The sequence below is a fragment of the Falsiroseomonas algicola genome (assembly GCF_011040385.1).
In the GTDB taxonomy this organism is placed as follows: Bacteria; Pseudomonadota; Alphaproteobacteria; order Acetobacterales; family Acetobacteraceae; genus Falsiroseomonas; species Falsiroseomonas algicola.
On the sequence record NZ_JAAIKB010000014.1, the window covers coordinates 1 to 56,115 of the forward strand.

The 56,115-nt window shown below is 72.0% G+C and carries 50 protein-coding genes (1 of these 50 only partly in view); 21 read left to right on the forward strand and 29 right to left on the reverse strand.

Annotated elements, in window-relative coordinates; translation table 11 throughout:
• Positions 1-182: 182 nt before the first annotated feature.
• The 3 genes from G3576_RS24825 to G3576_RS24835 all read right to left on the reverse strand — a co-directional run bounded on the left by G3576_RS24825 (position 183) and on the right by G3576_RS24835 (position 3,698).
• Positions 183-728, reverse strand: coding sequence for a cytochrome P460 family protein (locus G3576_RS24825; RefSeq protein ID WP_164697181.1), 546 nt, complete (start codon positions 726-728; stop codon positions 183-185).
• Positions 729-810: 82 nt separating this feature from the next.
• Positions 811-1,503 (reverse strand): glutathione S-transferase family protein, encoded by a 693-nt coding sequence (locus tag G3576_RS24830; RefSeq protein WP_164697182.1) that lies wholly within the window; start codon positions 1,501-1,503, stop codon positions 811-813.
• A 2-nt stretch (positions 1,504-1,505) separates the two neighbouring features.
• Positions 1,506-3,698, reverse strand: coding sequence for a hypothetical protein (locus G3576_RS24835; RefSeq protein ID WP_164697183.1), 2,193 nt, complete (start codon positions 3,696-3,698; stop codon positions 1,506-1,508).
• Positions 3,699-3,902: 204 nt separating this feature from the next.
• Between G3576_RS24835 and G3576_RS24840 the strand changes: the two genes are divergently transcribed.
• The 5 genes from G3576_RS24840 to G3576_RS24860 are packed head-to-tail and all read left to right on the forward strand — an operon-like array spanning position 3,903 to position 10,628.
• The gene (locus G3576_RS24840; protein WP_164697184.1) at positions 3,903-5,768 is read left to right on the forward strand and encodes a hypothetical protein; all 1,866 of its coding nucleotides are present in this window, start codon (positions 3,903-3,905) and stop codon (positions 5,766-5,768) included.
• A complete protein-coding gene (locus G3576_RS24845; protein ID WP_164697185.1) occupies positions 5,761-6,903 on the forward strand; it encodes a hypothetical protein in 1,143 nt (380 codons plus the stop codon). Before G3576_RS24840 ends, G3576_RS24845 begins: the two co-directional genes overlap by 8 nt.
• Positions 6,900-7,946: a hypothetical protein gene (locus G3576_RS24850; protein WP_164697186.1), complete on the forward strand. Its 1,047-nt coding sequence runs from the start codon at positions 6,900-6,902 to the stop codon at positions 7,944-7,946. The genes G3576_RS24845 and G3576_RS24850 overlap by 4 nt, the downstream gene beginning before the upstream one ends.
• A complete protein-coding gene (gene glpK / locus G3576_RS24855) occupies positions 7,943-9,433 on the forward strand; it encodes a glycerol kinase GlpK (RefSeq protein WP_164697187.1) in 1,491 nt (496 codons plus the stop codon). The genes G3576_RS24850 and glpK overlap by 4 nt, the downstream gene beginning before the upstream one ends.
• 19 nt (positions 9,434-9,452) lie before the next feature.
• Entirely contained in the window at positions 9,453-10,628 is a 1,176-nt protein-coding gene (locus G3576_RS24860) for a selenocysteine synthase (protein ID WP_164697188.1), read from the forward strand.
• Between the two features lie 133 nt (positions 10,629-10,761).
• Here the strand turns inward: G3576_RS24860 and G3576_RS24865 are convergent, their stop codons facing one another.
• Together G3576_RS24865 and G3576_RS24870 are read right to left on the reverse strand one after the other, a co-directional pair.
• The gene (locus G3576_RS24865; RefSeq protein ID WP_164697189.1) at positions 10,762-11,718 is read right to left on the reverse strand and encodes a Bug family tripartite tricarboxylate transporter substrate binding protein; all 957 of its coding nucleotides are present in this window, start codon (positions 11,716-11,718) and stop codon (positions 10,762-10,764) included.
• Positions 11,719-11,722: 4 nt separating this feature from the next.
• A complete protein-coding gene (locus G3576_RS24870; RefSeq protein WP_164697190.1) occupies positions 11,723-12,664 on the reverse strand; it encodes an SMP-30/gluconolactonase/LRE family protein in 942 nt (313 codons plus the stop codon).
• 78 nt (positions 12,665-12,742) lie between these two features.
• Between G3576_RS24870 and G3576_RS24875 the strand changes: the two genes are divergently transcribed.
• From G3576_RS24875 to G3576_RS24910, 8 genes are read left to right on the forward strand one after another with little or no spacing between them, the layout of a single operon-like run.
• Positions 12,743-13,768 (forward strand): NAD-dependent epimerase/dehydratase family protein, encoded by a 1,026-nt coding sequence (locus G3576_RS24875; RefSeq protein WP_164697191.1) that lies wholly within the window; start codon positions 12,743-12,745, stop codon positions 13,766-13,768.
• A complete protein-coding gene (locus G3576_RS24880) occupies positions 13,755-14,390 on the forward strand; it encodes a TetR/AcrR family transcriptional regulator (RefSeq protein ID WP_164697192.1) in 636 nt (211 codons plus the stop codon). Before G3576_RS24875 ends, G3576_RS24880 begins: the two co-directional genes overlap by 14 nt.
• Before the next feature lie 55 nt (positions 14,391-14,445).
• A complete protein-coding gene (locus tag G3576_RS24885; protein WP_328729768.1) occupies positions 14,446-15,501 on the forward strand; it encodes a dihydrodipicolinate synthase family protein in 1,056 nt (351 codons plus the stop codon).
• Between the two features lie 14 nt (positions 15,502-15,515).
• Positions 15,516-16,670, forward strand: coding sequence for a Gfo/Idh/MocA family protein (locus G3576_RS24890; RefSeq protein ID WP_164697193.1), 1,155 nt, complete (start codon positions 15,516-15,518; stop codon positions 16,668-16,670).
• Positions 16,671-16,673: 3 nt separating this feature from the next.
• Entirely contained in the window at positions 16,674-17,834 is a 1,161-nt protein-coding gene (locus G3576_RS24895) for a dihydrodipicolinate synthase family protein (protein ID WP_164697194.1), read from the forward strand.
• Entirely contained in the window at positions 17,834-18,643 is an 810-nt protein-coding gene (locus G3576_RS24900) for a sugar phosphate isomerase/epimerase family protein (protein WP_164697195.1), read from the forward strand. The genes G3576_RS24895 and G3576_RS24900 overlap by 1 nt, the downstream gene beginning before the upstream one ends.
• A 31-nt stretch (positions 18,644-18,674) precedes the next feature.
• The gene (locus G3576_RS24905; RefSeq protein WP_207623032.1) at positions 18,675-19,655 is read left to right on the forward strand and encodes a Bug family tripartite tricarboxylate transporter substrate binding protein; all 981 of its coding nucleotides are present in this window, start codon (positions 18,675-18,677) and stop codon (positions 19,653-19,655) included.
• A gap of 8 nt (positions 19,656-19,663) precedes the next feature.
• Positions 19,664-20,227 carry a DUF2585 domain-containing protein gene (locus G3576_RS24910; RefSeq protein WP_164697196.1) on the forward strand — a complete coding sequence of 188 codons (564 nt, stop codon included), beginning with the start codon at positions 19,664-19,666 and terminating at the stop codon, positions 20,225-20,227.
• Position 20,228: 1 nt separating this feature from the next.
• Here the strand turns inward: G3576_RS24910 and G3576_RS24915 are convergent, their stop codons facing one another.
• Genes G3576_RS24915 through G3576_RS24930 form a run of 4 tightly spaced genes read right to left on the reverse strand, consistent with a single transcriptional unit; the run spans position 20,229 to position 24,054 of the window.
• Positions 20,229-20,807: a hypothetical protein gene (locus G3576_RS24915; protein WP_164697197.1), complete on the reverse strand. Its 579-nt coding sequence runs from the start codon at positions 20,805-20,807 to the stop codon at positions 20,229-20,231.
• A complete protein-coding gene (locus G3576_RS24920; protein ID WP_164697198.1) occupies positions 20,804-22,231 on the reverse strand; it encodes an enolase-like domain-containing protein in 1,428 nt (475 codons plus the stop codon). Before G3576_RS24920 ends, G3576_RS24915 begins: the two co-directional genes overlap by 4 nt.
• Positions 22,228-23,049: a sugar phosphate isomerase/epimerase family protein gene (locus G3576_RS24925; RefSeq protein WP_164697199.1), complete on the reverse strand. Its 822-nt coding sequence runs from the start codon at positions 23,047-23,049 to the stop codon at positions 22,228-22,230. Before G3576_RS24925 ends, G3576_RS24920 begins: the two co-directional genes overlap by 4 nt.
• Positions 23,050-23,052: 3 nt before the next feature.
• Entirely contained in the window at positions 23,053-24,054 is a 1,002-nt protein-coding gene (locus G3576_RS24930) for a Gfo/Idh/MocA family protein (RefSeq protein ID WP_164697200.1), read from the reverse strand.
• Positions 24,055-24,128: 74 nt separating this feature from the next.
• On the opposite strand from G3576_RS24930, the gene G3576_RS24935 reads away from it, so the two are divergent.
• From G3576_RS24935 to G3576_RS24950, 4 genes are all read left to right on the forward strand, one after another.
• Positions 24,129-24,947 carry a GNAT family N-acetyltransferase gene (locus tag G3576_RS24935; protein WP_164697201.1) on the forward strand — a complete coding sequence of 273 codons (819 nt, stop codon included), beginning with the start codon at positions 24,129-24,131 and terminating at the stop codon, positions 24,945-24,947.
• A 75-nt stretch (positions 24,948-25,022) separates the two neighbouring features.
• A complete protein-coding gene (locus tag G3576_RS24940) occupies positions 25,023-26,036 on the forward strand; it encodes a Bug family tripartite tricarboxylate transporter substrate binding protein (protein ID WP_164697202.1) in 1,014 nt (337 codons plus the stop codon).
• The gene (locus G3576_RS24945) at positions 26,033-26,575 is read left to right on the forward strand and encodes a tripartite tricarboxylate transporter TctB family protein (RefSeq protein ID WP_164697203.1); all 543 of its coding nucleotides are present in this window, start codon (positions 26,033-26,035) and stop codon (positions 26,573-26,575) included. The genes G3576_RS24940 and G3576_RS24945 overlap by 4 nt, the downstream gene beginning before the upstream one ends.
• Before the next feature lie 10 nt (positions 26,576-26,585).
• Positions 26,586-28,094 (forward strand): tripartite tricarboxylate transporter permease, encoded by a 1,509-nt coding sequence (locus tag G3576_RS24950; protein WP_328729771.1) that lies wholly within the window; start codon positions 26,586-26,588, stop codon positions 28,092-28,094.
• Between the two features lie 69 nt (positions 28,095-28,163).
• Here the strand turns inward: G3576_RS24950 and G3576_RS24955 are convergent, their stop codons facing one another.
• From G3576_RS24955 to G3576_RS24970, 4 genes are all read right to left on the reverse strand, one after another.
• Positions 28,164-29,144 (reverse strand): Bug family tripartite tricarboxylate transporter substrate binding protein, encoded by a 981-nt coding sequence (locus G3576_RS24955; RefSeq protein ID WP_164697204.1) that lies wholly within the window; start codon positions 29,142-29,144, stop codon positions 28,164-28,166.
• 64 nt (positions 29,145-29,208) lie between these two features.
• On the reverse strand, positions 29,209-30,240 hold the full coding sequence (locus G3576_RS24960) for an alpha/beta fold hydrolase (protein WP_164697205.1): 1,032 nt from the start codon (positions 30,238-30,240) through the stop codon (positions 29,209-29,211).
• Positions 30,241-30,302: 62 nt separating this feature from the next.
• Positions 30,303-31,322: an alpha/beta fold hydrolase gene (locus tag G3576_RS24965; RefSeq protein ID WP_164697206.1), complete on the reverse strand. Its 1,020-nt coding sequence runs from the start codon at positions 31,320-31,322 to the stop codon at positions 30,303-30,305.
• Positions 31,323-31,618: 296 nt separating this feature from the next.
• On the reverse strand, positions 31,619-32,659 hold the full coding sequence (locus tag G3576_RS24970) for an alpha/beta fold hydrolase (protein ID WP_164697207.1): 1,041 nt from the start codon (positions 32,657-32,659) through the stop codon (positions 31,619-31,621).
• 192 nt (positions 32,660-32,851) lie between these two features.
• Between G3576_RS24970 and G3576_RS24975 the strand changes: the two genes are divergently transcribed.
• Positions 32,852-34,087 carry an argininosuccinate synthase gene (locus G3576_RS24975; protein WP_164697208.1) on the forward strand — a complete coding sequence of 412 codons (1,236 nt, stop codon included), beginning with the start codon at positions 32,852-32,854 and terminating at the stop codon, positions 34,085-34,087.
• A gap of 281 nt (positions 34,088-34,368) precedes the next feature.
• On the opposite strand, the gene G3576_RS24980 is transcribed toward G3576_RS24975, so the two are convergent.
• From G3576_RS24980 to G3576_RS25045, 14 genes are all read right to left on the reverse strand, one after another.
• Complete coding sequence (locus G3576_RS24980; protein ID WP_328729773.1) at positions 34,369-35,271, reverse strand: lipid A biosynthesis lauroyl acyltransferase; 903 nt, start codon at positions 35,269-35,271, stop codon at positions 34,369-34,371.
• Entirely contained in the window at positions 35,268-36,290 is a 1,023-nt protein-coding gene (locus G3576_RS24985; protein WP_164697209.1) for a zinc-binding dehydrogenase, read from the reverse strand. Before G3576_RS24985 ends, G3576_RS24980 begins: the two co-directional genes overlap by 4 nt.
• Entirely contained in the window at positions 36,290-37,555 is a 1,266-nt protein-coding gene (locus G3576_RS24990; protein WP_164697210.1) for a beta-ketoacyl synthase N-terminal-like domain-containing protein, read from the reverse strand. The genes G3576_RS24985 and G3576_RS24990 overlap by 1 nt, the downstream gene beginning before the upstream one ends.
• A complete protein-coding gene (locus tag G3576_RS24995) occupies positions 37,552-38,754 on the reverse strand; it encodes a beta-ketoacyl-ACP synthase (protein WP_164697211.1) in 1,203 nt (400 codons plus the stop codon). Before G3576_RS24995 ends, G3576_RS24990 begins: the two co-directional genes overlap by 4 nt.
• A 1-nt stretch (position 38,755) precedes the next feature.
• On the reverse strand, positions 38,756-39,211 hold the full coding sequence (locus G3576_RS25000; protein WP_164697212.1) for a 3-hydroxyacyl-ACP dehydratase FabZ family protein: 456 nt from the start codon (positions 39,209-39,211) through the stop codon (positions 38,756-38,758).
• A gap of 30 nt (positions 39,212-39,241) precedes the next feature.
• Positions 39,242-39,532 (reverse strand): acyl carrier protein, encoded by a 291-nt coding sequence (locus G3576_RS25005; RefSeq protein ID WP_164697213.1) that lies wholly within the window; start codon positions 39,530-39,532, stop codon positions 39,242-39,244.
• A 181-nt stretch (positions 39,533-39,713) separates the two neighbouring features.
• Positions 39,714-41,045, reverse strand: a complete 1,332-nt coding sequence (locus G3576_RS25010) for an LLM class flavin-dependent oxidoreductase (RefSeq protein ID WP_164697214.1) — start codon at positions 41,043-41,045, stop codon at positions 39,714-39,716.
• 5 nt (positions 41,046-41,050) lie between these two features.
• Positions 41,051-43,078, reverse strand: a complete 2,028-nt coding sequence (locus tag G3576_RS25015) for a hydantoinase/oxoprolinase family protein (RefSeq protein WP_164697215.1) — start codon at positions 43,076-43,078, stop codon at positions 41,051-41,053.
• On the reverse strand, positions 43,065-44,831 hold the full coding sequence (locus G3576_RS25020) for a hydantoinase B/oxoprolinase family protein (RefSeq protein WP_164697216.1): 1,767 nt from the start codon (positions 44,829-44,831) through the stop codon (positions 43,065-43,067). The genes G3576_RS25015 and G3576_RS25020 overlap by 14 nt, the downstream gene beginning before the upstream one ends.
• A gap of 5 nt (positions 44,832-44,836) precedes the next feature.
• Positions 44,837-45,811 carry an ABC transporter ATP-binding protein gene (locus G3576_RS25025; protein WP_164697217.1) on the reverse strand — a complete coding sequence of 325 codons (975 nt, stop codon included), beginning with the start codon at positions 45,809-45,811 and terminating at the stop codon, positions 44,837-44,839.
• Positions 45,808-46,821 carry an ABC transporter ATP-binding protein gene (locus G3576_RS25030; protein ID WP_164697218.1) on the reverse strand — a complete coding sequence of 338 codons (1,014 nt, stop codon included), beginning with the start codon at positions 46,819-46,821 and terminating at the stop codon, positions 45,808-45,810. Before G3576_RS25030 ends, G3576_RS25025 begins: the two co-directional genes overlap by 4 nt.
• The gene (locus G3576_RS32655; protein ID WP_207623033.1) at positions 46,821-47,681 is read right to left on the reverse strand and encodes an ABC transporter permease; all 861 of its coding nucleotides are present in this window, start codon (positions 47,679-47,681) and stop codon (positions 46,821-46,823) included. Before G3576_RS32655 ends, G3576_RS25030 begins: the two co-directional genes overlap by 1 nt.
• Entirely contained in the window at positions 47,668-48,645 is a 978-nt protein-coding gene (locus G3576_RS25040) for an ABC transporter permease (RefSeq protein ID WP_164697220.1), read from the reverse strand. Before G3576_RS25040 ends, G3576_RS32655 begins: the two co-directional genes overlap by 14 nt.
• Positions 48,642-50,321 carry an ABC transporter substrate-binding protein gene (locus G3576_RS25045; protein ID WP_164697221.1) on the reverse strand — a complete coding sequence of 560 codons (1,680 nt, stop codon included), beginning with the start codon at positions 50,319-50,321 and terminating at the stop codon, positions 48,642-48,644. Before G3576_RS25045 ends, G3576_RS25040 begins: the two co-directional genes overlap by 4 nt.
• A 184-nt stretch (positions 50,322-50,505) precedes the next feature.
• On the opposite strand from G3576_RS25045, the gene G3576_RS25050 reads away from it, so the two are divergent.
• Both G3576_RS25050 and G3576_RS25055 read left to right on the forward strand, forming a co-directional pair.
• A complete protein-coding gene (locus G3576_RS25050; RefSeq protein ID WP_164697222.1) occupies positions 50,506-52,245 on the forward strand; it encodes a M28 family metallopeptidase in 1,740 nt (579 codons plus the stop codon).
• On the forward strand, positions 52,242-53,633 hold the full coding sequence (locus G3576_RS25055) for a M20 family metallopeptidase (protein ID WP_164697223.1): 1,392 nt from the start codon (positions 52,242-52,244) through the stop codon (positions 53,631-53,633). The genes G3576_RS25050 and G3576_RS25055 overlap by 4 nt, the downstream gene beginning before the upstream one ends.
• A 3-nt stretch (positions 53,634-53,636) precedes the next feature.
• On the opposite strand, the gene G3576_RS25060 is transcribed toward G3576_RS25055, so the two are convergent.
• Positions 53,637-54,224, reverse strand: coding sequence for a carboxymuconolactone decarboxylase family protein (locus G3576_RS25060; protein WP_164697224.1), 588 nt, complete (start codon positions 54,222-54,224; stop codon positions 53,637-53,639).
• A gap of 118 nt (positions 54,225-54,342) precedes the next feature.
• Here G3576_RS25060 and G3576_RS25065 point away from each other — a divergent pair, with 118 nt between their 5' ends.
• Positions 54,343-55,245 carry a dienelactone hydrolase family protein gene (locus G3576_RS25065; protein WP_164697225.1) on the forward strand — a complete coding sequence of 301 codons (903 nt, stop codon included), beginning with the start codon at positions 54,343-54,345 and terminating at the stop codon, positions 55,243-55,245.
• A 9-nt stretch (positions 55,246-55,254) separates the two neighbouring features.
• Here G3576_RS25065 and G3576_RS25070 read toward each other — a convergent pair whose 3' ends face one another.
• On the reverse strand, positions 55,255-56,115 hold the 3' end of the coding sequence (locus tag G3576_RS25070; RefSeq protein WP_164697226.1) for a cache domain-containing protein. The gene runs 1,170 nt beyond the window's last position; only the last 861 of its 2,031 coding nucleotides appear in the window; its start codon lies beyond the right edge, outside the window — the gene reads right to left on this strand; it ends in the stop codon at positions 55,255-55,257.

The following is a 56,115-nucleotide window of genomic DNA, read 5'->3' on the forward strand; positions in this document are numbered from 1 at the left end:
ATCCTCAACGCCATCATCCGAACCGGAAAGCCATGGGACGCAAAACCCGCTTGACGACCAACACAGTCGCTCAGACGGCGGGCGCCGGCTCCGCCGGCTTGCCTGACGCGCCTACGCGCTGGGGCGCCTGGCCGCAAGGTCGCGCTGCGCGCGGGGGCCGCCGTGCGGCCCCAAAAAGAACTTCAGCGCCGCGCCGCCGCATGGTCCCAGTAGGTAAAGGTGAAATCCTGCTGCGCCCGCGCGCCCAGGTGGCAGCCGAAGCAGGAATTGAGCGGGATGTTCCGCCGCTGCCCCGCCCCGTCGAAGGCCGCGTATTCCCAATTGCCGTTGCGCTGGTCAGGCCCGTAGCCCTCGCCCCAGCCCGCCTCCTTCTGCTGCACGCCGATCGCGATCCAGCCGGGCTCCGGGATGAAGCGGCCCGAGGTATCCAGCAGCGGCCTGCCCTGCGCATCCAGCCGCGCGCGGGTATCCGCCATGATGATCAGCGTCCCCTCCGGCGCCGGCTGCCCGGCCCGCGTCGCCGCATAGGCTTCCGGGTTCACATACATGTGCCGGATGATCCTGCGGTCTTCCTTGTCCACCGTGGCGTAGCGGATGAAGCGGCCCTGCCAGTCCGCCGGCAACTCGATGTTGTGCGGCCCTGGCGTATAGGGCGCGCGCGGCTGCGCGCCCGCCCCCAACGCCACCAGCCCAAGCGCGACCGCACCGGCCAGCATCGAAACCCGCATGGAACGCTCCCCCTGACATTCTGTCAGGCCGCATCAGGCCATGCCGGGGGGCGCGCGGCCAACTATCCTTTCGGTCACCCCGTCAGTCGAAGGCCGGCACCTGGCGAGCCATGCCGCCATGCAGGTCCAGCATCCGCTGCCGCCAGGCCTCCACCGGGTCATCGGAGGCCAGCAGCCGGAAGGGGCTGACGCAGCGCGCCCATTGGAAGCAGCCCATCACGATGGAATCCGCATGCATCGCCGTGGCGCCGGACAGGAAGGGCTGCGCCCGCAGCACCATCCGCAAGGGGTGCAGCGCCTGGCGGAACGCCTCCACCCGCACCTCCCGGTCCGCCTGCGCCGCTTCCAGCGTCATGCCGAAGCGCTTCTCCCGGCTCGCGCGGAAATAGGCGCGGTCCTTCTCGTCGATCACCGCGTCGATGTCCGCCACCACCAGCCGCGCGATGCCCGGGATGACGACGGCGTCGGCGAAGGCATTGACGAAGCGCGCCAACGCGCGCCCGGGATCCGGGCCGAACAGGCTCGGCCGGTCGGGAAAGGCATCCTCCAGGTATTCCGCGATGGCCCAGCTGTCGGCCACCACGCGGTCGCCATCGATCAGCACCGGCACCTTGTCGCTGCCATGGCCGGCGATGACGTCCTTTTCCGTGAATCGCCAAGGCACGCCCTCGAAGTCCAGCCCCTTGGCGGCCAGCGCGTAGCGGATGCGCCAGCAATAGGGGCTGAAGCGCCGCGCCGGATCGGCGCCCGCCAATTCGTAGAGTCGCATGGCCATGGTCAGTTTCCCCCCTCCGTCTCGCCCAGCTCCGCAAGGCGGCGGGCGATCTCCCGCCGATCCTCGCCGGGCAGGGTGGCGCGCGCCCGCAGCGCCGCCACCAGCTCCGCCCGCCGTCCCTGCCGCGCCAGCATCGCCTCGAAGCGCGGCCGCCAGCCCGCGCCCAGCGCCTCATCCGTCAGGCGGACCAGTAGCGGCCGCGTCTCGGGCGGCGCCGCCCCCAGCAGCAGGAACAGCGTCCCCTCCTGCTGCGCCCTGCTGAGGCGCGGCAGCAGCGCCCGCAGGCCCGCCTCCCCCGCGGCTGTCCCTTCGGCCCGGAAAACGGCCAGCACCAGGGCAGGCCCGAAGCGGCCCGGTTCCGTCTCCGCCCGCCGTGTGAGCAGCGGCACCGCGTCGCGCGGCGACAGCACCGCCAGCAGCGCCAGCCGCGCCGTCAGCGCCTCGGTTACCGCCGGGCCGGCCGCCTCGGCCTCCCGCCGCAGCCGTCGCAGCGCCGTGTGCTGCGCCACCTGCGGCATCTGCGCGGCGACGGCGCCGATCTCCGGCACCCCGGCCAGCAGCAGCACGATGCGGTTCCGCGCCTCCTGCTCCGACGCCCAGTCCAGCAGGTCCAGCGCCGTGCCCAGGCTGCCGGCGCCGAGCGGCCGGGCCAGCGCGGCCGCCACGCGCGCCTCCTCCGGCGTCCAGCCCTCCGTCAGGTCACGCCGCCCGCGCATCGCGGCGGCGATCACTTCCGCCAGGGCGGGCTCCCGCCGCCGCGCCGCCCAGCCCAGCGCCTCCGCCAGCGCCGCCGGGCCGACCTGGCCGCCATCGGTCAGGAACCGCGCCGCCTCCTCCGCCCGATCCTCCGCCAGCGCCAGGCGCAGCCAGGCCTCGCCCGCCGCCGCGCCGTCGCCGCGATGGCGTTCCAGCAGCGCCATCCCGGGGCCGCCCCGCCCGCCGGCCATCGACAATTCGGCAAACAGGCGCAGCGCCCCCGGATCGGGCCGCGGGCCCTGCAACTCCCGCCGCAGCCGGTCCCAGGCCGGCTGGTCCTGCCCCACCTCCCGCAGCGCCACGGCCAATCCCCGCGCGCCTTCCGCGCTGTTCGGCGGACGGCCGAGCGCCAGCTCCGCCCATCGCCGCGCCGCCACGCGGTCACCGCGCGCCAGGGCGATCGCGGCCGCGATCTCCGGCCGCGCGGCCAGGCGCTGCGGGTCGATCCGGCGCAGCAGCTCCGGCCGCGGCGGCGCGCGCACCGCCTCCGCCAGCCTGGCGGGCAGGGAAGGGGGCCAGGCCTCCGCCGGCAGCAGCGCCGCCACCTCGAAGGCCTCCTCCAGCCGTCCTTCCCGCAGCGCCAGCTCCACCAGCAGCGCGCCGGCGCCGGAGGGCAGGCCATCGGTGGCGCGCAGCGCCAGCAGCCGCGCCAGCGCGGCACCGCCCCAGCCGGCCCGGGCCTCCGCCTGCGCCAGGGCGAAGGCGGTGGCGGGCTCCGCCTGGCGCGCGGGGGGCAGCCCCTCCAGCAGCATCAGCGCCAAATCGGGCCGGGCATCGCCCATCAGCACGCGGCGCAGCGCCTCCAGCAGGTCCGGCGCCTGCTGTCCGAGAGCCCCGCCCAGCGCCCGCAGGGCGAGGCCCGGATCGGGCAGCCGCATCGCCGCCTGCACCGTCCGCAGCGCCAGTTCCGGCGTCGGCTCCCGCACCAGCGCCTGCATCAGGCCGGAGACCGCGCCCGCGGCATCCCCGCCATCGATCCGCAGCGCCGCCAGCCGCAGCGCTTCCGCCTCCGTCGTCGCGCCGATGGCGGAAAGCCGTTCCAGCGCCGCCCGCGCCGCGGCCTGGTCGCCGAGGTCCGTGCGCAGCTCCATCGCCTCCCGCAGCGGCGCGGGCTCCCCGGTCAGCCCATGCAGCCGTTCCAGCGCGATGGCGAGCTGGAGGGGGCGGTGGGTGGTGCGCAGCTGCTCGGCCAGGCGGCGCAGCGCCTCCGCATCCATCGGCCGGGCGGCGGAGGCCCGTTCCAGGGAGGCCGCGGCCCGATCGGCCGGCGAGGGCGCGGCTTCCACGAAGCGGGCCGGGCGCGGCGGGCTGGGGGAGGGCAGCAGCGCCATGGCGCCGATCGCCGCCGCCGCGGCCACGGCGAAGGAAGCCGCGAAGCGCCGCCCGTCGCGGGGCGGCAGGCCCGTGGCATCGGCAGGGGGGGCGGCGCTGGCGGACATCGGTCCCGGATCGGTGGCAGGCCCGCAACACGTAACCGGGCGCCGGGCCGGCCGCCAGGGTGATCCGGGCCGCGCCGCGCCCTGGCGCGCCCGCCGCCTTCCCGATAAGCACTTGTTCATGCGACGATCACCGCCGGTCCGTGACGGACGGCGATCGGGGCAGGCGGTCGGGGCTCACATGAAGGCGACATCGGGGATGCTGGCGTGAAGATGCCGACCGCGTCGGCGGGCCGTCGCCGCGACCGGTTGCCGCCGGAGCCGCCCGCCGAGGAAGCGGCGCCGCGCCCGCGCCCCGTGCCCGCGCCGGAACCGCGCCCCGCGGAGCCGGTGATGGCGCCGCGCGGCATGCTCTCCGGCGCCGATCCCTGGGCCGCCCATGCCGCGATGGCGGGGCTGGAGGGGTCCGGCTCCCCCGTGGCCGCCCGCAACGCCGCCACCACCCCGCCGCCGCGCGCGACGCCGCTGATCCGTCCCGACCCCTCGCCCCGCCAGGCGCCGGCACCGCCCCCGGCGCCGCCACCTTCGCCCACGCCCCCGCGGCAGGCGCCCCCCCCAGCGGCGGCGCCCGCGCCGGAGCCGGAGGAAGGCCCCGCCCCGCGCCGGCGCCGCCTGCCCTGGTCCCGCGCGCCGAAGCCGGCGGAGGCGGCGGCCGACCGGTTGCGCGCGCTCACCGGCACGGCCCCGCGCCCGGCGCCCCCGCCCGCCGAACCGCGGCCTGCCACGCCGCCCGAACGGCCAGCCGACGCCGTCGAGGCGCCGTCCCGCGCGGCGGGTCCGGAACTGCCGCTCCGCCCCCTGCTCGAAGGCTTCGGCGCGCTGGCGGCGCTGCTGCTGCTCGACCTCGTGCTGCGGGGCAACGGCTTCGGCGGCTGGCCGGTCTCCCCCTTCGCGCTGCCCGTCCTCTATGTCGCGGCGCGTCACGGGCTGGTGCCGGGCCTCGCCGTGGCGTTGGCCGCCGGGTTGCTCCGCATCGGTATCGCGCTCTCCACCGAATCCTGGACCGCCAATGCCTGGGTGGAGCCCCTGGCCTGGCCCTGCGCCGCGCTGCTGGTCGGCTTCTTCACCGACCGCGCCCGCGCCCGGGCGGACGCCGCCGAGAAGGCGGCCGCCGGCGCGCTGGTGGACCGCGCCGCCATTGCCGAATCGAATGACCGCCTGGCCGCCCGCGCCCTCGAGCTCGATGCCCGCCTCGGCGCCCGGCTGCAGGCCGCGACGGCGGTGTTCGAGGCCTCCCGCGCCCTCGGCCATGGGACGGAGGGGGTGATCCGCGGCGCCACCGGCCTGCTGCGCGCCGCCACGGGATGCGCCGCCTGTTCCTTCTGGCTGGCGGAGGACCGCACCCTGCACCTCGTGGCGTCGGAGGGCTGGCCCGCGGATGCCACGCTCTCCCACCACTTCCTGCGCGGCCCGCTGCTCGATGCCATGGAACAGCGCCGCGGCGCCCTCCTCGTCACCCGCCCCTCGGACCGCCTGGCCCTGGGCGGGGAGGGGATCCTCGCTGCCCCGGTGCTCTCCCCCTGGGATGGCCTCGTGCTCGGCATGGTGAAGGTGGAGGATATCGGCTTCGCGGACCTCGCCCTGGATACGGTGGCGGCGCTGGAATCCGCCGCCGCCTGGCTCGGCGCGGCGCTCGCCGATGCCCGGGCGCGGGAGGCGGCGGATGCCGCCACCGCAGCCTCCGGCGGCGCCCTGCCCGGTGGCGGCATGATGGTGGCCGGGGAGGATGCTTCCCGCGCCATCGCCGCCATGACGGCGCTGGCGCGGCGCGTCGGCTTCGACCTGGCGCTGCTCTCGGCCGAGATCCCCGCCGGCCCCCGCGCCGCCTCGGCGCTGGAGGCGACGCGCGCGGCGATGGCGGAGGTCTTCCGCGGCTCCGACCTGCTGCTGGAGGCGCGGCTCGATGAGCGCCGCCTGTCCATCCTGCTGCCCGCCGCCGGGCTGGGTGGCGCGGAGGCCGCGGCGGCGCGGCTGCGCGCCCTGCTGGCGGAACGCGCGCCGGCCGCGACGCAGCAGGTCATCGTCGGCGTCGCGCAGCTGCATCACATGGGCCATGCCCAACCCCATGGCTGACCGGGCGGCTGACCGGCGCGTCCTGCCGCGCCCGGGGCTCGGGGAGGCGCGCGTCACGGAACGCCGCCAGGGCGAACGCCGCGCCTGGCCGCGCATTGCCGCACGCCCGGCCGCCCTGAAGGGTGCGGAGACCGCCTTCCTCCTCCTGCTCGGCATCGCGCTGGCGGAATCCCTGGTCGCGGCCGCGCTGCTGCTGGGCTGGCTCCATGGCGCGCTGCTGCTGCACATCCCGATCTGCCTCGCGCTGCTGCTGGCCCGGCGGATGGACCCGCCCCCCGCCGGCTGGCCCGGCGCCGTGCTGCGCATGACGATGGCGCTGCTGCCCGCGCTCGGCCCGCTGGCGGCGCTGGGGGGCGTGGTGGCCATGGTGATGGGCGCCCCGCGCGGCCTGCGCCTGCCCGAAGGCCCGGCGCCGGAAGACCCGCTGGAGGCGCGCCTCGCCGCCATCGCCGCCGCGCCCCAGGTGCCGGACGGCCTGCTGGTGGAAGCACTCGGCGATGTGCTGCATTGGGGCACGCCGACGCAGAAGGCCCGCGCGCTCGAGATGGCGCAGGACGCGCTGCGGCCGGGGGGCGAGGCGCTGCTGCGGGTGGCGCTGAGCGACCCCGATCCGGCGGTGCGCGACCGCGCGGAACAGGCCCGCCCCGCCGTGGAACGCCGGCTGCTGGCGCGGGCGGAGGTGCTGCGCGGCGCGGCCCGGGCCGGCCGCCTGGCCGATCGCCGCGCGCTGGCCAGGCACCTCGACCGCGCCGCCTTTTCCGGCCTGCTCGATCCCGCCCGCGCCGATGCCTGCCGGGCGGAAGCCGCGGGGGTGTGGCAGGCGATGGGGGAGGCGATGCCGGAGGATGCCGAGGCGCAGGCCGCGCTCGGGCGCGACCTGCTGGCGCTGGGCGACCTCGCCGCCGCGAGGCTGGCGCTGGAAAGCGCGCTGGCGCGCGGCGTCGCCAGCCCCGCCGTGATCGGCTGGCTGGCCGAATGCCTGTTCCGCCTGCGCGACTTCGCGGCGATGGATGCGCTGGTCGCCCGGTGGCGCCCGGTGCTGGAGGAGGAGGCCGCGGGTGTCGGCGTGCTGGCGGCTCCCTGGCGCCTCTGGCTGGCCGAGGGCGGCGCGGCGCCGGCGGCGCGGCGCGCATGAAGGGCGGTGCCGGCCTGGTGGCGGCGGGCGCCTGGATCGGCCCCTTCCTGGCGCTGGCGCTCGGGGGCGGGCTGCTGCAGCTGGCGGCAGGGCCTGCCGGTTTCGGCGCGCTCGGCATCGTCATTATCGCCGCGGTGCTGGCCGGGGTGCCGGCCGCCATGCTGGCCAGCTTCCGCGGCGCTGTGGCGGGGCCGGTGGGCGTTGCCTCCCTGGCCGGCGCCATCGGCGCGCTGGCGCTGCTGGCCGATCAGGGCGCCAGCCTCGGGCTCGCCACGATCGGGGGCCTGACCGCCGCGGGGCTGGTGGCGCTGTCGGTCGGGCTGGTCGCGGCGCGGATCAACGGAATTTCCCTGCTGTGGCCCGGGATTGTCGGCCTGGCCGCCGCCCTGGGTTGCGCGCTGGCAGGGCCATCGGGGCCGGGCGCGGCGCTGCTGGCGCTGGGGCTCGGTGCGACCTTGGCCGCCCTGCCGGGCACGGCTGCCGGCGCGCTGACCGGCACCAGGCTGCGCGCCGGCACCGCGCCCACCCTGGCTGGGATCGCCATCGGGCTGGCCGTGGTGGCCGGGCCGGGGACCGCTTTGCTGCGGGATGGCCCCGCCGCCGCGCTGGCCCTGGCGCCGCTGGTCGCCATGCCGGGCCTGGCGCTGGTGGCCACCATGCCGGGCACGCCCGGCCTGCCGCCGCTCCGCCTCGCCACCCTGCTGCTGCTGCTCCAGGCGATGGTGGTGGCGCTGGCGCTGGCGGCGGAAAGCGCGCCGGTCGCCGCCGGGCTGCTGCGGGCGGAGGACCTGCCCCTGTTCCGCGCCGCGCTGCTCGGCGCGGCCTTCCTGCCCGTCTTCGCCAGCCTGCTCGCCGTGCTGCTCCACCGCCGCGCTTTCGGCCGCGCGACGATGGCCGCGCTGCTGCTGGCGCTGGTCTCGGCGCTGGCCGCCCTGCTGGAAGCCGGCGCCGTGCTGCTGGCCGCGCCCCTGCTGGCGACGGCGCTGGCGGCCTGGATGGTGGCCCGCCTTGCATCCCCCCTGGTGGCGGAGGAAACCCCATGAGCGACTCCCTGCTGCTGGCCATCGACCAGGGCACCACCTCCACCAGGTCCATCCTGCACGGGCCGGACCTCGCCCCCCGGGCCGTGGCGCAGCAGGCGCTGCCGCAGCACTACCCGTCGCCCGGCTGGGTGGAGCATGAGCCGGAGGACATCTGGACCGCGACGCTCGCCACGATGCGCGAAGCCCTGGCCAAGGGCGGTGCGGCGGCCCGGCAGCTCGCCGGCATCGGCATCACCAACCAGCGGGAGACGACGCTGCTCTGGGACCGCGCCAGCGGCCGCGCCATCGCCCGCGCCATCGTCTGGCAGGACCGGCGGACGGCGGCGGATTGCGCGCGGCTGGTGGAGCAGGGCGCGGCGGCGCTGGTGACGGCGCGGACCGGGCTGCTCTGCGATCCCTATTTCTCCGCCACCAAGCTCGCCTGGCTGCTCGACAACGTCTCCGGCGCGCGGGCGGCGGCGGAGCGCGGCGACCTCGCCTTCGGCACCGTCGATTCCTTCCTGCTGTGGCGCCTGACCGGCGGCCGCGTGCATGCGACGGACGCGACCAATGCCGCGCGGACGATGCTGTTCGATATCCGCGCCGGCGACTGGGATGACGAATTGCTGCGCCTGTTCCGCATCCCCCGCGCCGTGCTGCCGCAGGTCAGGGACAACGCGGCCGAGTTCGGCACCACCGCGCCCGGGCTGCTCGACGCCGCCGTGCCCATCCGCGGCATGGCGGGCGACCAGCATGCGGCGATGCTCGGCCAGGCCTGCTTCGCGCCGGGGATGGTGAAATCCACCTACGGCACCGGCTGCTTCCTTCTGCTCAACACCGGCGATGTCGCGGTGGAGTCGAAGAACCGGCTGCTGACGACGCTGGCCTGGCAGCTGGGCGGACGTCGCACCTACGCGCTGGAAGGCGCCATCTTCATCGCCGGCGCCGCCGTCCAGTGGCTGCGCGACGGGCTGAAGATCATCGCGGACGCCGCGGAGAGCGGCACCCTCGCCGCCCAGGCGGACCCCGCCCAGCGCGTGCATTTCGTGCCCGCCTTCGTCGGCCTCGGCGCGCCGCATTGGGATGCGGAGGCCCGCGGCGCCATTCTCGGCCTGACCCGCGGCACAGGCCCCGCCGAGATCGCCCGCGCCGCGCTGGAATCCGTGGCCTTCCAGACCCGCGACCTGGTGGAGGCCATGCGCGCGGATTGGGGGAATGAGGGTCAGCCCGTGCTGCGAGTCGATGGCGGCATGACGGCGTCGGACTGGACCATGCAGTTCCTGGCCGACCTGCTCGGCGCGCCCGTCGATCGGCCGGAGGTGCAGGAGACGACGGCACTCGGCGCCGCCTATCTCGCCGGCCTCCAGGCCGGGCTGCTGCCGCCCCCCGGCCCCGCCGTCGCCCATTGGCGGCTGGAGCGCCGCTTCACGCCCCGCATGGCGCGCGCGGAGGCCGATGCGCTGCATGCGGGCTGGCAGGGCGCGGTGAAGCGCGTCCTCACGACATGACCAGACGCGTCGTCACGCGATGAGCCTCTACGAAAGCCTCGGCGTCACGCCGATCATCAACGCCGCCGGCACCAACACCCGCCTCTCCGGCGGCATGATGCATCCCGACATCCGCGCCGCCATGGCGGAGGCCGCGGATTGGTGCGTGGAGATGCATGACCTCCAGGCCGCAGCCTCCCGCGCCATCACGGAGGCGACGGGCGCCGAGGCCGGCATCGTGACCTCGGGCGCCGCCGCGGCGCTGACGCTCGGCGCCGCCGCCTGCGTCGCGCGCTTCGACGTGGCGCAGATGCATGGCGTGCCCATCCGCACCGACCGCGACCAGTTCGTCATGGCCCGCAGCCACCGCAACATGTACGACCGCGCCGTGCAGTCGGCGGGCTGCTGGATCGAGGAGGTCGGCATTCCCGACCGCTTCAGCGGCGCCGGCATCCGCGACGCCGATGCGGAGGATTTCGCCAGTGCCTTCGGCGCCCGCACCGCGGGGGTGCTCTGGGTGGCGCAGCCCTGGGCGGAGCCCGCGCTCGCAGATGTGGTGCGCGTCGCGCATGACGCGGGCCTGCCCGTGATGGTGGACGCCGCCGCGCAGCTGCCGCCGCGGGCCAATCTCCGCCGGTTCCTCGATGCGGGGGCGGACCTGGTCTGCTTCTCCGGCGGCAAGGCCATCGGCGGCCCGCAGGCCAGTGGCATCCTGGCGGGGCGGCGCGACCTGGTGGCCTCCGCGCTGCTGCAGATGCTGGACCTCGACCTGCCGCCCGCGCAATTCGCGCTGCCGCCGGAATTCGCCTGCGACGACGCGCCGAAGCAGCTGCCGCGCCACGGCATCGGCCGCGCCTGCAAGGCGGGGAAGGAGGAGATCGTCGGGCTGATCGTGGCGCTGCGCCGCTTCGTGGCGGAAGGCGATGCGCCCCAGGCCGCCCGCCTGCGCGCCGTGCTGGATCGCGTGCGCGCGCCGCTCGGCAATGCGCCCGGCGTGAGCATCACGGAGGGCCCCGTGCCGCTGCTGCTGCTGGCCATGGGCAGCCCCGCCGAGGCCCGTGCGGCGGAGGCGGCGCTGCGTGCGCGCCACATCCATATCGGCCAGGGCAGGCTGCGCGACGGCGTGCTGGTGGTGAACCCGCTGGCGCTGGCCGAGCGGGACATCGCCCCGCTCGGCCAGGCGCTGCGTCAGGTCTGCGGTCTTCTGGACCGCTGACCCGGCGCCCGCCAGAGGCGGGCGAGCGCCCGAACGGGCGCCGCCGCTTATGCGTCACGCCGCTGGCGTGCCTTTGGCACGACGAAGCCAAGGCGGCGGAGCCGCCGCCCGGCGTCTGAGGGCATGAAAATTCTCAGTCCGCGGTGACGCCCGCGGCCCGCGCAACCGGGCCCCACATCGCATCCTGGTCGCGGATGGTCTGCGCCAGTTCGGCCCGCGTCGATCCCACGGCCTCCGAGGCCAATTCCCGCAGCTTCGCCACCACGGCGGGATCGCGCGCGATGGCGATGGCGGCGGCTTCCAGCCGCGCGGCCAGATCCTCCGCCATGCCCTTCGGCCCCATCAGCGCCAGCCAGGTCTCGGCCTCGAAGCCCGGGATCGTCTCCGCCACCGTCGGCACATCCGGCGCCAGGGAGGATCGCGTCCGCGACGCGATGGCGAGTGCCCGCGCGCGTCCATCCCGCGTCGGCGGCAGGCCGGTGACGACGGTGTCGGTATAGACCTGGATGCGACCATTCAGCAGGTCAGGCAGCGCCGGCCCCGTGCCGCGGTAATGCACGATGGTGCAGTCGAGGTTGCCCAGCGCGCGCAGCAGCAGCATGTCCGCGAGGTGCTGCGTCGTGCCCGCCCCCGGCGTGCCGCAGGCGGCCGGCCTGCCCGCGCGCAGCCACTCCGCCAGTTCCGCGATATTGCGCGGCGGGAAGTCATTGGCCGCCAGGATCACCACGGGGATGGCCGCGAAGCGGCTGATCGGCGTGAAATCGGCCAGCGGATCGAATTGCATGGTCCGGTAGATGTGCCGGTTGATGACCAGCGGCCCCGCCGGGATCGATCCCAGCACGCTGCCATCCGGTGGCGCCCGCGCCACGATCTCCGCCGCCAGGTTGCCCCCCGCGCCCGCGCGGTTCTCCACCACCACTGGCCGGTTCAGCCGCGCCTGCAATTCCGTGCCGAGCACGCGCGTCAGCAGGTCGATCCCACCCCCCGGCGGGAAGCCGACGACGAGCCGGATCGGCGTGCCCTGCGGCTGCGCCATGGCGGGAAGGGCCGCGGCGCAGAGGGCCAGCGCCGCCATCACGATGCGCTTCATCGCCTCAGCCCCCCGCCACGCCCTGCGTGTTGACGTAGAGTGAATACAGCGAATGCGCCGCCGCCATGAACAGCCGGTTCCGGTGCCGCCCGCCGAAGCAGACATTGGCGCAGCGCTCCGGCAAATCGATGAAGCCGATCGGCGCGCCGGCGCTGTTGAACACCTTCACCCCATCAAGCCCCGGCCCGCCCATGCCCCAGCCGCACCAGAGATTTCCTTCAATATCCACGCGGAAGCCGTCCGGCGTCTCGCCGGGCTCGGTGCGGATGAAGACGCGCTTGTTGGCCAGCGTCTCCCCCTTCACGTCATAGGCCAGGATGTTGCGCGGATCGGACCGCGATTCCACGACATAGAGCACGCTTTCATCCGGGCTGAAGGCCAGCCCGTTCGGATGGTCCACATCGTCGCAGACGCAGGTGATCGCCCCGGTCTGCCCATCCACGCGATAGACGTTGGTATGCGGATGCTCCGGCGTGAATTTCTCGCCTTCGTAGAAGCCGCCGATGCCGAAGGGCGGGTCGGTGAACCAGATGCTGCCATCCGACTTCACCACCACGTCGTTCGGGCTGTTGAGCTTCTTGCCCTGGTAGCTGTCGGCGATGACGGTGATGCTGCCGTCATACTCGTGCCGCACCACGCGGCGGCCGAGATGCTCGCAGGCCACGATCCGCCCCTGCCGGTCCCGCGTGTGCCCGTTCGCGTTGTTGGACGGCTTGCGGAAATGCGTCACCGCGCCCGTCTCCTCATCCCAGCGCAGCACGCGGTTGTTCGGGATGTCCGACCACAGCAGGCAGCGCTGGTCGCCGAGCCAGACCGGCCCCTCGCCCCATCGGCTGCCGGTCCAGAGCCGCTCCACGCTGGCGAGTGGCAGGCGCAGCCGGTTGAAGGAGGGATCGAGCGACCGCACGGTGGGGTCGGGGTAGCGCAGGCTTTCCTGCCAGCTCATCGGGGCGTCTCCTGTCCCGGCATCTTGGCGCCGGGCTTCCTCCCGCCCATGCTGCCCCGATCGAGGCGGGAGGGGAACATGGGCAACTGGCCGGCGCGCATCACCGACGAGGCGATGCTGGAAGAGGTGATGTCCCGCCCGGACCCGGCGCTGGTGGCCGACCTCGCGAAGGTCCCCGGCGACATCCTGGTGCTCGGCGCCGCCGGCAAGATGGGCCCAACCCTCTGCCGCCTGGCGAAGCGCGCCGACCCCGCGCGGCGCGTCATCGCCGTCGCGCGCTGGTCGGAACCAGGCCTGCGGGAGCGCATGGAATCCTGGGGCATCGAATGCCTCACAGCCGAGCTGCTGGACGATGCCGCGCTGGCCGCGCTGCCCGATGCCCCCAACGTCGTCTTCATGGCCGCCCGGAAGTTCGGCAGCACGGGGAACGAGGCGCTGACCTGGGCCATGAATGTCCAACTGCCGGCCCGCGTCGCGGCGCGCTGGGCGTCGTCCCGCATCGTCTTCTTCTCCACCGGCAATGTCCTGCCGATGTGGCCCGTGAACGGGCCGGCACCGGATGAGGATGCGGCGCCATCGCCGATCGGGGATTACGCGGCCAGCTGCCTCGGCCGCGAACGCGCCTTCCAGCACGCGGCGGCCAGCCGCGGCACGCCCTGCTTCGGCATCCGCCTGAACTACGCCATCGATTGCCGCTACGGCGTGATCCACGACATCGCGACGAAGGTCTGGCACGGCACGCCGGTGCCGCTCGCCATGGGTCACGCGAATGTCATCTGGCAAGGCGACGCCAATGCCTGGACGCTGCGCGCGCTTTCCCGCGCGGACGCCAGCTGCCCCATCCTCAACGTGACGGGGCCGGAGACCGTCTCCATCCGCTGGCTCGCGCAGCAGCTCGGGGCCCGCATGGACCGCACGCCGGAGTTCAGCGGAGAGGAATCGCCGACCGCGCTCCTCTCCAACGCCGCCCGCGCCTTCGCCAGTTTCGGCTATCCGACCGTGCCCCTGCTGACGCTGATCGACTGGGTCGCGGATTGGGTCGCCGCCGGCGGCCGCGCGCTGGGCAAGGCCACCAAGTTCGAGGTCCGGGATGGGCGCTTCTAGGCCCCCGCTGTCGGCGCGGGCCACCGCGACCCGCCAGCGCATCCTCGACGCCGCCCTGGTGGAATTCGCGGAAAAGGGCCTGGCGGGATCGCGCGTGGATGAGATCGCGGCCCGCGCCGGCGCCAACAAGCGCATGCTCTACGCCCATTTCGGCAGCAAGGAGGAACTGTGGCTGGTGGTGCTGGAAGGCGCCTATGCCGCGAAGCGGGAGGAGGAGCGGCAGCTCGACGTCGCCAGCCTGCCGCCGGCCGAGGCCATGACGCGCCTCGTCGCCTTCAACCTGCGCTACACCAGCCGCCATCCTGAATTCGTCGCCCTGCTGAACCAGGAGAACCTCCACCGCGCCGCCTATCTCCGCCGGTCGGAAGACGTGCCCGCGCTCTATTCCCCGATGCTGGAGGCGCTGAAGGCCGTGCTGGAGCGCGGCGCGCGGGAAGGCGTGTTCCGCGCCGGCGTCGATGCGATGCAGCTCTACATCTCCATCCTCGGCCTCGGCCATTTCTACGTGGCGAACCGCCACACGCTGTCCACCATCTTCCACACGCCGCTCGACACCGAAGCCGCCATCGCGGCGCGGGAGGCCCACATCTCCGAGGTGGTGCTGGGCTTCCTGCGGCCTTGACCGCGGCGCCATCCCGCCGGTAAGTAACCACCCAGTTACCTGGGAGGGGACGGGCGTGGGACTGCGGTGGCAGGACTGGCCGGCAGGCATGGTGGATCGGCTGCGCGCGGGCTGCGCCATCCCGGCCCATCCGCTGGCGCTGAACGCGAAGCGGGAGATGGATCCGCGCCGCCAGAAGGCGCTGTCCCGCTACTACCTGGCCGCGGGCTCGGGCGGCCTCGCGGTCGGCGTCCACACCACGCAATTCGCCATCCGCGATGTCGGGCTCTATGAACCCGTGCTGACCATCGCGGCGGAGGCCGCTTCGGAAGTGCAGTCCCAGCCCGTGCTGGTGGCCGGCGCCATCGGCCGGACGGAGCAGGCGGTGAGGGAGGCGCGGATCGCGCGCGGCCTCGGCTATCACGCCGTCCTGCTAGGCCTTGCCGCCTTCAAGGGCGCCAGCGAGGACGAGATCATCGCGCATTGCCGCACCGTCGCGGAGGAGATGCCGATCTTCGGCTTCTACCTGCAGCCCGCCGTCGGCGGCGTGCCGCTTTCCGCGGCGTTCTGGAAGCGCTTCGCCCTGATCGAGAACGTCATCGCCATCAAGATGGCGCCCTTCAACCGCTACGCCACGCTGGATGTGCTGCGCGGCGTGCTGGAGGCCGGCGCGGCTTCGCGCATCGCGCTCTACACCGGGAATGACGACCACATCGTGGGCGACCTGCTGACGCCCTTCGCGCTGCGCGTCACAGGCTGCGAGGCGCCGCTGCGCGTGGTCGGCGGGCTGCTCGGCCACTGGTCGGTCTGGACCCAGGCCGCGGTGCGCCTGCAGCAGGAATGCGCCGCCGCTTCCGGCGGCCCCATCCCCGCTAACCTGCTGGCGAAGGACGCGCAGGTGACGGAGATGAACGCCGCCATCTTCGACACCGCCAACGCCTTCGCCGGCTGCATCCCCGGCTGCCATGAGGTGCTGCGCCGCCAGGGCCTGCTGGAAGGGACCTGGTGCCTCGACCCGCATGAGGATCTCTCCCCAGGCCAGGCGGAACTGATCTCCGCCGCCGCGCTGCGCTACCCCGAACTCACGGACGACGATTTCGTCCGCGCCAATCTCAACACCTGGCTCTCCTGAAGGAACCGACGACAATGGCGGAACGCCGCATCGGCATGATCATGAACGGCGTCACCGGGCGCATGGGCATGAACCAGCACCTCATCCGTTCCATCGCGGCCATCCGGAAGGATGGTGGCGTGATGCTGAAGAACGGCGACCGCGTGATGCCCGACCCCATCCTGGTCGGCCGCAACAAGGAGAAGCTGGAAGCGCTGGCCAAGGCCCATGGCATCAATCGCGTCTCCACCGACATCGACGCCTGCCTGGCCGATCCCAACGACACGCTGTTCTTCGATGCCGCCACGACGCAGCTGCGCGCCGGCCTGCTGACCAAGGCGATCGAGGCCGGCAAGGACATCTATTGCGAGAAGCCGACCGCCGACAGCCTGGCCGACGCCATGGCCGTCGCGCGCCTCGCCAAGCAGAAGGGCATCAAGGCCGGCGTGGTGCAGGACAAGCTGTTCCTGCCCGGCCTGCGCAAGCTGAAGATGGTGATCGATAGCGGCTTCCTCGGCCGCATCTGCTCCGTGAAGGGCGAGTTCGGCTACTGGGTGTTCGAGGGCGATCTCCAGCCCACGCAGCGCCCGTCCTGGAACTACAAGAAGGCCGAGGGCGGCGGCATCATCCTCGACATGCTCTGCCACTGGCGCTACGTGCTGGACAACCTCTTCGGCGAGGTCGAGGCCGTGTCCTGCCTCGGCGCCACGCATATCCCGACGCGCATCGACGAAAGCGGCAAGCCCTACACGGCGGACACCGACGATGCCGCCTATGCCACCTTCCAGCTCGCGGGCGGCGTCGTCGCGCACATCAATTCCAGCTGGGTCACGCGCGTCCGCCGCGACGACCTCGTCACCTTCCAGGTCGATGGCACGCATGGCTCCGCCGTGGCGGGCCTGCAGAAGTGCTGGACGCAGAGCCGCGTGAACACGCCGAAGCCCGTCTGGAACCCCGACATCCCGCAGCCCATCAACTTCTACGAGGGCTGGCAGGAAGTCCCCGACGTCGAGCCCTACCCCAACGGCTTCCGCGTGCAGTGGGAACTCTTCTTCCGTTACCTCGCCGGCGAAGTCGCAACCTACCCGTGGGACCTGCTGGCCGGCGCCAAGGGCGTGCAACTCGCCGAAGCCGGCCTGCAGAGCTGGGCGGAGCGCCGCTGGATCGACCTGCCGAAGCTGGAGGTCTAAGCGATGCCGACCATCACGCTCCCCGATGAGCAGGGCGGCCTGACGCCCTTCACCCTCAGCGCGCCGCGCAACTTCCCGAAGGCCACGCCGCCCTTCCCGCGCGTGGCGCTGGCGGCGGCGCATGTCGTCGCCGATACGCGCGCGGAGCAGGACCCCTGGCTCGACGCGAAGATCGACTGGGACCGCACCATCGCCTTCCGGAAACATCTCTGGTCGCTGGGCCTGGGTGTCGCGGAGGCGATGGATACCGCCCAGCGCGGCATGGGCCTCGACTGGATCGCCGCGCAGGAACTCATCCGCCGCTCGCTCGATGCGATGAAGGACGTGCCCGGCGCGGTGATGGCGTCTGGCGCCGGCACCGACCACCTCGCCCCCGGCCCCGACGTCACGGTGGATGACGTCATCCGCGCCTATGAGGAGCAGTGCGAGGCGGTGGAGGCCATGGGCGGCCGCATCATCCTCATGGCCTCCCGCGCCCTCGCCAAGGCCGCGAAGTCCCCGGCCGACTACGAACGCGTCTATGCCCGCGTGCTGTCGCAGGTGAAGCAGCCCGTGATCATCCACTGGCTCGGCGAGATGTTCGACCCCGCGCTGGAAGGCTATTGGGGCAACCACGACCACATGCAGGCGATGGAGACGGCGCTCGCCGTCATCCACGCCCATGCCGACAAGGTCGATGGCGTGAAGATCTCCCTGCTGGACGACAGGAAGGAGATTACCATGCGCCGCCGCCTGCCCAAGGGCGTGCGCATGTACACCGGCGACGACTTCAACTACGCCGAACTCATCGCGGGCGATGACCAGGGCTATTCCGACGCGCTGCTCGGCATCTTCGACCCCATCGCCCCCGCGGTTGGCGGCGCGCTGGCCTCGCTCTCGCGCAACGACCTTGCCACCTTCCACGACATCCTGGCGCCGACCGTGCCGCTGTCGCGCCACATCTTCAAGGCGCCGACACGCTTCTACAAGACCGGCGTCGTCTTCATGGCTTGGCTCAACGGCCACCAGGACCATTTCGTCATGGTCGGCGGCCAGCAATCCACGCGCAGCATCCGCCATTTCTCGGAGCTCTTCCGCCTGGCCGACAAGGCCGGCCTGCTGCGGGACCCGGAAATGGCGGCTTCCCGCATGCGCACGCTGCTCGCGCTGCACGGGGTCGCGTGATGGAACTCTCGCTCAACACCGTCACGGTGAAGGAGAAATGGGGCCTCGCCGATTGCATCGAGGGCTGCGCCCGCCACGGCATCCCCGGCATCGCCCCCTGGCGTGACGTGCTGCACGCCATGGGCGTCGATGCTGCCGCGAAGCGCATCCGCGATGCGGGCCTGACGGTCACCGGCCTCTGCCGCGGCGGCATGTTCCCCGCCGCCGATGCCGCCGGCCGCGCCGCGGCCATCGAGGATAATCGCCGCGCCATCGCCGAAGCACACGCGCTCGGCGCGCGCTGCCTCGTCATGGTCTGCGGCGGCCTGCCGCCGGGATCGAAGGACCTGCCCGGCGCCCGCGCCCAGGTGCGGGATGGCCTGCACGCCATCATGGCCGATGCCCGCGCCGCCGGCGTCACCATCGCGCTCGAGCCCCTGCATCCCATGACCTGCGCGGATCGCAGCGTGCTCTCCACGCTCGGACAGGCGCTCGACCTCTGCGACGAACTCGGGGCGGGCACGGGCGTCGCGCTCGATGTCTATCACGTCTGGTGGGACCCCGACCTCGCGCGCCAGGTGACGCGCGCGGGAAGCCGCATCGCTGCCTTCCATGTCTGCGACTGGAAGGCGCCGACCACCGACCTCGTCTTCGACCGCGGCATCCCCGGCGAGGGCGTGATCGACATCCCCGCCATCCGCGCCATGGTCGTGGAGGCCGGCTACAGCGGCAACTACGCGGAGGTCGAGATCCTCTCCAAGGCCTGGTGGGCCAGGGACCCGGAAGAGGTCCTGCCCCTGCTGAAGGAACGCAACCTCAGCGCCGTCTGACACTGAAGAAACCCCGGGAGAAGAAACAACCATGATCCGCCTGACGCGACGTCACCTGGCTGCCGCGGTCCTCGCCGCACCCTTCCTCCCGGGCGCCGCACGCGCCCAGGCCTGGACGCCAAACCGCCCCATCCGCTTCGTCGTGCCTTTCCCGCCGGGCGGCGCGACCGATGTCGTCGCGCGCGTGCTGGGCGAGCGTCTGCAGGACCGCCTCGGCCAGCCCGTGACGGTGGAGAACCGCACCGGCGCCGGCGGCAACCTCGGCGTGGAGAACGTGGTCCGCAGCGCGCCGGATGGCTACACGATCCTCATGGGCACGACGGGCACGCTGACCATCAACCCGCATCTCTACAGCAGCATGGCCTTCAACCCCGCGACGGACCTGGCGCCCATCGCCATGGCCTTCGCCACCGACCATGTGCTGATCGTGAACCCCACCGTCCCCGCCCAGACCGCGCAGGAATTCATCGCGCTGCTGCGCGCGCGGCCCAATGCGCTGTCCTACGGCTCCGGCGGCAGCGGCAGCTCCACGCATCTCGTGCCGGAACTCTTCAAGCTCGTCGCGCGCGTGGAGATGCAGCACGTCCCCTATCGCGGCAGCGCGCCCGCGCTGAACGACACGGTCGCGGGCACGGTGCAGGTGATGCTGGACCAGCTTCCCTCCGCGCTCGGCATGATCCAGGGCGGGCGCGTCCGTGCGCTGGCCGTCACCGGCCCGCGCCGTTCCTCTCTGCTGCCCGATGTGCCGACGCTGGCGGAGATCGGCCTGCCGGAGGCGCAGGCCACCAGCTGGGGCGCCGTCATGGCCCCCGCCGGCACGCCCGCCCCGATCGTCGATCGCTACAACGGCCTGCTGCGGGAGATCCTGGCCGACGCGACCGTGCAGCAGCGCCTGGCTGCCGCGGGCGCCGATGCCGTCTTCTCCACGCCCACGGACCTCGCCGCCACCATGCGGTCGGAATCGGAGAAGTGGAGCCGCGTCATCCGCGAGGCCCGGATCACGGTGAACTGAGCCTGCCCATGCAAGCGCGCCCCTGGCCCTGGATCCTCGCCCTCGCCGCCATCGTCGTGGCGACGGCGGGCGTCCTGCTGGCCATGGGGCGCGTGCCGATCTGCGAATGCGGCACGGTGAAGCTGTGGCATGGGGAGGTCGTCAGCAGCGAGAACTCCCAGCACCTGACCGACTGGTACACGCCATCCCACATCGTGCACGGCATGCTCTTCTACGCCGCCGGGCATTTCCTGATGCGCCGCTTCGGCCTGATGCCGCGCCTCGTCGTCGCGACCATCCTCGAAGCCGCCTGGGAGATCGCGGAGAACACCGACGCCGTCATCCAGCGCTATCGCGAGGCGACCATCGCCCTCGACTATTTCGGCGACAGCGTCATCAATTCCGTCAGCGACATCGGCGCGATGTGGCTGGGCTTCCTGATCGCAGCCAGGCTTCCGGCCTGGGCCACCGTCGCGCTGGCGCTCGCCTTCGAGATCGGCGTGGCGCTGGTCATCCGCGACAACCTCACGCTCAACGTGCTGATGCTGATCTGGCCGCTGGACAGCGTGAAGGCCTGGCAGGAAGGCGCGTGACTCAGGTCCGCGTCGCGTTGTCCCGCGCGATCGTCGCCACCAGGATCAGCGCCACGCGGTCGCTGCCGGGCGGATTGGCGCGGAGCCGGATCTCCATCACCAGCGGGCCGTTGCGCGGCCTGATCTGGTAGCGCTCCTCCCGCGCGCCGCCGCCCGGTGCTTCGTTCGCCGGCACCAGCAGCGGCGCGACGGGCCCGCCCTCGCTCGCCACGCGCTCCATGGCCTGCCCCAGCAGGGCGGCCGCGTGGTTCCCATCCGCATAAGGCGCCACAACCGTGCAGCCGGCGCCGCCTTCGACCACCGCGACGAAGAAGGGCCGGCCCGCGGCGCGCCACACCTCCCGCCGGAAGGGCGCGGCAGGCGTCGCCCCCTCCGGCGTCGGCGTGAAGCCATCCGCCTTCAGCCGTTCCGTCATCACCGCCGGCCGTCCGACGCCGCCCATGCAGTAATGCGCGAAGCCCGCCATGCTGAGGTCGGCCGCGAGCCGCAGCCGTTCCGCCGGCAAATCCGACACCACCGCGGGCTTCGGTGGCGGCGCGGCGCAGCCCGCCAGCAGCAGCGCCGCCAGAGCGCGTCTCACGGCCAGGCGGCCTTCGGCATCGCCTCCATCGCCGCCGTATCGGGCTCCTCCGTCGCGCCCAGTCCAGGCACGTCGAGGCTGGTCAGGTCCAGCATCCCCTCCCGGATCGCCAGCCGCGGCCCGCGCGACGTGTCGGCATAGAGCGTCGGATGCGCCTCCATGAACCGCACCGCCTCCGCCTTCGGGCGGCCATTGAAGCCATCGATGAAGTGGTGGCCGTTGCGCTCGACATGCGGCAGCCCGAGCAGCGAGATCAGCGCCAGGTCCTGCTGCACGCAGACCCCCGCCAGCGTCGTCAGATCCTCCGCCGACATGAAGTAGCGCTCGCGCCCTTCCTCCGCGTTCCAGGCGCGGCAGCGCGCCAGGTTCACGAGGCTGCGCCAGACGCCCTTGCACGCCTTGCTGGAAACGCCCGCATAGCCCAGCGCGCGTCCCGTCACGAAGGCATCCAGCGGGCCGTCGCTTTCGTCGATGATCACCGGCCGTTCGGCGGCGAGCACAGCCATCCCCGTCTCCAGCGCCCGCGCGCGCTTCACCGGCTGCTCGATGTAGAGGATCGAGGCGCAGAGCTTCGCAAGCCGCGGCTCCGCCTGCATCGCCCGCCACAGCGCCAGCGCGCCCTCCGCATCCTCATACTGCTCGTTGCCGTCGAGGCTGGCGTGATAGCCGCCATGCAGCCGGTCCAGCACGGAAGCGATGCGTGACAGGCGCTCCACATCGGCGGCGACGTTGCCGCCGACCTTCAGCTTCCAGTAGCGGTGCCGGTAGCCCGCGACGATTTCCTCGAGTGTCTCCGGCAGCCCGTCATCCACGCGGCTGTCCTGGTCCGACGCCGTGATGGGGTCCACCAGCCCCACCGTGTGCCGCGCATGCACCTGCTTCAGGGGCGAAAGCCCCGACAGCATCGCCGGAACATCGAAACCGGCGAGGTCGGGGGCCACGGCATGTGCTGCCATGCCGCCAATATTGGCGCGCATGCCGGTCCAGAAGGACACGCCCTTCGCCTTCAGCACCGCATCCAGCATGGCGCGGTCCAGCAGCGCGCGGCCGTAGCTTGCCACCAGCGGGTTCAGCAATTCCTCGCCGGCCGCCTTCGTCACCTCCGCATAGCTGTCGGCAAAATGGCCGAAGGCGGTATTGGCGCCGGCGGCGAGCGTCGCTTCCGTCGCGATCTCGATCGCGCGGCGCAGCTGGTGCTCGTTCTGCGCGTCGCTCAGGGCGGGGTTCTTGTCGAACCACTTGGCGGCCAGCGTCTCCGCCGCGATGCCCCAATGTTCCGTCCCATCCTCCAGCCGGATGCGCGCGCGGATCACGGCCTGGCGGCCCTGCGTCACGGTGATGACGCCGAAGCGGAAGGGCAGGCGCAGCGTGAAGGGCCATTCGAAGCGCTGCGTCTCCAGCAGCGTGAAGCGGGGCGCGGTCATGCCATCATCTCCTCGATGCCGCGCAGGTAGCCGATGGCGCGGGCGGCGCTGGTCGGGCCGTCGGGATGGTAGTCGAAGGGCTCCACCGCGCAGAAGCCGGCGTAGCGCGCATCCCGCAGCGCAGCCAGCACCGGCCCGAAGCGATCCCCGCCCTGGCCGGGGCCGCGGCGGTTGCGGTCGTTCAGATGCACATGCGCGATCCAGCCGGTGGGGACGAGGCGCCGCAGCAGCACCGCCGCTTCCTCCGTCTCGCCATTTCCCGCCGCGCTGACGTCGAGCATCGTCTTCAGACCCGGCACATCCAGCCGCGCGACGATCTCCACTGCCTCCTCGACGGTGCGCGCCCAGTTCGTCTGCCCCGCATCCAGCGGTTCCAGGCAATAGGTCAGGCCGTTCTGCGCGGCCCAGGCGCCGGCCTTGGCCATCGCCTCCTCCGCCCGCCCTGCATCGCCATCGGCGGCGACATGCCGCTGCTTCGGCGACCCGTGCACCAGCAAGGTCGCGCCGAGGTCGGCCGCGAGTTCCACCAGCCCCTGCATGACATCCAGGGTGCGGGCGCGCACCGCGCTCTCCGCCGTGGTGATCGACAGCCCCGCCGGCGCCACCAGCAGCCAGTGGAGCGAGGTGATGGGCGCGCCCGCCTCCGCCGCGATGCGCCGCAGCTCCGCGCGCCGCGCGGCCGGAATGCGATGCGGCGCCTCCGCATCCAGCGTGAAGGGCGCGACCTCCAGCCCGTCATAGCCGAGCGCGGCGGCGAGCCGCGCCTGCTGCTCGAAGGGCAGCCCCGCGACGACTTCGTTGCAGAGCGAGATGCGCATGCGTCAGTCGATCTCCACCACGCGACCCTCATGCGCGGAACGCCGCGCCGCGTCCAGTATCCGCAGCGGCAGCACGCCGCCTTCATGCAGGTCGGGCCCCTGCGGGATGCGCGTCTCCATGGCGTGGAGAAAAGCCTCCAGCTCCGCCGCCACCACGCCGACCGGGTCCAGTGACCCGGCGCCCAGATCCTCCGTGGGGCCGAAGTCGGGCATCCAGGCGCCGCCCGCGCCCGGCACATGGCGCCCGCGCCGCAGGCGCAGCGTCTCCGCCATGAAATCAACCTCCGCCAGCGCGGCGCTGCCCGCCACGGCCAGCAGCTTGCGCGTCTCCGCCCCCGGCACCACGGCATCCGCGTGTTCGCCGGGCAGCACGCAGCCCGCCTCGATCATCGCGGTGGCGCCGGAGGGGAAGACCAGCTGCATCACCGCCAGGTCCTCCCGCCCCCGTCCTAGCGGATCCGACAGCGTGGCGAAGACGCGGGCCGGGGCCTCGCCGGCGATCCAGGGGATCAGGTCCGCGAAATGCACGGCATCGTTCAGCAGCGCGCCCGAATCACCCCGCGCACGCTTCAGCCCGGACATGCGGGCCGAGAGGTGATGGAGGCGACCGAAGCCACCCTCCCGCGCCAGGCGGTGCAGCGCCCGCGCCTTGGGATGGAAGCGGAAGAAAAGGCCCAGCTGAACGATGCGCCCCGCTGCCAGCGCATGCAGTGCCGCGGATTGCTCGGCGGTCTCGGTCGCCGGCTTTTCCAGGAACAGGTCGCGCCCCGCCCGCAGCACGGCCTCCGCCAGGGCCACATGCGTCGCCGGTGGCGTCGCGATGATGACGGCGTCGCTGGCCGCCAGCCCCTCCTCCAGCCGCGTGACGAAACGCGTGCCGGGCGGCGCCAGGGCGCGCATGGCGGCATCGGGTTCATGCACCAGCGCGTCCCGTTCGAGCCGCGCCAGCGCCGCCAGGTGCACCCGCCCGAAAGCCCCACATCCCAGGAGAAGCAGCCGCGCCATGCGCCATCTCCGCAGGCGCCGCGCCGCGGGTCAAGCGCTTGACCCCGCCCCTGCCGCGCGCGAGCCTTCGTGCCATGCCCGCCTTCCGCGACGCGACGGATGCCGACCTGCCCCGTGCCGCGGCGCTCTCCGCCCGCATCGGCTGGAACCAGGTGCAGGCCGATTGGCGGCACTTCCTGCATCACGGCGCGGTGCGCGTGCTGGATGACGGCGACGCCGATTGCCTGGCCGCCAGCGCGGCGCTGCTGCCCTTCGACGACCGCCTCGCCTGGATCTCCATGGTGCTGGTGCGGCCCGACCGGCGGCGAGAGGGGCTGGCGACATCGCTCATGCGCTGGGCGATCGACCATCCCGCCGCGCCGCGCTGTCTCGCGCTCGATGCCACGCCGGCGGGCAGGGAGGTCTATGGGCGCCTCGGCTTCGAGGACCTCTTCGGCTTCGCCCGCTGGACGCTGCCCGCTCTGCCGGTGGCGCCGGGATGCCGGCCGCTCCTGGATGCCGACTGGGACTGGATCCTGCCGCTCGACGGCCAGGTCTTCGGCGCGCCACGCGCCACGCTGCTGCGCGGCTTCGCGCAGCGCCTGCCGGCAGCCGCCTTCGTCCTGCCGGACGGCCGCGGCTTCGTGCTGGCGCGGGATGGGCTGCGCGCGCCGCAGATCGGCCCGGTCGTCGCGCCGGATCAGGATGGCGCCCTCGCGCTCATCGCCACCGCTCGCGCCGCACTCGGGCGCGATGCGGTGATCGATCTCGCGGATGCCGCCACGCGCATCGCGGCATCGATCACGCAGGCGGGCGGGGAGAGACTGCGTCCCTTCACCCGCATGGCGCGAGGCGCGATGCCCTCCGCGCTTCCTGAACAAAACTTCGTCTTTGCAGGGCCGGAGTTCGGTTGACGCCGCGCGCGGGCTGGCCTCACCATCCAGGTAACCGGTGGGTTACCCATGAGAACCGGAGGGGAGAACGGACCGATGAGCCTCACTCGCAGGACGCTTCTGGCCACGACGGGCGGCGTGCTCGCCGCGCCCGCGCTTGTCAGCGCCCAAGGCAGCAGCTGGCGCCCGGACAGGCCCGTGACGATCATCGTCCCCTGGGCTGCCGGCGGCAGCACGGACCAGATGGCGCGCATCGTGGCGGCCGAGCTTGAAGCGGCACTCGGCCAGCGCTTCGTCGTGGTGAACCAGCCCGGCGCCTCCGGCTCCATCGGCACGCGCAACGCGCTGGAAGCGGCGAAGGATGGCATGACCTGGGCGGCCGGCGCCGCCGTCGATGTCGGCTGCTACAAGGTGCTCGGCCTGCTGGACACGCAGTTGCAGGACTGGAACCTGTTCTTCGCCGTCGCCAATGTGAACATCCTGGTCGCCAATCCCCGCGCCGGCATCGCCGATTTCGGCGCGGCGATGGAGGCCTTCCGCACGCGCGGCGCCTCCATGGCCGTGGCCACGGCCGGCGTCTCCTCCGCCGGCCACAACATGATGTCCGCCATCAAGGCCGCGACGCGCATCGACTATCGCCACGCCACCTATGATGGCGGCAACCCCGCCATGATCGCGACCGTCAGCGGCGAGACGCCGATGGGCGCCGTGCTGCTGGTGGAAGCGGCGGAGATGATCCGCGCGCGCCGCCTGATCCCGCTGGCGGTGCAGGCGGAACAGCCCGTCACGCTTCAGGGCGTGGGCGAGCTTCCCTCCATCAAGCGCTGGCTGCCGGACATCCCGGCGCCGATGAACTATTTCGGCGTCTGGTGCCCGAAGGGCGTGCCGCAGAATGTCGTCGACACGGTCGGCCAGGTCTGGCGCGACAGGATCAAGGACAGCCAGCGCCTGAAGGACTACGCCGCGCAGCGCGCCGCCGTCTTCACGCCGATCGCCGGCCAGGAAGCGCATGACGAGGCCTGGAAGATGGTCCGCCAGACCGCCTGGCTCTACTTCGATGGCGGAACCGCGCGCGTCAGCCCCGACACGCTCGGGATCCAGCGGCTTTGAGCGGCGCGCCCGAAACTGCGGAATCGCCGTTCTCGGGTGATCGCGCACCGCTGCCGCCGCGGGTGGATCTCTACACCGCGGCGGTGCTGCTGGCCTTCGGGCTCGCGGTCATCTCGCTCGCCTGGTCCATGCCGACCTTCGTGGAGCAGTCGCATACCGGCCTGACCGCGCCCGGCATCGTGCCGGGCTTCCATGGGCTGGTGATCACCTTCCTCGCGGTGCTGCTGGCACTGCGGGCGGTGCGCCGCGGGGCGCTGCAGCCCAGCGCCACGCAGGGCCGCGCGCTGGCGCCGGGCGATGCGCGGCAGCTTGGGACGGCGGCCTTCCTCGGCGTGCTCTATGCGGGGTTCCTGATCGGCACGCTGCCCTTCTGGATGGCAGCCGCGCTCTTCGTCTTCGCCTTCACCGCCGCCTTCGAATGGGATGCGGGGCCCGAGGGCCGCGTGCGGCGCCTGATCGAGGCCGCCGTTCTCGGCATCGGCACGGGCATCGCCGTGACGCTGGTCTTCGAACGCATCTTCCTCGTGCGGCTGCCCTAGGAAATCCGGCGTGAACAATCCCTTCGTCATGCTCGGCGACGGCTTCGCCCATGTGCTGCAGGGCGGCGCCATCTTCCATGCCTTCTGGGCGGTGCTGATCGGCATCGTCATCGGCGCGCTGCCGGGGCTGACGGCCACGATGGGCGTCGCGCTGCTGACCACGCTGACCTTCACCATGGGCCCGCAGGTCGCGATGCTCGTGCTGGTCTGCGTCTATGTCGGCGCGATCTATGGCGGGTCGCGTTCCGCCATCCTGCTCAACATCCCCGGCACGCCGGCTTCCGCCGCCTCCACGCTCGATGGCTTCCCCCTGGCGCGGAAGGGCATGGCCGGCCGCGCCATGGGCATCTCCACGCTCGGCTCCTGGCTCGGCACGCTGTTCGGCACGCTGATCCTGGCCATGTTCGCGCCGAGCTTCGGCGAATTCGCGCTGGAATTCGGCAGCTACGAGATGTTCTGGGTCGCGCTGTTCGGCATCGTCATCGCGGGCAGCCTCTCTGGCGGCGATGCGCTGAAGGGCTACATCGCGGGCTTCCTCGGCCTGCTGGTCGCGACCGTGGGGCAGGAGACGAACCACGCCTATCCCCGCTTCGCCTTCGGCAATGCGGACCTCGCCGGCGGGCTCGGCCTGCTGCCCGTGCTGGTCGGCGTCTTCGGCGTGGCGGAGGTGCTGAATTCCATGCGCGGCCCCGCGGTGAAGGCGGTGTCGTCGAAGATCGACAGCGTCATCCCGCGCGTGAGGGACGTGGCGCAGTACTGGCGCACCATCTTCCGCTCCGGCGCGCTCGGCACCTTCATCGGCGCCATGCCCGGCCTCGGCGAGGATATCGCCGCCTGGACCAGCTACGCCGCCGCCAAGCGCGCCAGCGCGGAGCGCGAGCAATTCGGCAAGGGCAGCGTCGAGGGCCTGATGGCCGCCGAGACGGGCGAGAGCGCCTGCGTCCCCGGCGCCATCATCCCCGTCCTCACTTTGGCCGTCCCCGGCTCCGCCCCCGCCGCCGTGCTGATGGCGGCGATGATGATCCATGGGCTCAACCCGGGCCCGATGCTGGCGATCACCGCGCCGGAATTCATCTACCAGATCGTCGCCATGCTGGTGATCGCGGATATGGTGAAGCTGGTCTACGGCCTGGTGCTGGTGAAGCCGCTGCTCTGGGTGCTGCTGATCCCGCGCTCGCGCCTCATGCCCGTGGTCTTCGTGCTCTGCACGGTCGGCGCCTTCGCCATCACGTCGCGGCTGTTCGACATCTGGGTGATGCTGGGCGCCGGGCTGGTCGGCTTCATCCTGCGGGAGCTGCGCTTCCCGATGGCGCCGCTGGTGCTGGGGATCGTGCTGGGCGACCTGCTCGACAAGAATTTGCTGCGCGGCCTGGTGCTGAGCGGCGGCGACGTCTCGCCTTTCTTCACCCGCCCCATCAGCGCGGGCCTCTGCGCTTTGACGGTGCTGGCCGCCCTCTGGGCCGTCCCCGGCTTCATGGACCGCGTCACGGGCCTGTTCCGACGTCGCCAGCCTGTCTGACGACGGTCCAGGGGCGTCTCGCCCCTGGCGGATGGGGTCCGGGGAAGGCAGCGCCTTCCCCGGTTCGCCCTATTCCAGCTTCAGATCCAGCTCCCGGATCTTCCGCCCCCAGAACCCATGCTCCTCCCGCACCGCCGCGAACCACTCGGCGCGCGGCCGCACCGGGGAGGGTTCGAGCCCGTCCTGTTCCAGCCGCGCCGCGAAGCGCTGCGTCGCGGCGGCCTGGCGGGCCGCGCGTTCCAGCCGGTCCATCTGGTCGGCGGGCACGCCCGCCGGGGCGAAGATGCCGTGCCAGCCGGTGATGGAGACGCCCGGCAGCCCCGCCTGGGCGAGCGTCGGGATGTCCGGCAGCGTGCCGATGCGGTTGTCGCCCGTCACCGCGATGGCGCGCAGCCGCCCTTCGCGCGCCAGCTGGATGGCCGGCGGCGGGGAGGAGAAGTTCATCGTGATGCGCCCCGCCACCACGTCCAGCAGCGCCGGGCCGGTGCCGCGGTAGGGCACGTGCTCCATCTCGATCTTCACGGCGTCGCTGAACAGCACGCCCGCCAGGTGGTTGGCGTTGCCGACGCCGCCCGAGGAATAGGTCAGCTCCCCCTTCGGCTTCGACCGCGCATAGGCGATCAGTTCCTGCAGCGTGTTCACGGGGATGCGCGGGTCGATCACCAGCACATACTGGTAGGAGGTGATCTGCGCGACCGGCGCCAGCGCCGTCAGCAGGTCCACGCCATCCCGCTGCATATGCGGGTTGACGACGAGGTTGGTGGAGACGGCGAAGAGCAGCGTGTTGCCATCGGGGCGGGACCGCGCCACGCCGACGGACCCGATATGCCCCGCCGCGCCGCCGCGGTTCTCGATGATGACGGACTGGCCGCCCAGCGCCTCGCTGAAGGTCTGGGCGAATTCGCGCGCGGTCAGGTCCGTGCCGCCGCCGGGGGCGTAGGGCACCACGAGGACGATCGGCCGGTTGGCCTGGGCGCGGGCGGTGCCGCCATTCACGAAGGGCAGGGCCAGCGCGCCGGCGGCCAGCGCGCGGCGTCGGATCAGGGTCATGGCAGGGGCCTCCCGGGTTGTTTCTGCCGCATCACTACGCGGCGGCCCGGCCGGCGCCAAGCGATCACCCGCACCCGCGGACCCGCCCCTCGGCGAAATCCAGCAGGCAGGTGGCGTAGCGCAGCGTGAAGCGCCAATCGGCGCCCGCGCCATGCCCGGTCAGTCCCGGCGGGCGGTCCAGCAGCAGCAGCGCCGCGCCGCGCCCCGCGAAGGCGCCGAAGATGGCGGCCCGGCCATTCGGGTCCGGGTCGAACTCATCACCGGAAAAGTTCGCGATGGCGATCCGCGTGCCCGGGGACCGCGCGGCGGCGACCACGCGGCGAAGGTCGTCCAGCGCCCAGGCATGGGCAATGCTGCCGGTCGGCCCATGCGCCGCCGGCGCGATGGCGATCACCGCATCCGCCCGCCCCGGCGCATCCAGCGCCTGCAGCGCGTTCCAGGCCCCGCGGGACTGGCCGGCCGCCACCACGCGCCGGTAGCCGCGCGCCCGCAGCTCCGCCAGCGCCACCCGCATCCACGCGGCGCCGGCCTCGGTCTCGTCCGTCGCCGGGTCGCGGTCCAGCCGCACCACGTCATAGCCCGCATTGTTGAAGGCCCGAGCATGGGGCTGCGGCTGCGTGCCGCGGCTATCCGCGCCGCCGGCGGATCGCCCATGCGCCCAGAGATAGACGCCCCGCGCCTGCTCCGGCCCCTGCCACAGGAAGCGCCCATCCGGCTGCAGCCGCCACCCGGCGCCACCCGCCAGCGGCGTGGCCGGCGCCGGCCGTGCCATCGCCTCCCGCCCCGGCCAGACCACGTCGAGGTCCCGCGCATAGATGCGGCACCCGCGGCCGCCCCAGGCCGCGCAGTTCTGCACGGCGCGCGTTTCCGTCGCGACGGGATCGTCATCGATCGCCGCCGCCCATCCCCAGGCGCCATCCTCCGACAGGGCGAAGGCCCGGGGCACGGCCTGGAGCAGGAAGCGCTGGTAGTCGGTGCGGCCCGCCGCACTGACATGCGGCACCGCCGAGGCGTCCAGCACCGCCGGCGTCTCGGCCCGCGCGGCGGGGCCGAAACAGAGCAAGGCGATCACGATGCGGTAGATCGTATTCAACATGCCGTGAGGCATGAAACCAGAGCGCCGGAAGCCTGTCCAGCGCCTTTTTCAACCGCCGCGTCTCAGCAGGCGCGGGGCGGTGGATTGGCCGTGGCCAGCCGCAGCAGGCAGGCGCCGTAGCGATCCGCGAAGACGTTGCCCGCCCCGCCGAAATGCCCCGGCAGCCCCTCCGGCCGGTCGAGGAAGATGAAGCCGCCGGCCCGCGCGCCGAGCTCGTTGAACAGCACCGCCCGCGCATCGGGCTGGGCGTCGAAGGGGTCGTCGCGGAAATTCGCCACCGCGATCCTTGCCCGCGGTGCCCCCGCCGCCGCCGCCACGATCTGGCGGAGGTCATCGAGCTGCCGCGCATGGCTCGGCCCGCCCTCGAAGCCATGGGCGGCCGGCGCGATGGCGATGTGGGCCTCCGCCAGGCCCGGCGTGTCCAGCGCCATCAGCGCGTTCCAGCCGCCGCGCGACTGCCCCGCGATGACCACCATCCGGTAGCCGCGGGCCCGCAGCGCCTGCAGATCCGCCTTCAGCCAGCCCGCGGCGCGCGGCGCCTCATCCACATTGGGGTGGCGGTCGAAGCGCCAGACATCGAAGCCGGCATTGTTGAAGTGCCGCGTCCAGGGTTGCGGCTGGCCGCCTCGGCTGTCGCTCCCGCGTGGCCCACGCCCATGGGCGAAGACCAGCACCCCCGCCGCCCGCTGCGGCCCCCACCAGAGGAAGCGCGGGTCGGGCACCGTCTCATGGTTCATGTCGCTGATCTCGAGGCCCGATGGCGCCGGGGCCGGCGGGGCCGCGCCGGGCGCCACGATGGCCAGGTCACGCGCGATGATCCGGCAGGTGGCGCCGCTGCGCCCGCAGGCCTCGAGAGCCTTCTGCTCCACCTCGCCCTCCGCGCCGCCGGACTGCCAGGCGAAGCGGCCCTCCGGGCCGAGGGCGAAGGCCCGGGGCAGGTTGCGCGTCAGCATCCGCTGCGCCTCCGCCTTTCCGCGCTCGGACAGGCCCGGGAAGGCGGGCAGGTCCAGGATGGCAGGGCTTGGCTGCGCCAGCGCGGGTCGGGCCAGCAGGAGGCCGAGCAGGACGGCGATCAGGCGCATGGGCACGCTCCGGTGTCGATCCGGCATGGCAACATGCGCGACCCGCGCGCCGCAAGCGCCTCTTACGCCGAGTACATGTCGTGACCTGCGGCCGACACCGTCGGCCGAGGCCGCGACGGGTGCCCATGCGCGTTGCTGCGCAACGTGCATGGGGTCCCGGAACGCGGCCCGCCGCTTATGCGTCACGCCGAAGGCGTGCCTGCGGCACGGTCACGGCACTGCCGTGACGCCAAGCGGCCGGATGGCCGCGCCGGCGTCTGAGGGCGGAAATGCGTCAGCATTTCTGCACATCGGTATCAGCACGTCGCGGGCGGCGGCTCCTCCACCGCGAAGCGCAGCAGGCAGGGGCCGAAGCGCAGGCTGAAGGCGGCGCTGGCCCCGGCGGCATGGCCGGCCAGCCCCTCCGGCCGGTCGATCAGCAGGAAGGCACCGGCCCGCGGCGCCAGCGCCCGCAGCGCCGCCGCCCGCTCCTCCGGCAGCCCGTCGAAGGGGTCGTCCCGGAAATTCGCCACCGCCACCCGCGCGCCGGCCGCCGCCGTGGCGCCCGCCACCACGCCCCGCAGCGCCGCCATCTGCCGCGCCTGCCCGGCCTCATCCATCGAGGCGAGGGCCGCCGGCGCGATCGCGATCGTCACTTCCGCCAGCCCCGGCGTATCCAGCGCCTGCAACGCGTTCCAGCCGCCACGCGACTGTCCCGCCACCACGACGCGCCGGTAGCCCCGCCCCCGCAGCGCCGCCAGGTCGGCCCTCATCCACCCCGCCGCCCGCTGCACGAAATCGGCCGCCGGGTCGCGGTCGAAGCGCCAGATGTCGAAGCCGGCATTGTTGAAATGCCGTAGCCACGCCTGGGGCTGCTGGCCGCGGCTATCCTCTCCGGAGGCGCCACGCCCATGCGCCCAGAGCACCACGCCCCGCGCGCTCTCCGGCCCCCACCAGAGGAATCGGGCATCGGGCACCGTCTCCCGCACCTCTTCGCGCCAGCCGATCCCGGGCGGGGGCGGGGCGGGGGCCCATTCGCGGCCGGGGAAGACGATCTCCAGGTCCCGCAGCCACAGCATGCAGGGCTGGCGTCCCGGCGTATGGGCCTGGCAGGCCTCCAGCGCCGCCTGCGCCACCGCCTCCGGCGCCGCATTGCCGGCCCGGCTGGCATAGGCGCCGCCCGGGCCGATAGCGAAGGCGCGGGGCAGGTTGCGCAGCAGGGTGCGGGACAATTCCGCCCGCCCGTTCGGCCCCAGCCCCGGCACCGCCTCCACCGCGAGGGGTGGCGCGGGCGCCAGCACCTCCGCCCGCGCAGTGCCCAGCGCCAGTGCCAGCAGCAGCAGGGCAAGGGCACGCATGGGTGGTTCGGTCGTCCGGCGGATTGTTGCCGGGGCAGGATGCCGGAACCCGGGCGCCAGCGGCAAGGCAGGCGCCGATCACAGCCCCGAATCCCGGCCGCCGCCCTTGCCGTAACGCCCCCGGGACGGCATCTTCCGCCCCCTTTCCGGGCGCCCCCTTCGGGGCCCTCCCGGCCTGCCAGGGGACTCCCGATGCGCGTTAAGGACGTGAAGAAGGTCGTGCTCGCCTATTCCGGCGGCCTCGACACCAGCGTGATCCTGAAGTGGCTCCAGACCACCTATCGCTGCGAGGTGGTGACCTTCACCGCCGATCTCGGCCAGGGCGAGGAACTGGGCCCGGCGCGCGACAAGGCCCTGCTGCTCGGCATCAAGCCGGAAAACATCTTCATCGACGATCTGCGCGAGACCTTCGTGAAGGACTTCGTCTTCCCGATGTTCCGCGCCAATGCGCTGTATGAGGGGATGTACCTGCTGGGCACCTCCATCGCCCGCCCCCTGATCGCGCAGCGCCAGATCGAGATCGCGGAGCAGGTCGGCGCCGATGCCGTCGCCCATGGCGCGACCGGCAAGGGCAACGACCAGGTCCGCTTCGAGATCGGCTACTACGCGCTGAAGCCCGATGTGAAGGTCATCGCCCCCTGGCGCGAATGGGACCTGACCAGCCGCACCGCGCTGATCGCCTTCGCCGAGCAGCACCAGATCCCCATCGCCAAGGACAAGCGCGGCGAGGCGCCCTTCAGCGTCGACGCCAACCTTCTGCATTCGTCCAGTGAGGGCAAGATCCTCGAGGAGCCCTGGGACGCGGCGGATGAGATGGTCTGGCAGCGCACCATCAGCCCGACCGAGGCGCCGGACAAGGTGACCGAGATCACCATCGAGTTCGAGCGCGGCGACGCTGTCGGCATCAATGGCGAGCGCCTGTCGCCGGCGACGCTGCTGACCAAGCTGAATGCGCTCGGCAAGGAGAACGGGATCGGCCGCCTCGACCTGGTCGAGAACCGCTTCGTCGGCATGAAGTCCCGCGGCTGCTACGAGACGCCCGGCGGCACCATCCTCTACGTCGCCCACCGCGCCATGGAGTCGATCACGCTGGACCGCGAGGCCGCGCACCTCAAGGACAGCCTGATGCCGCGCTATGCGGAGATCATCTACAACGGCTTCTGGTTCAGCCCGGAACGCCGGATGCTGCAGGCGCTGATCGATGAGAGCCAGAAGAGCGTGACGGGCACGGTCCGCCTCAAGCTCTACAAGGGCAACACTATCGTCAGCGGCCGCCAGTCCCCGAACAGCCTCTACTCCATGAAGCACGTGACCTTCGAGGACGACCAGGGCGCCTACGACCAGTTCGACGCCCAGGGCTTCATCAAGCTGAACGCGCTGCGCCTTCGCCTCGGCGCCATGGCCGGCCGCAAGGGCGGCGCGCTCTGACCACCCGGCCCTGAAAGCCCTCTCCCCCCAACGGGGGGAGAGGGTTGGGTGCGGGGGGCTTCCCCCGCCGATTTCCCTGGCGCTCACCACCCCGTTCGCGCTACGTTCCAGCCGTCACCACCCGACCCGCGCCCGCCGCCATGCCACCCACGCATGACATAGGTCGCGCACCCCGCGCATCTGGAATTCCCCGCCCCGGAGCGGCCCGCGAAATCGGTGCTAAACGCACCTAATCGGCATAATCGGCTAAAACCGCAGTAGCCCTAAAAATTGTGGCGGCCTCAGTCCCGCCACCGCCGGTGCTGCCACAGCCACTGCCCCGGATGCTCCCGGATCCAGCCCGCGACGATGTCGTTCACCGCCTGGGTCGCCGCCTGGATGTCCACCTGGCCCTTCGCATCCCGCGGCAGCTCCACCGCCTCCGTCAGCTCCAGCCGGAAGCGCCCGCCGGGCAGCCGGATCGCCCGCGCGCCATGCACCGGGCAGTCGAAGCGCCGCGCCAGCCGGGCCAGCAGCGGGTTCGCTGCCGCCGTCCGGCCGAGGAACTGCACCTTCGGCCCCCGCCCGAAGCGCTGGTCCACCAGCATGCCGAGATGCAGGCCCTGGTCCAGCGCCTCCATCATCGCCACCGGCGCGGACAAGCCCGCCGGGATCAGCAGGCCCATCACCCCCGCGCGCATCGCCAGGATGTCGCGCGCGATGGCGGGGTTGTTGGGGGTGCGGTAGAGCGCGGCGGAGGCCAGCCCGTTGCGCTGCGCCGCGACGGCCGGCAGCTCCCAATTCGCGAGGTGGGCGGCGAAGAAGATCGCGGGCTTGCCGTCATCCCGCAGCCGGATGAAGCGCTCGATGCTCTCGGGCGAAAGCTCGATCCGCCCCGCGCCGGGATTGTCGATGTCGAAGTCCCAGAGATCGCCGAGATGGACGTATTCGCTCGCGGTGCGGCCGAGATTCTCCCAGCTCTCCCGCAGGATCGCCGCGCGTTCCTCGGCGCTCTTCTCCGGGAAGGCCGCGTCGATGTTCTCCCGCGCGATGCGGTGCGCGGAGGTCAGCGGGCCGAGGGTGCGCGCCGCCGCGGCGCCGATCGCGCCCGCACGGTCCGGCCCCAGCGCCTTCACCACGGCGAAGCCGCCCCGGATCAGCGCGGCCAGCGCCTCCTCGCCCAGACGCCGCAGGGCTGCCTTCACAGCGTGACGACGATCTTCCCGAAGACCCGGCGGGATTCCAGCCGTTCCAGCCCTTCGGTGAAGCGCTCCAGCGGCACGACGGTATCCAGCACGGGGCGGATGCCCTGCGCCATCTTGGCCAGGCCATCCTGCACGTTGCGGATGGCGCAGCCGAAGCTGCCGAAGATGTGGAGCTGGCGCTGGAAGATCATCATCAGGTTGGTCTCGGCCGAGACGCCGGAGGTGCTGCCGCAGGTCACCAGCCTGCCGCCCATGCGGAGCGACAGCAGCGACCCCGCCCAGGTCGTCGCGCCCACATGCTCGAACACCACATCGACGCCGCGCTTGCCCGTGACGCGCCGCGCGACCGTGGAAAAATTCTTCTCGGTGTAGTTCACGGCATGATCGGCGCCGAGCGCCAGCGCCTTGGCGCATTTCTCGTCATCGCCCGCCGTGGCGATGACGGTGCAGCCCAGGGCCTTGGCGACGCGGATGGCGACGGAGCCGATGCCCGATCCCGCGGCCTGCACCAGGATGGTCTCGCCGGGCTGCAGCTTCGCATTGTCGAACAGCATGTGCTCGACCGTGCCGAAGGTGACGGTGGCGCAGGCCGCATCCTCGAAGCTGACGCCATCGGGCACGCGGACCAGCAGGCGGGCGGGGACATTCGCCTCCTCCCGCGCGAAGCCATCGACATGGAAGCCCGCCACGCCCTGCACGTTCTCGCAGAGGTTGTCGCGGCCTTCCTGGCAGGCCTGGCAGGTGCCGCAGGTGCGCGCGCCATAGGGCACGATGCGGTCGCCCGCCTTCCAGCCCGTGACTCCGGGGCCGACGGCGATCACTTCGCCGGAGGCTTCCGCGCCCACCGCCAGCGGCAGCTTGCGCTGCGCGAAGGCCATGCCGCGCCAGCCCCAGACATCGATGTGGTTCAGCGAGATGGCGCGCAGCCGGATGCGCACCTCGCCCTCGCCAGGCGGCGGCGGCGGCTCGATGGCCTCGAGCCGCAGGTCACGGTCGCCATGCAGGCGCAGCGCACGCATCAGGCAGGAGCCCCACTCAGCACGAGACACACATTCTGCCCGCCGAAGCCGAAGCTGTTGGAGAGCACGTTGGAAACCTTGGCCGGCCGCGCGACATTCGGCACCACGTCGAGCGTGATGGCCGGGTCGGGCTCCACATGGTTGATGGTGGGCGGCAGCATCTGGTCGCGGATCACCAGCAGGCTGAAGGCGGCCTCGATCGCGCCGGCGGCGGAGAGGGTGTGGCCGATCATCGACTTGTTGGAGGAGATCGGCGGCGCGTCATTGCCGAAGACGGCGCGCATGCCGAAGGTCTCCATCTTGTCGTTCTCCGGCGTCCCCGTGCCATGCGCGTTGACGTAGGAGATGTCGGCAGGCGTCAGCCCCGCATCCTCGATCGCGTTGCGCATGGCGCGGATCACCGCGCCGCCATCGGGGTTGGACCGCGTGCGGTGGAAGCTGTCCGACTTCTCCCCGCAGCCCCGCACGATGCCAAGGATGGTGGCGCCACGCGCCGTCGCATGGGCGAGGCTTTCCAGCACCAGGCAGGCCGCGCCCTCGCTCATCACGAAGCCACCGCGCGTCTTCTCGAAGGGGCGGGACGCCGCGGTCGGGTCCTCGTTGCGGGTGGAGAGCGCGGAGAGGAGCGAGAAGCGGATCAGCGATTCCGGCTGCACCGTGCCATCCGCGCCGATGGCGATGGCGGCCTCCGTCTCGCCGCGCTGGATCGCCTCGACGCCGAGCTGGATGGCGGAGGCGCCGGTGGCGCAGGCGGTGGAGATGGCGATCGGCGCGCCGCGCGTGCCGAGATGCGCGGCCAGGCGGTCGCCGACGCCGGCGAAGGCGGTGGTGCGATAGAGTTCGTCGCGCCCCGCGGCTGCCTCGGTCAGCGCCTTGTAGCTGGGCGCGGCCTCCCCGGTCGCCTCCGCCAGGCGCAGCCGCGCCGGCCATTCCAGCTCCACCGGCGGCATGCCGAGCAGCAGCGGGCCGGGGAAGGGGGCAACGAGGCCGGATTGCGCCAGCGCCTCATCCGCCGCGCGCTGCGCCATCAGCCGCACGCGCTCGGAGGAGGGGAGCCAGGCGCCCTCCGCTTCCTCGGGCAGGTCCACGGTGCCGGCGATGGTGGTGCGCAGATGGTCGGTCGGGAAGCGGGTGATGCGGCGGATGCCGGACCGGCCCGCCAGCAGCGCCTCCCAGTTGGTGGCGACGCCGAAGCCGAGCGGGGTCACGAGCCCGATACCCGTGACGGCGACGATGGGACGCCCGCGATGGTCGGTGGTGTTCATGGCTGGTCCTCCGCCGGGATCGCCCGCAGATGCGCCAGCGCTTCCCCGCGCCACCCCGCGAAGCCCGTGACCAGGATGTCGGTCAGCGGGCCGTCAAATTCGTCCTCGCCCGGTCCCATGGCCGCCGGCAGCCTGCCATCGGCCAGCGCCAGCGCCGCCAGCGCCACGCTGCCCGGGAAGGTCGCCTCCACGCCCCAGCCGAGGCGATTGCCCGCGGCCCGCACGGCCAGCTTGCGCCCGAGCCCGTCCAGGAACTCACGCTCCGCCGCCACGGGCCCGGCGATGCCCGTGGCGCCCGACAGGACGGCGAGAGGGCCGGCCGGCAGGTCGAGCCGCGCCGCCGCCCGGGCCGCCGCCATGGCGCTGGTATCGGCCCCGTCGCGCCGCGCCTGTTCGCAGGCGACACCCATGATGCGCGCCAGGCCCCGGGCTCCACGAGCGCGCGCGGCCTCCGCCGTTTCCAGCACCAGGAAGGCGCCGAGCGTGCCGGGGATGGCGCCGGGCGCCGTCGCGCGGTCCAGCACCGGCGCCCAGCCCGGTGCCCGCCGCAGCAGCCCGCCGGCGTGGTAGAGGATCATCAGGTCCCAGCGGGAGGCCACGAAGCCGCCGCCCACCAGCGCCGCCTGGCCGCGCCCTTCGGCCAGCCGCGCCGCGGCCACCCGCACCGCATCGGCGCCGGCCTGCTCCTCCCCCATGAAGGTGCGGGACGCGCCGGTCACGCCATGGACGATGGAGATGTTGCCTGCCAGCAGGTTCGACAGCTGCGCCAGGAACAGCGTCGGCCGCAGCCCGCCGGCCAGCATCTCGTTCAGCTTCCTCGCGGCCTCCGCGGGCGCCAGGGGGGCGAGGGCGGCGACTACGCTCTCATCCAGCGCCATGTCCCGCTCGCCGCCGCCAGCGGCGACGATGAGGTCCATCTCTGCCACCAGGCCGCGGGCGCCGGCATCGTCCAGCGCCAGGCCGGCGGCATAGGTGCCGAGCCGCTGCCAGGGCTCCATCTGCCGCTGGTCGCCCTTCTTGGGGATCTGGCGGTCCAACTCCAGCGCCGGGCCGGGATGGATGGCGAAGGGGGCGTAGGTGGTGTCGTCCAGCGCCGGGGGGGCGCCGGCCAGCGTGGCGACGCGATGCGCGTCCCGCCCTTCGCCGGCCGCGGAGACCAGGCCGACGCCGGTGACCCAGATGGGGGAGGCTTGCGTCATCTCAGGAATGGCCGGGCAGGCCGATCCGCTTCGCCGTGGCGGTCATCGCCTCGCGCAGCGCCTCGGCGGGGAAGGGCATGATGCGGTAGGTGATCTCGGCATCGGCGATGCGCTTGCCGCCGGACAGGATCCGCGCCTCCGCCACCGCGAAGCCGGACCCGTCATGCGTGCGCTTCGCCTCCACCACCAGGGGCGAGCCCGGGCCGACGAAGCCGCGGAACTTGGCTTCCTTGACGGTGGAGAGGAAGGGCATGCGCTGCATGCCCTCCAGCGCCAGGATCAGCCAGCCGCCGGCCTGGGCCATCGTCTCCACCAGCAGCACGCCGGGCACGATGGGGTAGCCGGGGAAGTGGCCCTCGAAGACCGGGCTGGCTTCCGGGACGTGGCTTTCCACCGTGATCGATTCGGGGCCGAGCGACACCACCCGGTCCACCATCTGGAAGTATTCGAGGCGCATGGCGTCCTGTCCGCGGGCCGGGCCCGGAGTTCAGGCCTTGGCCTGCTTGGCCGCGACCAGTTCCTCGATCCGCAGCGCCAGGTTGCCCATGACGAAGTACTGCTCGGCCGGCGCGGTGCCGGCGTTCACTTCCTGCGTCCAGGCCTCCACCGGCACCTTGATGCCGAAGGCCTTGTCGATGGCGAAGACGATGTCGAGGAAGTCCAGGCTGTCGATGCCGAGGTCGTTGATGACATGCGCCTCCGGCGTGATGGAGTCGCGGGCGACCTCGCTGTTCTCCGCGATGATGTCCGCGATGCGGTCGAACACGGGGGAAGTCATGGGGCGTGCTCCGGGGGCGGCCAGGGGTCGCCGAGGGGGGATGTCAGGGGTTTGGGCGCGGTTTGGCGCGATCCGGCCGGCTTGTCCAGCATCGGCGGCCGGCGGCGCCAGCGTGCCGGCCGGCAGGCTCAGCAAAAACAGCGGCTTGCGCCGATGCGCCCGCGCAATGCCCGCGGTTGCGTTACATCTCGTAGCGGTTCGGCGGCACCGGCAGGCCCAGATGGTCCCGCAGCGTCGTGCCGGCATATTCCGTCCGGAACAGGCCCCGCCGCTGCAATTCCGGCACCACCTGGGCGACGAAGCGCTCCAGCGGCGCGGGGTAGTAGGGGGAGAGCAGGGTGAAGCCATCGCAGGCCCCCGCCTTCACCCATTGCTCCATCGTGTCGGCGATCGTCGCCGGCGTGCCCACCAGCAGGTGGTGGCCGAGTGAGGTGGCGAGGTACCGCGCCACCTGGATGATCGACAGGTTCTCCCGCTTAGCCTTCTCCACTAGGTGGCGCTGCCGCGCCTGGGCGGCGTTGGAGAGCGGCAGCGGCGGCAGGGGCGCATCCGGCGGGTAGGCGAAGATGTCGAGGTCCCCGCAGAGACGGGCCAGCAGGCGCATGGAATTCTCATCCGCCAGCAGGCCCTGCAACTCGCGGTAGCGCGCCTGCGCTTCCTCCTCCGTCGCCCCGATGATGGTCATGAGGCCGGGCATGATCTTCACATGGTCCGGGTTCCGCCCGTGCTTCGCCGCCCGCGCCTTGAGGTCCGCGTAGAAGGCCTGCGCCTCCCCGAGGTCAGACTGGGCCGTGAAGACCAGGTCGGCCGTGCGGGCGGCGAGTTCCATGCCGGGGCCGGAGGAGCCCGCCTGGGTCACGATCGGCCGCCCCTGAGGGCAGCGCGCGATGTTCAGCGGCCCGCGGACGGCGAAATGCTTGCCGCGGTGGTTCTGCAGGTGGACCTTGGCGGTGTCCACATAGATGCCGCTGTCCTTGTCCCGGATCAGCGCGCCATCGCCGAAGCTGTCCCACAGCGCGGCCATGACGTCGAAGAACTCCTCCGCGCGCTCATAGCGCTCCGCATGCGCCATGTGGTGGTCGGCGCCGAAATTGCCGGCCTCGTCCTCGATCTGGGAGGTGACGAGGTTCCACCCCGCCCGGCCGTTGCTGATGTGGTCGATGGAGGCGAAGCGGCGGGCGAGGTTGTAGGGCTCGTTGTAGGTCGTCGTCGCGGTCGCGATCAGCCCGATGCGCTGGGTGACGATGGCGAGGGCGGAGAGCAGCGTCGTGGGCTCCAGGTAGGCGGTGCGGCCCTGCCGCGGGCGATAGGGCCCGGCGCCGTCGAGGGACGCGCTGCCATTCACCGCCACCGTGTCCTGGAAGAACACCGCATCGAGCTTCCCGCTCTCCGCGACCTGCGCGATGTGGGCATACTGCCGAAAGTCCATGTCGCATTCGGGCACGGCTTCCGGGTGGCGCCAGCCGGCGGAATGGCTGCCCGGCGTGAACATGAAGGCGGCGAGGTGCATCATGGCTTTCAATCCCGTCGCAGCAGCAAGGCGCCGCTGGGCAGTGCCTCCGCCGTCCAGCCGGGCGGCAGCAGGGTGGTGGCATCGAGCTGGGTGATGATGGCGGGGCCGGCGATGCGGTCGCCGGCGCCGAGCGCGGCGCGGTCATGGAGCGCGGCATCCGCCGTGCCGCCAGGCAGGTGGACGGGATGCGTGCCGATCGGCGCGGCGCCGCGCCCGGGCGGCAGGGCCTGGGCGGCGGGGGGCGGCAGGCTGCCGACGGCTTCCAGCCGCAGCGTCACGATCTCCGCTCGGCCCTCCGGCAGGTCGAAGCCGTAGAGCGCGCGGTGCGCCGCGGCAAAATCGAAAGCGGCGTGGTCGAGGCCGCGCCAGGGAACCGGAAGCTCCGCCCCCTGGCCGGCATAGCGCATCAGCGCGACGGGCGTGGTAGCGCGAGCGTCGGGCGGGATCGCCTCCTCCTCGAACCAGGCGATGGCTTCCTGCGCCAGCGTCTTGAAGGTGGCGTCCAGGGCGGCGGCATCCTCGGCCTGCCTGGGCAGGACGGAGCGGCTGAACTCCGCCCGCATGTCGGCATGCAGCAAGCCCTGCGCGCAGAGCACGCCGGGGGAGGGCGGCACCAGCACGCGCGAAATGCCGAGCATCGCGGCCAGCGCGCAGCCGTGCAGCGGCCCCGCGCCGCCGAAGGGCACGAGCGTGAAGTCGCGCGGATCATGCCCACGCTCGACGGAAACGACGCGCAGCGCGCCGACCATGTTGGAATCGACGACGGCCAGGATGCCGCGCGCCGCCTCGTGCAGCGGCAGGCCCAGCGGCTCAGCGACGCCCTTGCGCACGGCGTCCTCCGCCGCCGCCACATCCAGCGTCATCCGCCCGCCGAGTAGCGAGGGCGGGAGATGGCCGAGCACGACATGCGCATCCGTCACGGTGGCGAGGGTGCCGCCCCGGCCATAGCAGGCCGGGCCGGGTTGCGCGCCCGCACTCTCCGGCCCCACGGCCAGTGCGCCGTCCCGCGTGACGCGCGCGATGGAGCCGCCGCCGGCGCCGATCGTCACCATGTCCAGCATCGGCAGGGGCAGCGGCCAGTCGCCGACGGCGCCGCGCTGCGTCAGCGCGATGGTGCCGTCCTTCATCAGGCAGATATCGGCGCTGGTGCCGCCGATATCGACGGTGAGGATGTTCGGGATCCCCGCTGCCGCCGCCACCGCCCGTGCGCCGACCACGCCCGCGGCAGGGCCCGACAGCGCGGTCACGGCCGGCGCACGGCGGATGGAGGCCGCGCCGGCCACGCCGCCATTCGACTTCATCAGCAGCAGTGGCGCCGCGATGCCGTCCTCCGCGATGCGCCGCTCCAGCCTTTCGACATAGGTGGAGACGGCCGGCATGACCTGCGCATTGAGGATGGCGGCAAGGGAGCGTTCGTATTCGCGCACCACCGGCAGCACATCGACGGAAGCGGTGATCGCGACACCGGGCAGGGCTTCGCGCAGCATCGCCGCCACGCGGCGTTCATGCGCGGCATTGGTGAAGGCGTGCAGCAGGCAGATGGCGATGGCGGTGACGCCGGATTCGCGGCAGGCCTCCGTGGCGCGCGTCACGCTGGCCTCATCCAGTGGCACCAGCACGCTGCCATCGGCAACGATGCGCTCCGTCACCTCGAAGACGCGCGACGGTGGCACGGGGCGCTTCGGCTTCACCCAGGCATGCAGGTTGGCGCGGCGCGGGATGTCCTGCCGCCCGATCTCCAGCACGTGGCGGAAGCCCGCGGTGGTGATGAGGGCGGTGCGCGCGCCCTTGCCTTCCAGGATCAGGTTCGTCGCGATGGTCGTGCCGTGCAGCACGCGCCCGATGCGCCCGGCCTCCTCCCGCGCCGTCTCCAGCGCCAGGCGCACACCGGCCTGGAAGGCCTCCGACGGATCATGCGGAGTCGAGGGCGTCTTCGCCGTCCAGGCGCGGCCCGTGGCGGCATCCTGCAGGGTCACGTCGGTGAAGGTGCCGCCGATATCGACCGCGACCGAGAGCGGGTCAGTCGAGGGCATCGGCATAGCTCCCGCGATGGAAGGCGCGCGTGGCGGGGCGAGAGGCGCGCAGAGTTGCGGTCGCGGCTTCATCGATGGCGCGGCCGGCGATGACGACGCCGTAGTCGGCCCGGGCGGAAGCGGCGCTGACCAGGCCGCCCAGCACATCCTCCAGCACCGCCTCCGCCGGCCGGTCGAAGGGATGGCCGCGGCCGCCGCCGCCGCCCGTCTCGATCCGCAGGATGTCGCCGCGCACCACGCGGTTGCCGTCGGAGAGCGGCTTCAGCACGCGTTCATTCGGCAGGCCGGGGTTCAGCACCACGCGGCCCGGGCGGCCGGACTGCCCGCCGGCGGCGCCCCAGGGCGGGTTCTCGACACCGTCGAGCCGAACGGCGAGAATCGATTCCTCCGCCATCACCTCATATTCGCGCACGATCCCGCATCCCCCGCGGAAGCGCCCAGGCCCGCCGCTGTCGATGTTGAGGCCGTATTCGCGGAGCCGGACAGGATACTCGGTCTCCAGGAACTCGACCGGGTAGTTCTCCTGCGCCACGAAATAGACGCCATCGATCCCATCCGCGAAGCCGCGCGCGCCATAGCCGACGCCGAGGCCGTCGCTCATGAGAAAATGCTTTCCGCCGATGGTGCCACGCAGCAGCATGATGACATAGGCGGCATGGGCGGCGGGGGCTTCGCCACCGGCGACGGAGACGAGGCCGTTCAGCGCCGCCAGCATGCGCATCATGGTCAGGCCGCGCATGCCGAGCGCCGCGGGAAAGCGGGGCTGCAGCAGCGAGCCTTCGCGCAGGATCACCTCATCCAGCGATCGCGGCCCGCCGGCATTCACGACCTGCGTCGGATCGCCGCCGAGGAAATAGAGGCCGAGCGCCATGCCCGGCACATCGGGGTTCATCAGGAAGTTCACCGGGCCGGCCGACTGGTCATCCGTCTCCGACGCATCGAGCACGAAGCGGTCTTCCGGCGTGCGCGTCAGCGCGAAGCGGAGCCGGAGCGCGCCGCTGCCATGGCCATCGCCGTCGATGCGATCGGTGAAGCGATGCGTGCCGACCGGGAAGGTTTCCATCAATCGCCCGCGCACCGTATCCCGCGTGCGGGCCAGCAGCTGCGCCAGCGCATCGGCCAGCACATCGGCGCCGAAATTCGCCGCGATCTCCCTCATGCGCGCGACGCCCAGCTCCACGCTCGCCATCAGCGCGCGGGTGTCGCCCTGGGCGGTGCGGGGATAGCGGGAGTTGCGATAGAAGATGGAGAGCGCGGCCTGGTTCACCACGCCGTCGCGGATCAGCAGCGTCGGCGGGATGATGACGCCCTCGTGGAAGATCTCCGTCGCATCGGGGCTGATGGAGCCGGGGCGGAGCCCGCCGATATCGGCGAAATGCGCCCAGCCCATGACGAAGGCGACTCGCTGGCCATCCACGAAGACCGGCGCCAGGAAGACCTGGTCGTTGGAATGGCTGACGGCGCCGCGCGATCCGTAGCAGTCATTGTACCAATAGAGGTCGCCGTCCCGGATCGTCCCGATCGGAAAGTCGCGGAAGACGGGGCCGCAGATGTCGCCGAAGACGGGGACGTTGGAGCCCACCGCCATGACGCCATCGGCATCGAAGAGGGCGGTGTAGAAATCCTTCTTCTCCCGGATGAAGGCGGACATGGCGGTGCGCTCGATCAGCGCCTCCATCTCCGCCTGCGCGGCGCGGATGGCGCCGCGGATGATCTCGAGCGTGACGGGGTTGCAGGGGCGTGGCGTGGTCATGGTCCTCACACCAAATGGCAGGCGGCCATGCGGCCGGGCGCGATGCTGCGCGGCGCCGGCGCTTCCTCCGCGCAGCGGGGCATGGCGAGGGGGCAGCGGTCGCGGAAGGCGCAGCCGCTGGGCTGGTTCACCTGGTCCGGCAGCCCGCCCTGGATGGGCAGCGCGCCGCGATCCTGGTCCACGCGCGGCACCGGCACGGCGGCAACCAGCGCGCGGGTGTAGGGATGCGCGGGGGCGGCGATGATCTCCGCCGTCGGGCCGGATTCCACCACGCGGCCGAGATACATCACCGCCACCTCCTCGCAGACATAGCGGATCAGGGCGAGGTCGTGGCTGATGTAGATGGCGGCCAGCTGCAATTCGTCCCGCGCGCGGCGCAGCACGTTCAGCACGCCGGCGCGGACGGAGACGTCGAGCATCGAGACCGGCTCATCCGCGATGATGGCGCGGGGATGCGCGACGAGGGCGCGGGCCAGCACCACGCGCTGCAACTGCCCGCCGGAGAGTTCATGCGGATGGCGGTCGAGATAGGCCTCGGCGGGGTCGAGCCGGACGCGCGCCATGGCTTCGCGGATGCGGGCATCCTGCTGGTCCGGCGGGATGCCGAAGTTGCGCAAGGGCTCCGTCAGCGTGCGGCGGATGGTGAAGCGGGGGTTCAGCGCGTCGAAGGGGTTCTGGAACACCAGCTGCACGCTGGACCGGAAGGGCAGCAGCGCCTTGCCGCGCAGCGCCGTCACATCCTGGCCGTCGAACAGCACACTGCCGCTGGTCACTTCCTCCAGCCGCAACAGCAGCCGCGCCGTGGTCGTCTTGCCGCAGCCGCTTTCGCCGACGATGCCGAGCGCGCGGCCCGCGCCGACGCCGAGCGTGACGCCATTGACGGCGCGCACCATCGGCCGGTGGCCTCGCAGCAGGTCGGAGAGGCGGCGGGAGGCCGGGAAGGCCTTCGTCAGGTCGTTCGCGGCGATGACGGGCGTCATGCGACGACACCCGCCCAGGTCTCGGCGCGCGCGGCTTGCGGGCGCAGTGCGGCCGCCTCCGCGCTGCGCCAGCAGGCGGCGTGATGGTCGGGCGCGTCCTCGACCAGGGGCGGGTCCTCGGCACAGCGCGCCACCGCGAAGGGGCAGCGGGCGGCGAAGCGGCAGCCCTTGGGCGGGTTGAGCAGGGAGGGGGGAGAACCCTCGATCGGGACGAGTTCGCCGCCCGCGCGTTCTAGGTCCGGAAAGGCGTTCATCAGGCCCATTGTGTAGGGGTGCAGCGGCGCCTCCAGCACGGCTCGGACGGGCCCGGATTCGACCACGCGGCCGGCATACATCACCACGACGCGGTCGCAGGCATAGGCAACGACGGCGACATCATGCGTCACCAGGATCATCGCGAGCCCCAGACGCGCCTGAAGCTCCTTCATCACGTCCAGCACCTGGCGCTGCACGATGACGTCGAGCGCCGTCACCGGTTCATCCGCGATCATCAGCGCGGGATCGAGGGCCAGCGCCAGCGCGATGGAGGCGCGCTGGCGCATGCCGCCGGAGAACTGGTGCGGCCAGTCGCGCAGCCGCTTGGGGTCGAGGCCGACGAGGGTGAACAGCGCCTCCGCCCGCGACGCCGCCGCGGCGCGCGACAGCCCGCCTCGTTCCGTCAGCACTTCCATCAGCTGCGCGCCGACGCGCTGCACCGGGTCCAGCGCATTCATCGCGGTCTGCGGCACGAAGGAGAGGCGGCGCCAGAGCAGTTCCTTCCGTGCCTTGTCGGGCAGCGTCACCAGGTCCTGGCCCTCGAACACCGCCGATCCCGCGGCGATGCGGGCGCTGCGCGGCATCACGCCCATCAGCGCGCGGCCGAGCGTCGACTTGCCGCAGCCGCTTTCGCCGACGAGGCCCACGATGGAGCCCGCCGGCACGTCGAAGCTCGCGCCATCCACGGCGCGCACCGGGCCGGCCGCGGTGGCGTAGTGGACGGCGAGGTCGCGGACGGTGAGGAGGCTCGCCATCAATCCCCCAGCTTCGGAAAGAGCAGCTTCTCCGACCCCCGGCTGACGAGGAAGCCGGCGAGGACGAGGGCCACGATGCAGAGGCCTGGCGGGATGAACCAGTTCCAGGCCTCCCGCGACAGGGCCTGGTTGGCGAAGGCGTCCTGCAGCATCAGGCCCCAGGAGATGGCAGCGGGATCGCCGAAGCCGAGGAAGGAGGCCGAGGCCTCCGTCAGGATCGCCCAGCCCACCGCGATCGATCCGTAGAGTGCCGCGAGCGGCGCCACCTGCGGCGCGATGTGGACGAAGATGATGCGCATGGGCGAACAGCCCGTGACGCGCGCGGCCTCCACCCATCCCCGCTCCCGCAGCGAGAGGACCTGGGACCGGATGACGCGGGCCGTGTTGGGCCAGAGCATCAGCGCAACGGAGGCAACGAGCGTGACGGTACCGGGCCGGGTCAGCGCCGAGATGACGAGGACGAACGGAAGGAAGGGCAGGCCCAGCACGATGTCGGAGAGCCGCATGATGATGCGGTCCACCCAGCCGCCGAGATAGCCGGCCAGCAGCCCCATCAGCGAGCCCAGGAACACCACGCAGAAGGCGGCGGTGACGCCGACCGTCAGCGCGGATCGCGTGCCATGGACGAGCTGGGAGAAGATGTCCCGCCCGCCCGCCGTGGTGCCGAGGTAATGCGTGGCCGAGGGCGGCAAATAGCGCGCCACGCGGTAGGCGCCGCTGAACAGGATCTGCCGCGGATCATGCGTCGCGATCTGGTCGGCAAAGATCGCGAGCACCAGGAACAGCAGGTAGATGCTGATTCCCACCAGCGCGAAGGGCTGGCTGCGCAGGAAGCCGAGGGTTGCTCTAGCGGCGCGCACCGACGGACACCCTCGGATCGAGCCAGGCATAGAGCAGGTCGGCCACCATGTTCATCGTCACCAGCACCGCCGCGATCAGGATGAAGGCGCCCTGCGCCAGCGGATAGTCGGCACCCTGCACGGCGGAGACCAGCACGCGGCCGAGCCCGGGCCAGGAGAAGACCGTCTCGATCACGACATTCCCGCCGAAGGAACTGCCGAGGCCGAGCGCAAAGGCCGTCGCCACCGGCAGCAGCGCATTGCGCGCGGCGTGGCGCATGACGATCGCCCAGCGGGAGAGGCCCTTCATGCGCGCCATGACGATGAACTCGTCATTCAGCACTTCCAGCATGGTGGCGCGCATCAGCAGCAGCGGCAGCCCTTGCAGGTAGAGCGCCAGGGTCAGCGCCGGCAGCACGAGGTGCCAGAGGAAATCGGCGGAGGTCAGCCGCGCCCATTCGGAGGTGAATTCCGACCCGGCCTCATTCGCGCCGCTTGACGGAAAGATGCCCCAGGCGAAGGAGAGCCAGGCCAGCAAGATCATGCCGAGCCAGAATTCCGGCGCGGCGCGGGTGATCAGCGCGGCGGGGATGGCGATGCCCTCCGTCACGCTGCCGCGGGCAAAGGCGAGGAAGGCGCCGGCGATGATGCCGAAGGCATAGGCGATGACCAGCGCCGTCACCGTCAGCGCCACCGTGTTCGGCAGCGCATCCAGCAGGATGTCCAGCACCGGCTTTTTCTGCAGGAAGGAGACGCCGAGGTCGCCCCGCAGCAGGCTGCCGAGGTAGAGCACGTATTGCTCCGGCAGCGGGCGATCGAGCCCGAAGGAGGTCAGCAGGGCCGCGCGCATCTCCTCGCTGAAGGATTCCGAGAGGAAGTTCAGCGTGGGATCGCCCGGCATCAGCCGGAACATGACGAAGGTCAGGGACGCCACCGCCCAGAGGACGAAGATGGCGTGCCCCAGCCGCCCGAGGACGCGCTTCATTGATAGGGCGTCGTCGTTTCCCGTACGCCGCTGGGATAGTGCAGCCGGTTGCCGACCATGCGGTAGCCCGCTTCCTGCAGCAGCCGCCGCGCGCCCTCCAGATTGCCGCCGGGCACGCGGCCCTCGATCCCGCGGTCGTGCCAGGCGGCGAGCGCTGGGGAGACCATGGAGTTGGCGGGCACTGCCTGGCCGTTCCAGGCGGCGCCGGCCATCATCTCCCGATTCACCGCTGCAGAGAGCGCGCGGCGGAAGGCGGCATCGTTGAAGGGGGGGCGGCGGAGGTTCATGCCGACGAACTGGAAGCCGATATCGACCTCCTCCCGCACCGCGATCATGTTCGGCAGCTGACGCGCCATGGTCTTCACCAGGTCGGGGTCGCCAAAATAATCGGCGAGCACGTTGATCTCGCCACGGCGCAGCGCGCCGAGCGTCGCTTCCGTGTTGAGGATGATGCGCATGATCCAGCGATCGGCCTTGGGCCGCGCCCAGTGGTTCGGGTTCGCCTCCAGCACCACTTCCTCATTCACGCGGGAGCGCACGAAGCGGTAGGGGCCGGAGCCGACGGGCCGTTCCTCGACGAAGGATTCCAGGTTCTGCGGCCGGTTCAGGTAGTCCTGCACCACCGGCGCCCAGATGCGCTTGGAGACGATGTTGAGCTTGGCCAGCACGGCGATGCGGAAGGCGGCGTCGGGGCGCTTCAGCACGAAGCGCACGGTGCGGGCATCGGTGGCGGTGACGGAGGCGATGTTCTGTACGAAGGGCTTGTACATCGGCGATTCGTCGCCCATGCCCGGCACCTCGTAGGAGAAGACGACATCCTCCGTCGTCACCGGCGTGCCGTCATGATGCGTCATGCCCTGGCGGATGACGCAATCGATGGTGAGCGGATCCACCTGCGTCACGCGCTCCGCCGCCCAGGGCTGCGGCAGGCCATCGGGGCCGACGCGCATCAGGCGATCCCAGACCAGGTCCGTCACCCAACTGTCCGGCGCGCCGCTGACATAGAAGGGGTTGGTCGCCTTCACCGGTTCCGTGGAGTTGACAATGATGTCGCGCTGGCGGCCGGTGGGCTGCAGGCTGATCCAGTTCCAGAAGTTGCGGATGCCGAGGCCGGCCTGGTTCACCGCGCTGCCTTCCGCGAAGACCTGCTTGTTGAAGGCCTGCAGATTCACGGGGTGGACCAGGAAGGCATAGGGCTGGTCGCGGTTCACGACCTCCTGCACCTCCCGCACGATGGCGGCGCGGCGGGCCTGGTCCATCTCGCTCCGCTGCGCCTCGGCCAGGCGGTCGTAGTCGGGGTTGCTGTAGCCGACGAAATTGTAGCCCGTCGCGATGTTGGCGGAGTGCAGGAGGTTGTAGACCATCTCATCGGGGTCGCCGCGTTCCGGCCGGCCGACCATCTGCCACATGGTGAAGTCCCAGCGCTGGCGTTCGTACCAGACCACCTGGCTCATCTGCTGGTTGGGCAGGGGGCGCAGCTCCACCTGCAGGCCGAGCTTGCGCCATTCCTGGGCGATCAGCTCCGCCGCCTGATAGGCCGCCGGCGCCGCGGCCTGGGGTCGGGTGAGCAGCACCAGGGGGCGGATGGGATCGCCGGGCGCGCCCTGCGCCAAAGCGGGCAGGCGCGGCAGGGCGGTCAGCGCGGTGGCGGCGAGCAGGACGGAGCGGCGGTTCATGGGCGGCATCCTCTGGCGTCGCGGGGAGTGCAGCACATTCCGTGCCGCGTCGGCCATGGGGTATCCGCGGCGATTTTCACATCGGTCGTGCCGATCACTGCCTTGCCGCCCCGTCATCACGCGCGGGCACGGCTTGCGCGCCCCGCCGCGCGGTGCTGCCATCGGCGGAGCAGGAGGCCGCACCATGCCGATCACCGCCGACGAACAGGGTTTCCTCGATGCCGTCACGCTCGATGCGCCCTGGGACCTGGTTACGACCTTCGCGGGCATGCATCGCTGGAAGCCCGATGACGTGAACAAGGCGGCCGCGGTCATCGTGGATCGCCTGCGCCGCCACGGCATCCCGGTGGAGGTGCACCAGCCGGAGATCTGCCTCTCGATTCCGCATGATGCCTCCGTCACGGCCAATGGCGTGCGCTACCGCGCCAAGCCGCCCTCCTCCGCCCTGCACGTGCCGGAGGGACGGACGGCGAAGCTGGTCAAGCTGAAGGCGAACCCCAAGGCGCTGCGATCCTACAGCCGCGATATCGGGCTGCTCTTCGGCGGATCGATCGGATCGGTGGAGGAGGTGCGCCGGAAGATCGGCGGCTGCATCGTGGTGATGGAGGGTTTCGGCAATCCGGCGCTGACCAGCCTGATCGAGGAATGGGGCGGCGTCGGGCTGATTGCCGTGAACCCCGGCATCGACATCCATTGGGGCACCTGCACCACCATCTGGGGCAGCCCGGACCTGCACGATCTGCCGCGCAAGCCGAAGATCCCCGTCGTGGCGGTCAACAACCCCGATGGCCAGGCGCTGATGGCGCTGGCGGAGGCGGGCGGGGAGGCGACGATCCGCACGGTGATGGAGGAGGGCTGGTTTCCGCAATCCATCCCCGTCGTCACCATTCCCGGCACGGAAGACCAGCAGAAGTTCGTCCTGCTGCACGGCCATTACGACAGCTGGGAAGTGGGCGTCGGCGACAATGCCACGGGCGATGCGACCATGCTGGAGATCGCGCGCGTGCTCTGGGCGAAGCGCGGATCGCTGAAGCGCAGCGTGAGGATCGCCTGGTGGCCGGGGCATTCCACCGGTCGCTATGCGGGCTCCACCTGGTTCACCGATGCCTTCGCGCAGGACCTCGATGAGAACTGCCTGGCGCAGATCAATTGCGACAGCCCGGGCTGCCGCTGGGCGACCTCCTACCACCAGACCCGCGCCTTCACGGAAAGCGCCGCGCTGGCCGCGGGCGCGATCCGCGACGTGGTGCCGGATGCCGACATCAAATGCATCCGTCCGCCCCAGGCCGGCGACTACTCCTTCAACAATATCGGCCTGCCCAGCTTCTTCATGCTGTCCAGCACGATGCCGGAGGCGCTGCGGCGGGAGAAGAACTACTACGACGTCTCCGGCTGCGGGGCGAACATCGCCTGGCATACGGAGAACGACACGCTGGAGATCGCGGATCGCGACATCCTGCTGGTGGACATGAAGATCTACCTGCTGTCGGTGCTGCGCATCGCGAATGCCGAGGTGCTGCCCTTCGACTGGTCCGCGACCTGCGACGAGTTCGATGCGACCATCGCGCAGTATGAGGGTGCCTCGAAGGGCATGGCGGACCTTTCGCCCGCGAAGGCGGCAGTGGCGGGGCTGCGGGAGGCGCTGGCCGGGCTGGGTGGCGCGCCGATCGCGGCGCGCAACGCGGCGGTGCAGGACCTGTCGCGCATCCTCGTGCCCATCAACTACACGCGGGAGGCGCGCTTCGCGCATGACCCCGCCTATACGGTGCCGCCGCTGCCGACGCTGGCCGTGGCGGCGGAGCTGCCGGCGCTGGATGCCGCGCTGGCGAAGCCCGCCATGGTGGAGCTGATGCGCGGCCAGAACCGCTTCGTGGCCGCGCTGCGGGCCGCCACGCGCCGCGTGCACCAGGCGACCGGCGCATGAACCGCGAGGCCGCCATCGCCGCTGCGCGGGCGATGTTCGAGGATGGCAGCTTCCTGGCGATCCTGGAGCGCCGCATCGCCTGCCCGACCGCGAGCCAGGAGCCCGGTGCCGGCCCGCATCTGCTGCGCTACCTCGAGCAGGAGATGGCGCCGGACCTAACGCGCATCGGCTTCACCTGCACGGTGCATCCGAACCCCACGGGCAAGGGCGGCCCCTTCATGATCGCGCGCCGCGTGGAGGACGCTGGGCTGCCGACGCTGCTGACCTATGGTCATGGCGACACGGTCCAGGGCCTCGACAAGGAATGGCATGAGGGGCTGTCGCCCTGGACCATCACGCAGCGCGGCGACCGGCTCTATGGCCGCGGCATCGTGGACAACAAGGGCCAGCACAGCGCGAACCTCGCCGCGCTGGAGGCCGTGCTGAACACGCGCGGGAAGCTGGGCTTCAACGTGACCTTGCTGCTGGAGATGAGCGAGGAGGTGGGATCGCCCGGCATCGACGAATTCGCCCGCGCGCATCGCGATGAACTCAAGGCCGATGTGCTGATTGCCTCCGACGGGCCGCGGCTGGTGCCGGATGTGCCGGCGCTGGTGCTGGGCACGCGCGGCGCGCTCGCGCTCGACCTGCGCGTGAAGTACCGCGACGGCGGGCATCATTCCGGGAACTGGGGCGGGCTGCTCGCCAATCCCGGCATCCGCCTCGCGCATGCCATCGCCAGCATCATCGACCGCGACGGCAAGGTGCTGGTGCGGGACCTGGTGCCGGAGCGCATCCCGAACAGCGTGCGCGCCGCGCTCGCCTCCTGCCGCGTCGATGGCGGGGCGGATGGGCCGGAGATCAATCACTGGTGGGGCGAACCCGGCCTGACGGCGGCGGAGAAGGTCTTTGGCTGGAACACCTTCGAGGTGCTGGCCTTCGAATGCGGCCACCCAAGGGCGCCGGTCAACGCCGTGCCGCCGGAGGCCTTCGCCCGCTGCCAGATCCGCTACACCGTGGACCGCCATCCCTCCACCTTCATCCCCGCCATCCGCAAGCACCTGGCGGAAGCCGGCTTCGACGACGTGACGGTGGAAGCGGTGAAGCAGGGCGCGGAATGGGCGGCCACGCGCATGGACCCGGATGGCCCCTGGCCGCAGATGGTCGCGGCATCCGTGCGGGAGACCACGGGCAAGCAGCCGATGATCGTGCCGAATGCCGGCGGGTCGCTGCCGAACGACACCTTCGCGGTCACGCTGGGGCTGCCGACGGTCTACCTGCCGCATTCCTACACCGGCTGCTCGCAGCACGCGCCGAACGAACACGCGCTGCGGCCGCTGATGCGGGAGGGCATGGAGATCATGGCCGGGCTGTTCTGGGACCTCGGCGAACAGCCCTGGCCAGCGTGAGCCCTATGCCGCGGGGGGCATGGTGCTGAAGCCGGGATCGGCGGGGAAGGGGGGCTCGACGCCGTCCGGCAGCGGGATGCGGTGTGCGTTCAGCGCGATGCAGACCATGGTGTAGAAGCCGATCATCGCCGTCAGCTCCACCACGCCCCTTTCGCCCCAGCGCGCCGTGATGGCGGCGTGGCTCGCATCATCCGGCGCGCCGTTCACCTGGATCTGGCGGGCGTATTCGTAGACCTCCCGCTCCGCGTCATCCTGGAAGACGGGCGGCGCGCCGATGCGGATCGCCTCCACCACCGCGGGGTCGATGCCGGCCTTGATGGCGGCGGCACCGTGGAAGTGGAATTCCAGCTGGCTGTTCCAGCGCCGCCCCGCGACGATGATGGCGAGTTCCAGCAGCGGCTTCGGGATCACGGTCCGCAGCCGCAGCATGTCGCCGAGCTGCCACCAGGCCTCCGCCAGTTCGGGGCTGTGGATGTTGGCGCGCTGTGGGCCGACCATGCTGCCGGTGCCGCTGCCCAGGATCCGGTCGCGCAGGCTGCGCTGCGCCTCGTTCATCGCCTCGGGCTCCGGCAGCGTCAGGCGCGGGGTCATGCGGATGTTTCCTTGCTTCTTGCCGCCGGATTCAACACCGGATCGGCGCTGCTGGAAATCCGTGCAGGACAGCGCGACTGCGCGCCGGTATCGTCGCGACCGGATGGAGGAACGCACCATGCCCGATGGACAGGACGGCTTCGTGCCGCTGACGCAGGTCCAGATCGACCAGCGCGTCTTCGACCTCTACGACGAATACTGCCATGGGCGGATGGACCGGCGGTCCTTCCTCATGGCCTCGGCGGCGGTGACGGCGGGTGGGCTGTTGATGGCGCAGTCGCTGCTGCCCCGCTACGCGCAGGCGCAGACCATCTCCTTCACCGATCCGCGCATCAAGGCCACCTACGTCACCTACCCTTCGCCCGGCGGCAATTCAGGGACGATGCGCGGCTACCTGGTGCAACCCACAGGCACCGGGCCCTTCCCGACCGTGCTGGTCATCCACGAGAATCGAGGCCTCAACCCCTATATCGAGGATGTGGCGCGGCGCGCGGCGGCGGAGGGATTCCTCGCGCTCGCCCCCGATGGCCTGTTCCCCGCCGGCGGCTATCCCGGCAATGATGATGACGGCCGCGCGCTGCAGGCGGGGCTGGACCAGGCGAAGCTGCGGCAGGACATGCTGAACAGCGCGCGCTTCCTGAAGGCGCATGCGGCGTCGTCGGGGAAGCTCGGCGTCACCGGCTTCTGCTGGGGCGGCGGCACCACGAACTGGCTGGCGGCGACGATGGGGGCGGAGATGCAGGCGGGCGCGCCCTTCTACGGCGCCGCGCAGCCGGCGGAGGCCGTGGCGCGCATCAAGGCGCCGCTGCTGATCCACTACGCGGAGAACGACGCCAACATCAACAACCAGTGGCCCGCCTTCGAGGCCGCGCTGAAGGCGAATGCCGTGCCGCATGAGGCCCACATCTATCCGGGCACGCAGCACGGCTTCCACAACAACTCCACGCCCCGATACCAGGAAGCCGCCGCGAAGCTCGCCTGGGACCGGACGGTGGCCTGGTTCAGGCGCCACCTGGCCTGAGGTGTCGCGTCACGCAGCAAGCCGCGTGACGCCGCCACCGATCGCCGCCAGTGCCTGGTCGATGCGCGCCAGGCTGGCGGCGGACTGGCCGAAGATCACCGCCACTGCGCCATCCTCGATGCGCACGATGCGGGCCGGGATCGCCGCCGAGCCGCCCGGCAGCGTGATCTCCACTTCCGTGCCGGGCGCCGCGGCGAGGCCGGCGCCGGCCAGCCCGGTACTGGCGAGGCGCGCGCCGCCGCGGGAGATGTCGATCACGGACGCCTCCACGCCGCTGGCCTCACCCGGCAGCGTGATGCGGGCGCGGGCGCCATGTCCCTCGATGCGTTCCCATTGCCGGCGATCCGCGCCATCGGCGCTGCGCATGCCCGCAAGGAAATCATCCACCTCCGTCCGCAGGGTGGCGGAGACCTCGAACATCGCCTCCGACGCATCGCGCACGCGCGACCCGGCGGCGATGGCATCCGCGGCCAGGGCGGAGACCTCTCCCATCTGGCGGGTCGTGTCGTTGGTGCCCTGCGCCGTCATCGTCACCTGGCGCGCGATCTCGCGCGTCGCGCTGCCCTGCTGTTCAGCGGCGGCGGCGATGGCGACGGCGATGTCGTTGATGCGGTCGATGCCGCCGGCCATGTCCGCCACCGCGGCCACGGCGGTACCGGTCGCTGCCTGCATGGCGGCGATCTGGGCGCCGATGCGGTCCGTGGCGGCCGCGGTCTGCGCGGCCAGGGCCTTCACCTCGCTCGCCACCACGGCGAAGCCCTTGCCGGCCTCCCCGGCGCGCGCCGCCTCGATCGTCGCATTCAGCGCGAGAAGGTTCGTCTGCCCCGCGATGCCGCTGATCAGGCGGACGATGTCGCCGATCTCCCCGGC

Coding starts and splice junctions, on each gene's coding strand:
- G3576_RS25050 (WP_164697222.1), top strand. CDS start 50,506: ATGCCGATCACCGCCGACGAACAGGGTTTCCTCGATGCCGTCACGCTC.
- G3576_RS24830 (WP_164697182.1), bottom strand. CDS start 1,503: ATGGCCATGCGACTCTACGAATTGGCGGGCGCCGATCCGGCGCGGCGC.
- G3576_RS24935 (WP_164697201.1), top strand. CDS start 24,129: ATGCCCGCCTTCCGCGACGCGACGGATGCCGACCTGCCCCGTGCCGCG.
- G3576_RS25025 (WP_164697217.1), bottom strand. CDS start 45,811: ATGACGCCCGTCATCGCCGCGAACGACCTGACGAAGGCCTTCCCGGCC.
- G3576_RS24910 (WP_164697196.1), top strand. CDS start 19,664: ATGCAAGCGCGCCCCTGGCCCTGGATCCTCGCCCTCGCCGCCATCGTC.
- G3576_RS24940 (WP_164697202.1), top strand. CDS start 25,023: ATGAGCCTCACTCGCAGGACGCTTCTGGCCACGACGGGCGGCGTGCTC.
- G3576_RS24880 (WP_164697192.1), top strand. CDS start 13,755: ATGGGCGCTTCTAGGCCCCCGCTGTCGGCGCGGGCCACCGCGACCCGC.
- G3576_RS24960 (WP_164697205.1), bottom strand. CDS start 30,240: ATGTTGAATACGATCTACCGCATCGTGATCGCCTTGCTCTGTTTCGGC.
- G3576_RS24985 (WP_164697209.1), bottom strand. CDS start 36,290: ATGCGTGCGCTGCGCCTGCATGGCGACCGTGACCTGCGGCTCGAGGCC.
- G3576_RS24845 (WP_164697185.1), top strand. CDS start 5,761: ATGGCTGACCGGGCGGCTGACCGGCGCGTCCTGCCGCGCCCGGGGCTC.
- G3576_RS24890 (WP_164697193.1), top strand. CDS start 15,516: ATGGCGGAACGCCGCATCGGCATGATCATGAACGGCGTCACCGGGCGC.
- G3576_RS24875 (WP_164697191.1), top strand. CDS start 12,743: ATGGGCAACTGGCCGGCGCGCATCACCGACGAGGCGATGCTGGAAGAG.
- G3576_RS24995 (WP_164697211.1), bottom strand. CDS start 38,754: ATGACGCAAGCCTCCCCCATCTGGGTCACCGGCGTCGGCCTGGTCTCC.
- G3576_RS24895 (WP_164697194.1), top strand. CDS start 16,674: ATGCCGACCATCACGCTCCCCGATGAGCAGGGCGGCCTGACGCCCTTC.
- G3576_RS24825 (WP_164697181.1), bottom strand. CDS start 728: ATGCGGGTTTCGATGCTGGCCGGTGCGGTCGCGCTTGGGCTGGTGGCG.
- G3576_RS24925 (WP_164697199.1), bottom strand. CDS start 23,049: ATGCGCATCTCGCTCTGCAACGAAGTCGTCGCGGGGCTGCCCTTCGAG.
- G3576_RS24905 (WP_207623032.1), top strand. CDS start 18,675: ATGATCCGCCTGACGCGACGTCACCTGGCTGCCGCGGTCCTCGCCGCA.
- G3576_RS25055 (WP_164697223.1), top strand. CDS start 52,242: ATGAACCGCGAGGCCGCCATCGCCGCTGCGCGGGCGATGTTCGAGGAT.
- G3576_RS24850 (WP_164697186.1), top strand. CDS start 6,900: ATGAAGGGCGGTGCCGGCCTGGTGGCGGCGGGCGCCTGGATCGGCCCC.
- G3576_RS24975 (WP_164697208.1), top strand. CDS start 32,852: ATGCGCGTTAAGGACGTGAAGAAGGTCGTGCTCGCCTATTCCGGCGGC.
- G3576_RS24900 (WP_164697195.1), top strand. CDS start 17,834: ATGGAACTCTCGCTCAACACCGTCACGGTGAAGGAGAAATGGGGCCTC.
- G3576_RS25000 (WP_164697212.1), bottom strand. CDS start 39,211: ATGCGCCTCGAATACTTCCAGATGGTGGACCGGGTGGTGTCGCTCGGC.
- G3576_RS24920 (WP_164697198.1), bottom strand. CDS start 22,231: ATGACCGCGCCCCGCTTCACGCTGCTGGAGACGCAGCGCTTCGAATGG.
- G3576_RS25045 (WP_164697221.1), bottom strand. CDS start 50,321: ATGAACCGCCGCTCCGTCCTGCTCGCCGCCACCGCGCTGACCGCCCTG.
- G3576_RS24865 (WP_164697189.1), bottom strand. CDS start 11,718: ATGAAGCGCATCGTGATGGCGGCGCTGGCCCTCTGCGCCGCGGCCCTT.
- G3576_RS25065 (WP_164697225.1), top strand. CDS start 54,343: ATGCCCGATGGACAGGACGGCTTCGTGCCGCTGACGCAGGTCCAGATC.
- G3576_RS24990 (WP_164697210.1), bottom strand. CDS start 37,555: ATGAACACCACCGACCATCGCGGGCGTCCCATCGTCGCCGTCACGGGT.
- glpK (WP_164697187.1), top strand. CDS start 7,943: ATGAGCGACTCCCTGCTGCTGGCCATCGACCAGGGCACCACCTCCACC.
- G3576_RS25005 (WP_164697213.1), bottom strand. CDS start 39,532: ATGACTTCCCCCGTGTTCGACCGCATCGCGGACATCATCGCGGAGAAC.
- G3576_RS24930 (WP_164697200.1), bottom strand. CDS start 24,054: ATGGCGCGGCTGCTTCTCCTGGGATGTGGGGCTTTCGGGCGGGTGCAC.
- G3576_RS24870 (WP_164697190.1), bottom strand. CDS start 12,664: ATGAGCTGGCAGGAAAGCCTGCGCTACCCCGACCCCACCGTGCGGTCG.
- G3576_RS24970 (WP_164697207.1), bottom strand. CDS start 32,659: ATGCGTGCCCTTGCCCTGCTGCTGCTGGCACTGGCGCTGGGCACTGCG.
- G3576_RS25020 (WP_164697216.1), bottom strand. CDS start 44,831: ATGACCACGCCACGCCCCTGCAACCCCGTCACGCTCGAGATCATCCGC.
- G3576_RS25010 (WP_164697214.1), bottom strand. CDS start 41,045: ATGATGCACCTCGCCGCCTTCATGTTCACGCCGGGCAGCCATTCCGCC.
- G3576_RS24835 (WP_164697183.1), bottom strand. CDS start 3,698: ATGTCCGCCAGCGCCGCCCCCCCTGCCGATGCCACGGGCCTGCCGCCC.
- G3576_RS25040 (WP_164697220.1), bottom strand. CDS start 48,645: ATGAAGCGCGTCCTCGGGCGGCTGGGGCACGCCATCTTCGTCCTCTGG.
- G3576_RS25060 (WP_164697224.1), bottom strand. CDS start 54,224: ATGACCCCGCGCCTGACGCTGCCGGAGCCCGAGGCGATGAACGAGGCG.
- G3576_RS24955 (WP_164697204.1), bottom strand. CDS start 29,144: ATGACCCTGATCCGACGCCGCGCGCTGGCCGCCGGCGCGCTGGCCCTG.
- G3576_RS24860 (WP_164697188.1), top strand. CDS start 9,453: ATGAGCCTCTACGAAAGCCTCGGCGTCACGCCGATCATCAACGCCGCC.
- G3576_RS25030 (WP_164697218.1), bottom strand. CDS start 46,821: ATGGCGAGCCTCCTCACCGTCCGCGACCTCGCCGTCCACTACGCCACC.
- G3576_RS25015 (WP_164697215.1), bottom strand. CDS start 43,078: ATGCCCTCGACTGACCCGCTCTCGGTCGCGGTCGATATCGGCGGCACC.
- G3576_RS24965 (WP_164697206.1), bottom strand. CDS start 31,322: ATGCGCCTGATCGCCGTCCTGCTCGGCCTCCTGCTGGCCCGACCCGCG.